Source organism: Micromonospora sp. DT15 (assembly GCF_049841475.1).
Lineage (GTDB): Bacteria > Actinomycetota > Actinomycetes > Mycobacteriales > Micromonosporaceae > Micromonospora.
In genome coordinates, this window is the sequence record NZ_JBNCKJ010000005.1 from 54,792 (window position 1) to 112,462 (window position 57,671).

The window sequence follows — 57,671 nt, forward strand, 5'->3', positions numbered from 1 at the left end:
ACGGGGACCGGCTACCGGTGGTCATGCTCGACGGCAAGGAGCACGGCTACTGGCGGGTCGAGGAGGACCGGCTGCTGCGGGACCTGACCACGCCGCAGCTCTGAGGAGTACCTATGGTGCTCTGATGACCTCCGCGCACCCGCACCTCGTCTGGGACTGGAACGGCACCCTGCTCAACGACCTCAGCCTGGTGGTGTCCGCCACCAACGTCGTGTTCGCGAGCCTGGGCGGGCCGACTGTCACATTGGACGAGCACCGGGTGCGGTTCCGCAGGCCGATCGCCGAGTACTACGCCGACGTGCTCGGGCAGGCAGTGGACGACGACGAGTTCGGTCGGCTGGACAAGATCTTCCACGACGCGTACCGCACCGGGTTGACCACCTGTGAGCTGGCCGCCGACGCACGCGGCGCGATGGCCTCCTGGCCGGGCACCCAGAGCCTGCTCTCCATGTGGTTTCACGAGGAACTGGTCCCGACCGTGCACACGTACGGTCTGACCAGCCACTTCACCCGCGTTGACGGGCTGCGGGCCACGGTCGGCGGCGGCTACAAGGCCGAGTCGCTCCAGCTGCACCTGGCCGAACTGGGCGTGGACGGCGCCTCGGTGGTGCTGATCGGCGACTCCATCGACGACGCCGACGCGGCGCTCGCGGTCGGCGGCCGTGCCGTGCTCTACACCGGCGGGTTCACCGACCCGGGCCGGCTGCGCGCCTCCGGTCACCCGGTCGCCGACACCCTCACCGACGCGGTGGCCCTGGCCCGGGAGGTCAGTTCCGCAGGTAGGTGAGGACGGCCAGCACCCGCCGGTGCTGTTCGGTGTCCGGTGGCAGGGTGAGCTTGGTGAAGATGTTGCGCACATGCTTCTCCACCGCGCCGTCGCTGACCACCAGGGCGCGCGCGATCGCGGTGTTCGAACGCCCCTCGGCCATCAGGGCGAGCACCTCGCGTTCGCGGGGGGTCAGCTCCCGCAGCGGGTCGTCACGGCGGCGTCGGGCGAAGAGCTGACCGACCACCTCCGGGTCGAGCACCGTGCCGCCGCCCGCCACCCGGCGCAGCGCGTCCAGGAACTCGTCGATCGCGGCCACCCGGTCCTTGAGCAGGTAGCCGATCCCGCCGCCGGCGCCGCCGGTGGTCGCGAGCAGATCATCGGCGTACGAGACCTCGACGTACTGGGAGAGCACCAGGATCGGCGTACGCGGCACCAGCCGGCGGGCCTCCACCGCAGCCCGCAGCCCTTCGTCGGTGTGCGACGGGGGCATCCGGACGTCGACGATCGACACGTCGGGCCGGTGCTCGACCACCGCCTCGACCAGGGCGTCACCGTCCCCGACGGCGGCCACCACCTGGTGCCCACTCTCGGTCAGCAGCCGGACCAGCCCTTCCCGGAGCAGGACGGCGTCGTCGGCGATCACGATGCGCATGGCTGTGGTGTCTACCACGTCGCTCACCATCGCGGCGGCTTCCAGCCGCTTACAGGGGTAGCTCGGCGCGGATCTCGGTGGGGCCGCCGGTCGGGCTGGCCACCATCAGTTCGCCACCCGCGGCCCGGACCCGGTCGGCGATGCCGGCCAACCCGTGCCCCTTCGCCAGGTGCGCGCCGCCCTGTCCGTCGTCGCCCACCCGCACCTGCAGGTGGGAGCCTCGCCGGGTCACCGTCACAGTGGCCTCGGTGGCCCGGCTGTGCTTGGCGACGTTCGTCAGCGCCTCGGACACCACGAAGTACGCGGTGTTCTCCACCGCCGGGTCGAGCCGCCCAGCCGGGGTGCCGAGCTGCGGGTCCACCTGGAGCTCGATCGGGATCAGCCCGCGGCCGGCGATCGCGGCCAGGGCGCTGGGCAGGCCCCTGTCGACCAGGATCGGCGGGGCGATGCCCCGGGACAACGCCCGCAGCTCGGCAAGCGTGTCCCGGGTCTGGCTGACCGCCTCGTCGATCGTCTGGCCGGCCGCGTCCGGGTCCGAGGCGAGCTGCATCCGGGCCCGGCTGAGGTCCATCGCCAGCCGGACCAGACGCTGCTGGGGACCGTCGTGGATGTCACGCTCCAACCGGCGCAGCGCGGAGGCCTCGGCGGACACGGCGGCCCGCTTCTGCTCCTCCAGCACTGTGATCCGGTCGCGCATCTCGGCCACCCCGGTCAGCATGGCCTTGGCGAAACTCGCCTGGAGCAGTGCGCAGCCCCGCACCACGATCGGCAGGGTGATCAGGAAGAACACCCCGAGCGCGGTGTTCAGCCCGATTCGGGCGGTGGTCGAGTCGCCCAGGCCGAGGATCTGCGCCAGATCCTGGTCACCCTCACCGGACGGGTGGGGGATGGCCCAGTCGTAGGCCCAGTAGAGCGAGCCGGCGATCGCCGCGGCCCACCAGGACAACGTAACCACGAAGGTGCCCACCGCTGCGATCAAGCGCAGGATGCCGTGCGCCAGGTCGAGCCAGGACTGGGCGTCCCGGATCGGCACGAAGATCCGGCGCCAGGCGTTCGCGCCCGCCTCGGGCAGCCGGTAGTTCGGCCGGATCCGGGGCTGCCGGAGCACCGCGGCCATCCGCAGCCGCTCGATGTCGGCCAGGCCACGGGCGGCGTACAGGGTTCCGCTGAGGATCGGCAGGCCGATCACCGTGACGACCAGGCCGACGCCCACCGACAGGCCGACGACGAGGACGATGAAGCTGGTCAGCCCCAGGGGCAGGCCGAGCAGCACGTACCCGGAGTCGACGAAGAGCTGGCGGGGAATGCTCGGTGCCAGCGGCGGTCGGGCGCTGGCGGCGGCAACGGCGGTCATGCCCAAAGGCTAGGCATGTGGCCTCGCCGGACCCATCCCGAAACCCCGCCTCTCCGCCGTAGTGCTACCCCCACCCCACCCGCCCCTACGGCGTCGATCTTGCAGTTTGTGTTGGTGAATTGCCCTTGAATGGGCGAGAAGCGAGAGCAGTACGTGCAAGATCGCGGGGCGTGGCGGTGGGGCCGGCGCGGGATTGGTCAGAGAAGTCGGGATTGAGCAATAATCGCCCGGGCGGTGAGCGGACCAGGCCGTTCAATCGATCTTGTGGAATGGAGGGGCTGGTGAGGTCGCGCCACGCAGCGACAAGATCGCGATTTGTGCACGTCTTCACAAGCGCCTACGCTGTGACTCCGACGCGCCCTGCTAGCACAGCCGGCAATCTCGGTCGCCAGCGGGAGTCCACAAACGGCCGACCAGCGGAGTTGGCCGAGGATCGCACCGCACGGAGTCTCATGAGTCAGCACCGTCACCCAGGCGCGCCCGGCCGCGCCGGTGCCGTACCGGCGCTCCCGGATCTGCCCGAGGCGACCGTCGCTCGGCTCCCGGAGTACCTGCGCGCGCTGCACAACCTCGCCGACACCGGGCACGAGACGGTCTCCAGCGAGGGTCTCTCCGCCGCCGCCGGGGTCAACTCCGCCAAGCTCCGCAAAGACCTTTCCCACCTCGGCTCGTACGGCACCCGGGGCGTCGGCTACGACGTCGCGCTGCTGATCGAGCAGATCGAGTATGTGCTCGGGCTCACCCAACGTCGGGCGGTCGCCCTGGTCGGCGTGGGTAATCTCGGTCACGCTCTGGCCGGCTACGACGGCTTCGCCAGCCGGGGCTTCCGGATCGCCGCACTGCTCGACGCCGATCGCTCACGGGTCGGTGAGGAGATCAACGGCCTGGTCGTCAGGCATATTGACGACCTGCCGACGGTCGCCGCGGAGGAATCCCTCGCGATCGGCGTGATCGCCACCCCGGCCGCCGCCGCCCAGCAGGTCGCCGACCAACTGGTCGCCGTCGGCGTGACGAGCATCCTCAACTTCGCGCCGTGCGTACTCTCGGTTCCGGAGGGGGTCGACGTGCGCAAGGTCGACCTCGCCATCGAGCTGCAGATTCTGTCCTTCCACGAGCACCGCAAGGCGTCGCTGACCGCGCTGCCCGCCACCGGCGGGTCCGCTCTCACGGCCCTGCCGGGCGGGTTCGCGGCCACCGATACCCAGGAGGCGATAGGCACGTGAAACTGCTCGTCGTCGGCGCGTCCTACCGGACCGCCCCGGTCGCCACGCTGGAGCAGCTGGCCGTGCCCCCCGCCGACCTGACCCGCACACTGGACCGCCTGGTCGCCCAGCCGTACGTGGCCGAGGCGGTGATCGTCTCCACCTGCAACCGGGTGGAGGTCTACGCCGCCGTGTCCGGTTTCCACGGCGGGCTCGGCGACGTCTGCGCCGTGCTGGCCGAGCAGGCCGGCAGCTCGCCGACCGCGCTCGCCAGCCACCTGTACGTGCACTACGACACAGCGGCCGTGGACCACGTCTTCCGGGTCGCCACCGGTCTGGACTCGATGGTGGTGGGCGAGGCGCAGATACTCGGCCAGCTGCGTGACGCGTACCACTGGGCCACCGGCGCCGACTCGGCCGGCCGGCTGCTGCACGAGCTGATGCAGCAGGCGCTGCGGGTCGGCAAGCGGGCCCACGCCGAGACCGGCATCGACCGGGCCGGCCAGAGCGTCGTCACCGCCGCCCTGGAGCTGGCCGCCGGGCACCTCGACGGCGACCTCGTCGGCCACCCGGCCCTGGTGGTCGGCGCCGGTGCGATGGGTTCGCTCGGGGTGGCCACGCTGTCCCGGCTGGGCGCCGGGCCGCTCACCGTCAGCAACCGGGGCGCTGACCGGGCCGTCCGGCTCGCCGAGTCGTACGGGGCGAGTGCCGCGCCGATGACCGAGCTGGCCGACACCCTCTCCACAGTGGACATCGTAGTGGCCGCCACCGCGTCCACCGAACCGGTCCTCACCCGGTCCGTGGTCACCGCGGCGCTGGCCGAACGCGACAGGTCCCGAGGCCCGCTGGTCCTGCTCGACCTTGCCGTTCCGCGCGACGTCGAGGAGGGCGTCGCCGAGCTGCCCGGCGTCGAGGTGATCGACATCGACCGGATGGCGGCGCTGCTCGCCGACGGCCCGGCGGCTGCCGACGCCGCAGCCGTCGAACGCATCGTCCTCGGCGAGGTGGAGGGCTTCCTCACCTGGCTACGCGGCGCCGACGTGGCACCCACGGTGGCCGCGCTGCGCGGCCGGGCCGACGACGTGGTCACCGCCGAGCTGCGCCGACTGGCCCAGCGTCGCCCCGACCTCGGCGACGACCTGCGGGCCGAGGTGGCCCGCACTGTGCACCGGGTCGTGCAGCGGCTGCTGCACCAGCCCACCGTGAAGGTTCGCCAGTTGGCCGCGGAGCCCGGCGGCGACCAGTACGCGGCACTGCTGCGCGAGCTGTTCGACCTTGAGGTGCCGCAGACCTCGCCGGTGGACACCGTCCCGGACGTGCTGACCCCCGACCTCGGCATGGCGCTCCCCGGCACCGACCCGTTGTCCGGAGCCGACGCCGCCGAGCCCACCCCACCCAGCGGAGGTGCGCGATGACCGCCCCACTGCGCCTCGGCACCCGGGGCAGCGCCCTGGCGATGGCCCAGTCCGGCCAGGTCGCCGAGGCGTTGACCGTCGCCACCGGTCGCCCCGTCGAACTGGTCGAGGTGGTCACCGCAGGCGACCGCTCCAACGCGCCGGTGCACCGGCTGGGCGTCGGGGTGTTCGTCTCCGCACTGCGCGACGCGCTGACCGCCGGGACGATCGACTTCGCTGTGCACTCGTACAAGGACCTGCCCACGGCCGCCGCCGGTGGGCTGCACATCGCGGCGGTGCCGGCCCGGCAGGACCCGCGCGACGCGTTGGTGGCCCGCGAAGGCCGAACGCTCGCCGAACTGCCGCCCGGGGCCACTGTGGGCACCGGCGCGCTGCGTCGGATCGCCCAGTTGCACGCCCTCGGCCTGCAACTGGAGGTCACCCCGATCCGCGGCAACGTCGACACCCGCCTGGGGCGGGTGCTCGGCCCCGAAGCCGATCTCGACGCCGTCGTCCTGGCACGGGCCGGTCTGGCCCGACTTGGCCGACTCGACGTGATCACCGAGTCGCTGGACCCGATGCTCATGCTGCCCGCTCCCGCTCAGGGCGCGTTGGCAGTGGAGTGCCGGGTCGACGACCGGGACCTGGTCGAGCTGCTCGCCGTGCTCGACCACGCACCGTCGCGTTCCGCGGTCACCGCGGAACGTGCGTTTCTGGCAACCCTGGAGGCCGGGTGCAGCGCACCCGTCGCCGCCTATGCCGAACTCGCCGAAGGCGAGACCGGCGATGAGATCTACCTGCGCGGGGCGGTGATCAGCCCGGACGGCACTCGTGACCTCCGGCTGTCCCGCACCGGAACGCCCGCCGACGCGGCGGAGATCGGTAAGGCACTCGCCGCCGAACTCCTCGACCTCGGCGCCGACTCGATCCTCGGCCACGAAGGACACACCGGCCCGGGGACCCAGCAATTTGGGAGCACAGAATGACCCGCACCCGTAAGCCCGTCGGCCGTATCGCGTTCGTCGGGGCTGGCCCCGGTGACCCGGGCCTGCTGACCCGTCGGGCCCACGACGCCCTGGTCGACGCCGACCAGGTGATCTACGACCGGGGAGTCCCGGAGTCGTTGCTCGCCGTCGTGCGCGCCGAGGCCTCCGCTGATGCCGAATTCACCCCGGCCGAGGGCGCGCCGGGGGACGTGGCGAAGGTGCTCATCTCCGCGGCCCGCTCCGGGCTGAACGCGGTGCACCTGGTCGCCGGCGACCCGTTCGGGCACGACTCGGTGGTCAAGGAGGTGCAGGCGGTGGCCCGCACCGCCGCCCACTTCGAGGTGGTGCCCGGCGTGGGCCAGGCCGAGGGTGTGGCCACCTACGCCGGGGTCCCGCTGCCGGGTGTGCGTACGGCCGCCGACGTCGAGGACGTCAGCGTGCTGGACTTCGAGGCGCTGGCCACGGCCGTCGGCCGGGGTTCGCTCGCGCTCGCCGTGGACGCCGGTGACCTCGCCGCCGTCCGGGACGGGCTGCTCGCCGCCGGGGTCGACGGCACCACCGGCGTCGGGGTGACCGGCGACGGCACCGGCGAGACCCAGTACACGACCACGTCGACAGTGGACAGCTTCGTGGCCGCCGCGCTCGGCTTCACCGGCCGGGTGGTGCTCACCGTCGGTGTGGGCGTGGGGCAGCGCGACAAGCTGAGCTGGTGGGAGAACCGCCCGCTGTACGGCTGGAAGGTGCTCGTACCCCGGACCAAGGAGCAGGCCGGCGCGATGAGCGCCCGGCTGCGCGCGTACGGGGCCATCCCGTGTGAGGTGCCGACCATCGCGGTCGAGCCGCCGCGTACCCCGGCGCAGATGGAACGGGCGGTCAAGGGCCTGGTCGACGGCCGGTACGCCTGGGTGATCTTCACGTCGGTGAACGCGGTCCGCGCGGTCTGGGAGAAGTTCGCCGAGCACGGCCTCGACGCCCGGCACTTCGGCGGCGTCAAGATCGCCTGCATCGGTGAGGCCACCGCGGATTCGGTCCGCGCGTTCGGCATCCAGCCGGAGCTGATCCCCGCCGGGGAGCAGTCCTCGGAGGGCCTGCTGGCCGAGTTCTCGCCGCACGACGAGATCCTCGACCCGGTGGGCCGGGTGCTGCTGCCGCGCGCCGACATCGCCACCGAGACGCTCGCCGCCGGGCTCACCGAGCGCGGCTGGGAGGTCGACGACGTGACCGCGTACCGGACGGTGCGGGCAGCTCCGCCGCCCGCCGAGATCCGCGACGCGATCAAGTCGGGCGGGTTCGACGCGGTGCTGTTCACCTCGTCCTCCACCGTGCGCAACCTGGTCGGCATCGCCGGGAAGCCGCACGCCCGGACCGTTGTTGCCGTCATTGGGCCCAAGACGGCGGAGACCGCGACGGAGTTCGGCCTGCGCGTCGACGTCCAGCCGCCGCACGCCTCGGTGCCCGACCTGGTGGAGGCGCTTGCCGCCTACGCCGTCGAACTGCGGGAGAAGCTGGCCGCCATGCCGGCCAAGCAGCGCCGTGGCTCGAAGGTGCAGGGTCCGACCGCTCTGCGCTTCCGGTAGTCGTTCGAGGAGGGTCTGCCATGTCGTACCCCGAGATCCGGCCCCGCCGGCTGCGCCGCAACCCGGCGGTCCGCCGGCTGGTGTCAGAGACCCGGGTCGACCCGGCCGAGCTGGTCGTGCCGATGTTCGTGAAGGAGGGGCTGACCGAGCCCCGCGCCATCGGGTCGCTCCCGGGGGTGCTCCAGCACTCCCGGGACTCGCTCCGCAAGGCGGCGGCCGAGGCGGTCCAGGCCGGTGTCGGCGGGATCATGCTCTTCGGCGTGCCGGAGCAGCGGGACCCGACCGGCTCCGGCGGCATCGACCCGAACGGCATCCTCAACGTCGCCATCCGCGACGTGGTGGCCGAGGTGGGCGACGCCACAGTGGTGATGAGTGACCTGTGCCTCGACGAGTTCACCTCGCACGGGCACTGTGGGCTGCTCACCCCCGACGGTGAGGTCGACAACGACTCGACCCTGGCCGCGTACGCCGACATGGCGGTGGCCCAGGCCGCCGCCGGGGTCGGCATGGTCGGACCGTCCGGGATGATGGACGGCCAGGTCGGCGTGGTACGCCGGGCCCTCGACGCCGCCGGGCACCAGGACGTCTCCGTGCTGGCGTACGCGGTGAAGTACGCCTCCGCCTTCTACGGCCCGTTCCGGGAGGCGGTGGAGTCGGCGCTGGAGGGCGACCGGCGCACCTACCAGCAGGACCCGGCCAATCTGCGTGAGTCGCTGCGCGAGGTCGCGTTGGACGTGGCCGAGGGCGCCGACCTGGTGATGGTCAAGCCGGCGCTGCCCTACCTCGACGTGGTGTCGGCGGTGCGGGCCGCGGTGGACGTCCCGGTCGCCGCCTACCAGGTCTCCGGTGAGTACGCGATGGTCGAGGCGGCCGCCGCGAACGGCTGGATCGACCGCGAGCGGGTGATGCTGGAGACGCTCACCTCGATCAAGCGGGCCGGTGCGCAGGTCATCCTCACCTACTGGGCCGTCGAGGCCGCTGGCCTGCTCCGCCAGCGCTACTGAGCGGCCCGTCCGCGGCCATCCTCTCCCGCCGTGCGCCGATCGTGACGCGCACGGTGGGCCTTGACGCGGCCGTGACCGCTGGGGCCTGGCTCGCGCGGGGTCCAGTTCTTGTCGGCCGGATCCCGGCTCCTCACTGTGCCGGGTTCGGGCTCCTGACCGCGGCGGATACCGGCTCCTGACTGCGGCCATCCCGGCTCCTGACTGCGGCCATCCCGGCTCCTGACTGCGGCGCATCCCTGGCTCCGATGTCTCCACGACTGCCTTTGCTCTGCACCCGCGGATGCGCCGGCCAGGGTCTTAGGCCGGCGCTGACCAGGATGGCGCGTATCAGCAGGGATAGAGCGTGTCGGGGTGGCGCATAAGAGGGCCCGTCTTGCTGGCGCGCTTCAGAAGGGCCGGCGGGGTGGCGCATATCAGGGTGCAGAGCAAAGGGGATAGGTCAGGGATTGCCTCCCCGCTCCGTCGCGCGGACGACGTGCTGCTCAAAGCCCACGACTTCGTCGCCCGAGCGGAAGCCACCCTCGCCACGATGACGGTTGTCCCGTTGTCCACAGGTTCTTCCGTTGTCCACAGGCCAGCCGAACGGGACTGCGAGAAACGGGGCGAGCCGGGACGGTGGAGGCATGGACGACCTACCGAGCGAGCCCTCCGACACCCTATGGCCGGTCGTTGGCATCGTCCGGGCGGCCCGTCGCCACGCCGACCTCAGCCAACGTGAGCTGGCCCGACGGGCAGGGGTGCACCACGCCACCATCGGCCGCATCGAGGGCGGTCGGACTGTTCCGAGCATCGAGCTGCTCTGCCGGATCATCGACGTCGCCGGGTGTCGGCTGGCCGTCGTCGACGACCTCGGCCGGGTGCTCATGCCCATGCGGGACTGGGACGACACGCGTGACGGTGCGGGGCGCCGCTACCCGACGCACCTGGACACCATTCTCGACCCGAAGCCGGGGGAGTGGTGGGCGGACATCTATGGGCTGGCCCGCCCGCCCGAGACGTTCTACCGCAACCGGGAGGTCCGTGACGCGATGCGTCGGCGTAGCCAATGGGAGGTGCGGGTAGCCAAGCACCGCGGCGATCCACCACCGCCACAGCGCTGGCGGTACGACTGACCGCGGGACGGACGACGGCCCGCCGCCCCCGGGCGGGGTTCGGCGGGCCGTCGACGACCACTCCAGAATCAGTCGTCGTTGGTGATCGTTCCGGTCGCGAGTGGATCAGCCAGCCGCAGGCCGGGCACGCCGGCCACCAGCAACGTCAACTTCTCGTCCGCCTCCCGCTTGCGGTCACCGCGCACCGACACCGGGAACGCCACCGACGTCTGCCCGGCGGCCAACACCTTGCAGCCGGCGTACGGGTCGAAGTCCGAGCCCACCTGCGCCGTGAGGCCGACGGTCGCGGCGCAGAGCAGCACCGACTGGGACAGCGGCCGAGACACGGTCGCGGTGAAGGTGAGCTGCCGGGTGCCCTGGTTGCCCTCGGTCACCGCCGAGTCGGCCACTGTCAACGACGCCCGGGACCGGAACCGCGCCACCTGCGGGTCGTGGTCACTGGAACCTCGCGACCCGTCACCGGCGAACTCCGCCGGCCAGTCGGCGTTGATGTGCGCCGCCCGCACCTGCACCAGGTCGCTGTGGAACGCGTCGTTGACGAACAGGTGGTCGAGAGTCTGCGCGTGCCCCTCGAAACTGTACGAGTAGGCCGAGGCCGGCACGTCCGCGACGAGGTCGTCCCACAGGTTGCGCAGGCCCGCCTCGTAGAGCGGGGCGAGCTGGTCCGACGGCGTGGGCTGCTCACCGGTCGCGATGGGATCGTCCGGGCGGGGGAAAACGTTCAGGTCCCCGCCGTAGACCACCCGGGCGGCCGGGTCGGCCTCCTCGATCGCGGTGACGATCGCCGCACCGTAACGCGCCTGCTCACGCCGCTGCCCGACCCGGCTGTCCGGGCCGGACGAGTAGTGGTTGCTGAGCGCGTACAGGGTGAACCGCTCGGCCGAGCCGGGCGCCGCGGCCACGCTGAACTTGCCCAGCTGCGGAGCACGGGTGAAGACGTTGCTGCCGTCCCGACCGGTCAAGGTGTCCACGTCCGCCGGCAGCACCGCGTTGAGGGCCTTCGGGTTCTGCACGTCGGCGTTGGTCGGCAGCCCCGCAGCCCGGTACTGAACGGTCGGTGTCGACCCCAGCAGGGGGTCCGCCGCCGTCGCGGCCGCCAGCGACACCCGGTCCGTGCGGTACAGGAAGGCCGCGGTGATACCGCGAGCGTCTGCGCCGGTCCGGTCATAGGCGGCGGCGTACGCGGGCCCACCGGCCGCCGCCACCGCGAGCGCCAACTCCTGGATGCTGTCCGGAGCGCCATCGGCGTTGTTGGTGTCGCCGCAGCTCAGCGCCGTCCCGGAGATCGTGCAGATGTCCTGATCCTCGGCCTCCTGCACCAGGATCAGGTCCGGTGCGTGCAGGTCCTTGACGATCTGATCGGCGAGGGCGGCCAGTTGCTCGCGGTATTCCGCCTCGCTGGCCGGGACGTAGTCGAACGGCGGGGAGACACCCACGCAGCCGGCGTTGCCGGCGAAGTCGCAACCGTCGAACGGGTCGTCGCGGTAGTCGTACAGGTTCTCCACGTTGTAGGTGGCCACGGCCACCTCCTGCGACCGGTCGGCCGGCTTGGGCGGGTTGTTCTTCGACGGGTCGGCCCCGGCGGCGAACTCCGCCCGCTCGACCTGGACGCCGTACTTCTCGAACGAGTAGTAGACCCCGCCCACCGCGTCCGCCCGCAGCGTGTCGAAGGTGTGCGTCGGCGGAAGCAGTGCGGCGCTGTCCCCGGCGGTGGCCTTCACGCCCATGCTGCCCAGCAGCGTCCGCTGGCCGTTGCCGTCGTCGAAGCGGCGGGTCGGGTCGTTGTCCAGCGGGTGCGAATCACGGAAGACCCGCCGGGAGTACGGGTCGGCGCGGTCCAGCAGCGGGTCGTCGCGGTCGACCACCCACAGCTCCGCGTCGGCGGTAGAGGAGAAGACGTCCCGGCCGCTCACCGCGCCGCTGCCCGCGCGTACCCGCATCCGGGAGCCCTCGTGCCGCTCCCAGAAGCGCTGCGCGTCGGTCAGCACGGCCGGCGGCACCGCGTCGGCCACCGCGACCGCGGTGTCCACGACCAGCCCACCGCCGATCAGGCGGACCAGCGACGCGCCGGAGAGCTGGGTGAAGTTGTAGTACTCCGACACCCGCGCCCGCAGCACGACCTCGTCGCCGACCGTCGGCACGTAACCGCCGATCAGCGAGGAAAACGTACCCATGAACACGAAGATGCCGTCGGAGCTGGTCGGATCACCGTCGGTGTCACCAACGCGGCTCTGCAGGAAGAAACCGTGCTGCTCCGCTCCGGCCGAGGTGCGGGCCAGGGTCAACTGGGTGATCACGCCGCGTACGTCGTACAGGGCGCTGCTCGTGCCGTTGCCGCTCGCCGGTGCGAGCGGTGACCGGTCGCTCGGACCGGACTCGGTGTCGGTGGTCGGACCCTGCACCTCGCCGACGGTCAGCTCCCGGGTCACCTGCACCGCCAGTGCGCAGCTCGCGGTGCCACCGCCCGCGTCGGTCGTGGTCACTGTGACGGTGTACGCCCCGGCGGCGAGGTCGGCGCTCACGCCGACCGTGGCGCGGGCGGTGCCGCCCACCCCGTCGGCGGGGGTGAACGCGGTACGGGTGATCGAGCCGGAGGTCGGGCTCGGGCTGATCGCGGTCACCGCCAGGTCGACGATCGTGTCGTCGGGGTCGGCGGCGGTCACCTCGCGGCTCGCGGCCGTGCCGGCGGCGGTGACCAGCGGCCCGCCGCAGGTCAGCGTGGCGGGCACGTCGACCGGGCCACCGCCGTCCACGGTGTGCGCGCCCAGCCCGTCGAAGGTGTCGACGGGGAAGCCGGCCCACTGTGCGGCGGGGTCGAACGCGTCCGACGGGTCGGTGTCACCGGCGGCCACGCTCGCCAGCCGGCGCAGGGTGTTGTCGGCGGTGCTGGTGACGCCGGCGCCCCACTCGGTGCCCGGGTCGACGCCCACCTGGCCGATCGAGTCGAGCACTGTGGTGCCCCGGCGCAGCACTATCGCGTCGTCACCGTTGAAGAGGCTCGCCCCGGTGGTCTGGTCAGCCTGGGCGAGGATGGCGGCCCCGGCCGAGGCGCTGGCGAACACGAACGCGTCACCGGCCGCCACGCTGCCGGTCAGGGCGATCGTGGTGGCCGTGGTGGAGCCGTTGAAGTACAGCTGCAACTGGTAGCCACCGGCCGCCAGGTCGACTGCGGCGCCCGTGCCGTTGAACAGCTCGATCGCCTTGTTGTTCGACGAACCCTCGACGTACTCCGAGATGAACAGGTCGGTGGGCGCGGCGCTGGCCGCGGTGGGTGCGACGCCGAGCGCCGTGACTGTCACGGCGGCGGTGGCGGTCGCGAGCGCGGCGAATGAGCGGCGCGGGCGCATAGGGCCTCCACGATGGGTGGATGGGGGTCAACGCACGTTAAGGTGCGCGACTGTCCACCGTCCATCCCCTAATGGACATTTTCGTGAATTTCTCAGCGCGGTGGATCGAGGCGGTGCACCAGCTCAGCGACGTCGACGCTGTATTCGCACCAGTCCCGGTCGGGGCGGTAGCCCAGCTCAGCGTTGACCTTCAACATCGCCTCGTTGGCCTGCGCGTTCCAGGTCTGCACCTCGATCAGCTCCGGCTCGGCGGAGCGCAACTCCAGCAGCATCCGCGCCTTGATCGCCCGATCGATGCCGTAGCCCCGGTGATCCTGCGCGACGATCGTGTCGTACTGGTCGGCGCGGGTCGGGTGCTGTGCCGGCACCACCACCTCGGTCAGGCCGGCCACCTCGCCGCTCTGCTCGTGCCGGGCGAGCACGATGTACGGCTTCATGCCCCGCCGGTGCAGCGTGTCGAGGCTGTCCCGCAGTCGCTCCGGGTCGTAGGAGCTGGGGCGCAGCTCACCGTCGTCGACGTCGCGCACCTCGGCCTTGGCCCGCGCGTACGCCTCGATCAGGTCGTCCGGCGGCCCGCCCGGGAAGAACTCCAGCTGGTAGCCCGCCCCGATGCCGGTGGCCATCTCGGTCAGCTCGGCCCAGTCCACCGCCGTCAGGTCGAGCACGCTGCGCGTCTCCACGTACTCCCGGGTGAAGCCGAGCGACTCGTAGAACCCGACCGCCGGCGTGTCGCCGACAACCTCGACCCCGATCGACTGGAAACCCTCCTGGTAGACCCGGCGCGCGGCACGCAGCACCAGGTCACGGCCGAGGCCGGTGCGCCGCGCGGACGGGTGCACCAGCACCTCGAGCACGCCGATGTCACCCAGAAGGAGTACGTGCACCTGGCCGATCACAGCGCCCGTGTCGCCCGGATCCGTCGGCTCGGCCTGGGCGATCCAGGAGATCCGCCGCTCGCCGGGCATCACCTCGGCGAGGTACTCCCGCAGCGAAGCCTCCCGCCAGGGCGGATCCTGCGGCAGGTCGGCCGCCAGGACCGCGTTCAGCGTGGCCAACAGCGACGCGATCTCGGCGGACGACGCGGTCCTGGGGTCCCACTCGCGCACCATCACCCGTCTAGCTTGCCGCTAACAGAGGCCCGGGGGAAGTGTCCAGTTCTCCAACGTATCGAGACGATCACTTCACTAGCGACTGGCCCGTCCGTACCGGTTCGCGGTGTCGTAGACGTCCTGGGCGTACCGCCGTACATCGTTGTAGGAGAGGATCGCGTTCCACCAGTCGCCCGCGATGCTCAGGTTCCGACCGCCCTTGCAGAGGTAGTTCCCCGCTGCCAGGGCCGCGTCGTCCAGGTCGTGCGGGTCCTTGACGCCGTCGTTGTCCGCGTCCGCGCCGATCTCCTGCCAGGTGGTCGGGATGAACTGCATCGGCCCGATGGCGCGGTCGAGGGTCGAGTTCCCGTCGAGCGCCCCACGGTCGGTGTCGATGATCCGCATCCGGCCGTCCTTGCCGTCCAGCGGCAGCCCGAAGATGTTGGGTACCGCCTTGCCGTCCTGCCCCAACTGCGCCCCGTTGGTCGACCCGTGATCCGATTCGACCTTTCCGATCGCGGCCAGCGTGGTCCAGCTCAGCGCACAGCTGCGGTTGGTCTGGGCGAGCACCAGCTCGGCGTACCCATACGCCTGCATGGCTACCGCCGGGACACCGACCTTGGCACCGACCTGCTGCGCCCAGCCGGCCAGGGCGTCCGACGGTCGGCCGCCGACCACCGACCCGGTCGGCAGCCCGTTGCCGGGCAACCCGCCGGTGGGCAGCGGAAGGGTCGGCAGTGGTCCGGTCGGCAGCGGCCCGGTGGGCAGCGGGCTGGTCGGCAGGCCGGAGGGCATCCCAGGCGCTGCCACCCCGCTCGGCGTGGCCGAGGCGTCGACGGCGACCGGGCGCGGTGCACGGATCGTGGCCGGTACGAGCAGCGCTCCCACCGCACCGGTCGCCGCCACCAGTGCCAGCAGGAAGACACCGGGCAGGGTCAGCCGACCACTCGGCCGGCGCGCCCAGGCGCGGGTCGCCTGGGTCGCTGCGGCTGCTGCCCGACGGGGCGGCAGCCGTACCGCGTGCGCGAACTGTACCCGCCGTCGGCGCGCCGGGTCGGACGCCGGCACGGCCGGGATCTCATCCACAGTGGTCTTGGCCGGACCTGCGGCGTCGGCCTTCGCGGTGTCGGCCTTCGCGGTGTCGGCCTTCGCGGTGTCGGCCTTCGCGGTGTCGGCGTTGGCTGCTGCGGCCAGGGGGTCGGCCGCGGGGCTTGCGGTCGGGACTGATCCGGCCGGAACCTCCGTGCCGGTGGCGCGGGAGTCCGCTTCGGACCCGGCGGAGTCGGCTGCGGCGGACTTCGCCGCTGGCGGAACCGCCGTGGCGGCTGGTGGCGTGGTGGTCGCTGGCGTGCTCGACGCGCCGGCGGAACGCCCGCTCAGCCAGGGGCGGCGGGGGCGGAGCACCTTGCGCGCCTGGTCGGGCGCGGCCCCGGAGCCTTCGAGCGGCCCGTCCAGCGGCGCGGCCGGTCGTAACGGTTGCACACGCGTGTCGTCCTCGCCGTCCACCACCTGTCGAGTATCACCCATGCTCCGCGAACCGTCAGATCCACGTACCCTGGGTGGCATGCCCCGGTACGAGTTCCGCTGCCGCGCCTGCGGCGACACCTTCGAGGTCAACCGTTCGATGGCGGCGGCCGGCGAGCCGGCCAGCTGCCCTCAGGGACACGCCGACACGGTCAAGCTTCTTTCCGCGGTCGCGGTCACCGGTCGCAGCGGTGGTGCTCCGGCACCCGCCGCTGGTGGTGGCTGCTGCGGCGGCGCCTGCGGCTGCTGATCGGGTCAATTCGCCGCCGCCTGGTGGGCCAGCCTTGCCGGGAGCGGGTCCGAGTGGCACGTTGAGGCGGCACTTGCCCGGCCGTTCTCACGATGTGTGATCGTTCGGACTCAGGCAGCATGAACCCGACGTCACGGGCGGAGGTTCCTCGCATGTCGCCACGGATCCAGCTCCCGAGCGGTTGGGTGACCTTCGTATTCACTGATATCGAGGGCTCCACACGGCTGGCTCAGCTGCTCGGCCCGGACTACCGCCCGGTGCTCGCCGAGCATCGACGGCTGCTGCGCCGCACGCTGGCCAGCACCGGTGGCGCGGAGCTGCTGACCGAGGGCGACTCGTTCTTCCTGGCCTTCGAGGAAGCTTCCGCGGCGATGACCGCGTGCCTGACCGCTCAGCGGGCACTGTCCAGCCACGACTGGCCCACCCCCGAGGCCGCGCCCCGGGTGCGGATGGGCCTGCACACCGGCTATGCCGAGCCACGCGACGGCGAGTACGCCAGCGCCGAGGTGCACCGGGCCGCCCGGGTGGCGGCCGCCGCGCACGGCGGGCAGGTGCTCTGCACGGCGTCCACCGCCCGTCGGGCCGAGCCGATGCCGCCGGGTGCGACCCTGCTCGACCTGGGGCTGCACCGGCTACGCGGCTTTGACGACCGTGAACGGCTGTTCCAACTGGTCGCACCGGGTCTGGAGCGACAGTTCCCCCGGCCCCGCACGGCCGACGCGGTGCCGCACAACCTCCCCACCCAGGTCACCTCGTTCGTCGGCCGGCAGGCCGAGCGCATCGAGCTGAGCCTGCTGGTGCGTCAGAACCGCCTGGTCACCGTGCTGGGTGCCGGCGGCGCGGGCAAGACCCGGCTCGCGGTGGAGTTGGCCAGCGGAGTTGTCGAGGCGTACCCGGACGGGGTCTGGTTCGTCGACATCGCCTCGGTGACCGACCCGGGGTTGGTGGCGTTCGCCATCGCCGCTGTGCTCGGCCTGCGTCCCGAGCCCGGTCGGCCGATGCTGGACACCCTCGTCGAGTACGCGGCCGGCCGTCGGATGCTGGTCGTGCTGGACACCTGTGACACCCAACCGGCCGCCTGCGCCGAGGTGATCGCGCGGCTGCTGTCCGGTGGAAGCGGCGTACGGGTGCTGGCCACCAGTCGCGAGTCGTTCAGCCTGCCCGGCGAGGTGGTGTGGCGGATTCCGCCGCTCTCGGTCGACCCGCGCGCGGACGGCGCGGAGAGCGACGCGGTGGCGCTGCTGCTGGACCGTACGGCGGCGGCCCGTGGTGGTCGGCAGCCGGACCCGGCCGAGTCCGCCGACCTGCGTCGGGTCGTGCAGCGGTTGGACGGCCTGCCGCTCGCCATCGAGCTGGCCGCCGCCCGGCTACGGGTGCTCTCGGTCGGTCAGCTCGCCGAGCGCCTGGACGACGTCCTCGGCACCCTGGACGCCGGCCGGGAGGACCCGGATCCGCCGCCGGTGGAGCGGGGCTGGTCCGGCAACCAGCAGGACACCGTGGACCTGGTCGCCGCGGCCGCCGGGGCGTCGCCACCCTCACCGGCCAGCCGAGCGGTGCATCGCTCGGCCACCGAACGGCATCTGACCATGCAGGCCACCGTCACCTGGTCCTACCGGACGTTGGGGCCCCGGGCCGCCCGCCTGCTGCGGTGGCTGGCGGTCTTCGCCGGCCCGGTGGATCTGGCGACGGTGGAGTGGCTGCTGGGTGACGATCCGCTGGACCCGCTGTCGGTCCTTGTGGACAAGTCGATGGTGTTGGCCGAGCCGCGTGCCTCCGGCAGCACCTACCGGATGCTCGACCCCATCCGGGCGTACGCGGCGCGACGGCTGGCCGAGGCGGGCGAGGAGCAGGCCGCCCGGGACCGGCACGTGGCCTGGTCGGCGCACGCGTTGGACCGGGCCCACCTGGGCCAGGACGGCCGGCCGGTGACGCTGTCGCTGTATGCCCTCGATCCACTGGCCGGGGAGCTGCGCGCCGCGCTGCGGTGGTGCGCCACCGGCGGCAGCGCCCGTGCCGGTCTCGGCCTGGCGGGTGGGCTTGACCAGTGGTGGCTGGAGCGGGGCCTGGCCCGCGAGGGGCGGCTGTGGCTGTTCCGGCTGTACGGACGGATCGCGGAGACGGGGGAGCGGATCCCGGAGGCGGAGCTGGCTGCGGCGTACCACATGCATTCGCTGCATGCCAGCGCCGACGGTGAGTTCGCCGAGGAACTGCGCTACTCCCAGCGGGCGGAGGCAGCGGCCCGGCAGGCCGGCGACGCCGGGTTGCTGGCTCGGGTGCTCGCCGGCCGGGCGGCACCGCTCGTCGACATGGGGCAGTTCGCCGAGGCCGAACGGGTGTGCCGGGAGGTCATCGACTGGGCGCACGGGCAGGACGTGGTCGGTGAGGCTCTGTTCGCGGTCTTCAGCCTGGCCGAGCTGCTCTGGCGGCGGGGTGCCCTGGAGGAGGCCGCGGAGCTGCTGGGCGCGGTGCGTCCGGTGGAGGCCGCCCGACCCGTGGAGCGGGGCCGGCGTTCGGTGGACATGCTGCTCGGCATGGTCGCGCTGGCCCGCGGCGACGTGATCGCCGCACACGAGCATCTGCTGGTGGCGCTGCGCTCCCGAATGGGTCACGGCTACCACGGGCGGGCGTGCGACACCTTGAACGCGATAGCGGTGCGCTGCGCGATCGGCGGGGAGCGGTTGACCGCCGCCCGCCTGTTCGGGGCGGCGCAGGCCACCCGGGCGAGCATGCGGGCCACCCCCGGCATCTTCGGCGGTTACTGGGCCGAGCAGCAGGGGGAGTTGCGCGCGGTGCTGGGCGACACGGCCTTCGACGACGCGTACGGCGAGGGTGCGGAGCTGGGGCTGGACGAGGCCGCGGCGCTGGCACTCGACGTGGAACACCCGGACCTGGCGGCGGACTCGACCCGCTTCAGCACCGGCCTGTCCCAACCAACCCCCCGCCGTCCCGCCGACCCCGACCGCCACCCAGCCACCCGAACTGAACGCGCCTAACCCCACCCCGCCCCCTCGCGCGGTCGATCATGGGGTTAGCGGGTGCGACACGCCGAGCGGACGACCGCTAACTCCATGATCACCGGGGTTCAGCAACGGGGGTGGGGTGGGGTTAGTGGGTTGCGGCGTTGGCTTCGGCTTGGGCCTTCATCCGGGCGGCGCGGTCGATGTCGGCCTGCTGGACGGCCGCTACCGAACCGAAGATGCTGACCGCCTGGTAGTAGGTCCAGGCCAGGCTGTAGCAGGCCGGTCGGACGACCGAGTTGTACGTGGTGCAGACGCGCTTCAGGTCCTCGTAGAAGGCGTTGTCGAGGCGGGACTTGTTTGCGGAGAACTGGCCGACCGCCTTGTAGTTGCGGTAGCCGAAGTCGTGCCGGTAGCAGCCCAGGTTGAAGGTGAAGCCGAGCGGGTTGTCCGGGCTGGACGAGCAGTAGTCGGTGGACCAGTTGAAGTTGTAGTCGGCCCAGGGTGCCCGGTTGACCCGAGCGCTGTTCCACGAGCTGTAGCTGGACGCGCTGGTCTGGGTCCAGCTGGACAGCACGGAGAGCTTCTGGGCGGGGGTGACGGCGGCGGCGGGTGAGGCGATGGCGAGGGTGGCGAGTAGCGCTGACGCGCCCGAGGCGAGCAGGGTGGCGAGACGTCGGGGCACGGGTTACCTCCGCGGGGGTGAGCGGGTGGGACGGAAGTTACCGGCGGGTTACCGGATGTCGATGAGTGTCGATCAGCTGATCAACTAGGTGGTATGCGCATCGCCAACTATTGGTGACATGCGTCGAAACAGACGAATGCCCCGGACGCACGGGGTGTCCGGGGCATTCAGAGAGAACGGTCAGCGCAGGACGAATGCCGGCGGGCTGGCGGGGCTCTCGTTGGCCGACCGGTCCACCGCGGTCAACTGGTAGGTGTAGCGCCGACCGGACTCGGCCGAGGTGTCCACCCAGGACTGGGCGCTGCCGGGCGTGGCCCGGACGGTGTCGACCAGGTGCGCGGCGTCGGCAGTGGCGCACCGGCCGGGCACTGTGGTGCCGTCGAACCGGTAGATCGCGTACGAGGTGGCGGTGCCGAGCGGGCCGACGCCGTCGGCGGGCTGGCGCCAGGTGAGCCGGACCCCGTCGGCCTGCCGGGTCGCCTTGGTGACCACCGGGAAGAGCAGCGGCCGCGACGGCAGGTGGGGCATGGCCGGCACCAGCGCCGGCCGGGAGTAGTGCTCACCCGCGTAGATGTCGGTGGCGCCGAGCCGGTTGGCCCGCACCTGCACCGCGGAGAAGTGCACGTTGCCCTGCACTTCCGGGTACGACCGGTTGAGCGTCAGGTGGTCGGACAGCTCACGCGGGTTCTGCCAGTACGGCCCGTACGCCGGGTCTCCGCTCTTGTAGTCGGCCTGGCCGATGTAGAGCTGCACGCGGGTGCCGCGCACCGTCTCGGCCCACCACGGCACGAGGCGCGCGTAGTCGGCGGCTGGGTACTGGCCGATGTACCAGTAGAGCTGCGGCACCACGTAGTCGATCCACTCCTGCTTGATCCACTTACGGGTGTCGGCGGAGATGATGTCGTACGACTGGCTGCCGGTGGTGTCCGAACCGAGCGGGTCGGCGGTCTTGTTACGCCAGATGCCGAACGGGCTGACGCCGAACTTCACCCACGGCTTCGCCGCCTTGATCTTGCCGTTCATCTCCTGGATCAGCAGGTTGATGTTGTCCCGCCGCCAGTCGGCCCGGTCGGTGAAGCCCCGGTTGTGGGCCGCGAAGGTCGCGTCGTCCGGCACCTGGTACGTGCCGCTGGGGTAGGGGTAGAAGTAGTCGTCGAAGTGGACGCCGTCGATGTCGTACCGCTTGACGGCGTCCATCATGGCGGTCTGGACGAACTCGCGTACCTCGGGGATTCCGGGGTTGTAGTAGAGCCGGCTGCCGGCCACGCCGGCCGGTGGGTAGGCGAAGGTCCAGTCGGGGTGCTGCTGGGCCGGGTGGCCGGGGGCGAGCTGGGCGAGGTCCGCGCCGGCGCCACCGGGGGCCGGCATGGAGACGCGGTAGGGGTTGAACCAGGCGTGGAACTCCAGGTTCCGCTTGTGCGACTCGTCGACCAGGAAGGCCAGTGGGTCCCAGCCCGGGTCCTGGCCGCGTACTCCGGTCAGGTACTCCGACCAGGGCTCGTACGGTGAGGGCCAGAGCGCGTCGGCGGTGGGCCGGACCTGCACCACGACGGCGTTGTGGTGCAGTCGCCCGGCCAGGTCGAGTAGCTCGCGGTACTCGGCCTGCTGCGCGGCGATCCGGTCGGGGCTGCTCTGGGACGCCTTGCTGGGCCAGTCGATGTTGACCACCGACGAGATCCACATGGCCCGGAACTGCCGTTTCGGGGTGGCCGGGTCGGTGGCGCAGGTGGTGGTGGTGTCGGCCGCGCTGGGCGCGGCGCTCGCGGGGGTGGCGGTGACGAACGTACCGAGCAGGGCTGTGACCAGCCCGGCGACTCCGAGTCGGGTGGCTTTCATGCGGTGTGTCCCTTCGTTGGGGCTCCCGGATGTTTCGCGCGGTGCATGGCAAGATTCGCCGTCGATGTCCGCGTCGCTGGTAGGAAATTTTCACAATCTCGCCGACGCCGCAAGAGTTCGTGGTTGACCAATCGCTCCGCTGGGTAGCAACGCCGGTCACCGGCCGCCACGGGGTGGTCGCACGGTGGGAGGGGTGACCGGGTGTCCGTGCTGCGCACAAAACCAATCAAGGACGTGATAGCCCAGGGCGAGGCGGACGGCAGCGACGGCCAGTTGGGGCTGAAGCGACGGCTCGGCGCGACCGACCTCACCGGCTTCGGCATCGGCATCGTGATCGGCACCGGCATCTTCACGCTCACCGGAATCGAGGCCCGGGACAGCGCCGGGCCGGGCGTGGTGATCTCCTTCGCCATCGCCGGCGTGGTGGCCCTGCTCGCCGCCCTCTGCTACGCCGAGCTGGCCTCCAGCGTGCCGACCGCCGGCAGCGCCTACACCTACGCGTACGCCACGATGGGCGAGATCGTCGCCTGGATCATCGGCTGGGACCTGCTGCTGGAGTTCGCGCTCGGCGCCGCGGTGGTGGCCCGAGGCTGGTCCGGCTACCTCGCCGAACTGCTCGACCTGCCGACCCGATGGTTCGGCGAGGAGGGCAGCACCGTCAACGTGGGCGCCATCGCCATCGTGCTGATCCTCGGCGTCGTGGCGATCGTCGGCATCCGGGAATCCGCCCGGATCACCAACCTGCTGGTGCTGGTCAAGGTGGCCATCTGCGTCTTCGTGGTGGTAGCCGGGCTGTTCTTCGTCAAGGCCGCCAACCTCACCCCGTTCATCCCGCCGGCCGAGCCCGCCGGGAGTGGCGACGACGGCATCAAGCAGCCGGTCACCCAGGCGCTCTTCGGGCTTGAGCCGTCGGTCTTCGGCTTCGTCGGGGTGCTCAGCGCCGCCGCCGTGGTCTTCTTCGCGTACACCGGCTTCGAGGCCGTTGCCAACCTGGGCGAGGAGACGCGCAAGCCCAAGCGGGACCTCACCCTGGGTCTGCTCGGCACGCTGCTGATCTCCACTGTGCTCTACATCGGCGTCTCGCTGGTGGTGGTCGGGATGGTGCCGTACACCGAGATCGACCGGGGCGCCCCGATCGCGTCGGCCTTCGAGTCGGTCGGCGCGGGCTGGGCCGCAGTGCTGGTCTCCATCGCCGCGGTCGCGGGCCTGACCAGCGTCATCCTGGTCGACCTGGTGGCGATGGGCCGGATCGGCTTCGCCATCGCCCGGGACGGCTTGATCCCGCCCTCGATCGCGAAGGTGCACCCGCGCTGGGGCACCCCGTACCGGATCTCGGCGATCATGACGGTGGCGGTCGCGCTGCTGGCCGGCTTCCTGCCGCTGTCCGCGCTGGCCGACCTGGTCAGCATCGGCGCGCTCTGCGCGTTCGTCCTCGTCTCGCTGGCCGTGCCGATCCTGCGCCGCAAGCGGCCGGACCTGGAGCGGCCGTTCCGGGTGCCGTTCTCACCGGTGCTGCCGATCGTCTCGGCGCTGGCCTGCTTCTACCTGATGCTCAACCTGTCCGTGGAGACCTGGCTGCGGTTCCTGGCCTGGATGCTGCTCGGCGCGCTGATCTACTTCGGCTACGGCTACCGCCGCAACCGGCTGGCCCAGCACGAGCCCGCCGTCGCTCCGACCCCCCGTGAGCCGACTGCCTGACCCGAAGGTGCGGAAGGGCCCGATCGGCGGGGCCCTTCCGCGCGACCCGCGCAGCCATGACCAGTCCCTGGTGGCGTCCGCGCCGGCCTGGCACCGCGCGGACGGCGCGGCCGCGATGCGGGGCCGTCGCCCGCCTGGCCGTCCAACTCCTCGCCAATCGCCTGGACGGTGACCGCACCGGCCCCGCCCAGGAACTCCGCGAGTCCACCCGGATCCGCTAGTCGAAGAAGCGGGCCAGGTGGGACTGGGGTGCCGGGTCGGCGTCCGGGGGGAGCGGCGTCAGGTCGGCGAAGATCGAGGCGCCGTCGCAGCCCGCGTGCAGTGGGTACCAGCGCGGTGTCCCCGGTGGCCGCAACTGGCAGATCCCCTTGAAGGTCTGCACGTCCATCAGCCGGACGTGAGTCGGGTCGGCCACCGCGTTCACATGCCCCCACCAGGGGCTCATCACGTGCAGCACCCCACCGGGGCGGAGCACCCGGTGACACTCGTCGACCAGCGGCAGGAAGTCGATCAGGTGCTCCAGGATGTGCACCGCGAAGAGGACGTCCACCGAGTTGTCGGCGAGCGGCAGCGAGCCGGACAGGTCCGCCACCGCATCCACGCCGGGCGCCGGGTAGATGTCCAGCCCCAGGTTGCTCGACCACTGCTTGGTCGGCCCACAACCCAGGTCCACCACCACCGGTGCCCGCCCGCCGATGCCGACCCGGCACCAGACGCCGTAGACACCGGCCAGCCGTCCGACCAGGTCCCGCACCAGCCGTAGCTGGGCGGGCTCGGCGACATCACCGCTCAGATGCGCCACCCCCCGGTCGAACCTCACCTCGACCGCCAGGCCCCGCAACCGATCATCATGCTGGACCTGATCCGCCCATGCCTGGGCGAGGAAATCATCTATCGCCCGCAGCCGGTCGGCCGAGGGCGGAGTCTGTGCCAAAGCGACCATTCGGGCCACCTCCCGCCGCGCGATACCCGCAATCCCGCGCGTTATGCCCCACTCGTCCACCTCGCCGACCGCTGAGGCGCGGTCCGCCCACGCGCGTGTCGCGCCTTGCGGGCAGATGCGCAGTCATCGTGATGTCACACAGTCATCACGATGACTCCACGACATCAGGGTCAACCCAGGCAGGCGCTTCAGGCCGGCATGCGCTTCAGGCCGGCACGCCTTTCACGCTGGGCACGGGCTTCGCGCCGGCATCGGCTGAGCGGCCGGCACCGGCTGAGCGGCCGGCACCGGCTTCGCGCCCGGCACCGGCTGAGCCGCGAAGCGGTCCACGCGGCTGACCCCGACGCACGGAGGGCAGGTCGCCTCGCCGCCGGCCGGGGAGGGGGTCGCCCCGGAGCGGTCGGGTCAGCCGGAGATGGTGCGTCGGCCGCCGCGCATTCGCTGGCGGGGTGGCGGGTCGGCGGGCTTCGGCCGCTTCAGGTGGTAGCGGTGCAGTTCGTGGTTGCCGGGCAGGGACGGGTCCTCGCTCATCGCGACCAACTCCCAGCCCTGATCGCCGGCCCGGTTCAGGTGGGCCAGCGAGGTGTCGCCGTACGGCGTCACGTCGACCATCGAGCCGTCCGGGCCGTACCAGACGAAGACGACCTCCCAGCCGAGGTCGGTGGTCGCGGCCTGGCGGCGGCGGACCAGCAGGGCGTACTCCCACTTGAGCATGGCGTCATTCTCACCCCGCGCCGGCCCGCGGGCACGGATCAATCCTCGGCGATCCGCCCGGCGTCGACCCGCAGTCGCCGGTTGGTCTCGATGGCGGCCAGCATCCGCCGGTCGTGGGTGACCAGCAGCAGCGTTCCGGGGTAGCTGGCCAGCGCCGATTCCAGCTGCTCGATGGCGGGCAGGTCCAGGTGGTTGGTGGGCTCGTCCAGCACCAGCAGGTTGACCCCACGGCCCTGGAGCAGGGCCAGCGCGGCCCGGGTCCGCTCACCGGGGGAGAGGGTGGCCGCCGGCCGGGGCACGTGCGCCCCCCGCAGGCCGAACTTGGCCAACAGGGTCCGCGCGTCCGCCGGCGACAGGTGAGGTACGGCCGCCTCGAACGCGTCGATCAGCGGCATGTCGCCGAGGAACAGCCCGCGGGCCTGGTCCACCTCGCCGATCACCACGCCGGGCCCCAGCGAGGCGGTGCCCTCGTCCAGCGGCAGCCGGCCCAGCAGCGCGGCCAGCAGGGTGGACTTGCCCGAGCCGTTCGCCCCGGTCACCGCGACCCGGTCCGCCCAGTCGATCTGGAGGTCGACCGGGCCGAGGGTGAAGCCACCGCGGCGTACCACGGCTCCGCGCAGCGTGGCCACGACGGCGCCGGCGCGGGGCGCGGCGGCGATCTCCATCCGCAGCTCCCACTCCTTGCGGGGCTCCTCGACCACGTCGAGCCGTTCGATCAGCCGATCGGTCTGCTTGGCCTTGGCGGCCTGCTTCTCGCTCGACTCGGCTCGGAACTTGCGGCCGATCTTGTCGTTGTCGGTGGCCTTGCGGCGGGCGTTCTTGACGCCCTTCTCCATCCAGCCACGCTGGGTCCGGGCCCGGGCCTCCAGCCCAGCCTTGGTCTCCGCGTACTCCTCGAAGTCCGCGCGGGCGTGCCGGCGGGCCACGTCGCGCTCCTCCAGGTACGCCGCGTAGCCGCCGCCGTAGTGGTTGACCTGCTGCTGCGGCAGGTCCAGCTCCAACACACGGGTCACAGTGCGGGTGAGGAACTCCCGGTCGTGGCTGACCAGCACCGTGCCGGCGCGCAGCCCGGTGACGAACTCCTCCAGCCGCTCCAGCCCGGCCAGGTCCAGGTCGTTGGTCGGCTCGTCGAGCAGGAACACGTCGTACCGGCTGAGCAGCAGCGACGCCAGCCCGGCCCGGGCCGCCTGACCGCCGGAGAGCCCGGTCGTCGGATGGTCCAGGTCGACCGCGAGCCCCAGGTCGGCGCTCACCTGCTCGGCGCGCTCGTCCAGGTCCGCGCCGCCGAGGGCGAGCCAGCGCTCCAGGGCATCGCCGTACGCGTCGTCGGCGCCCGCCGCCCCGGCTGTCAGCGCCTCGGTCGCCGCGTCCAACGCCGCCTGCGCGGCGGTCACCCCGGTCCTGCGGGCCAGGAAGTCCCGTACCGTCTCGCCCGGTCGCCGTTCCGGCTCCTGCGGCAGGTGCCCCACGCTCGCGGTGGGTGGGCTGAGTCGCACGCTGCCAGCCTCGACCGGCAACAACCCGGCGAGGGTACGCAGCAGCGTCGACTTGCCGGCCCCGTTCGGCCCGACCAGCCCGACCACGTCGCCGGGGGCGACCACCAGGTCCAATCCGGCGAAGAGCGGGCGGTCGCCGTGCCCGGCGGCCAGGTCCTTGACGATCATCGTGGCGCTCATCAGGACGGCAGCCTATCCGGCCGCCTGCATATCACCGCTCCCCAGCGGGCAGACTCAACGACGTGGTGACCACACTGGCGATCGACTGTGGCGGCGGGGGCATCAAGGCGTCCGTGCTCGACGAGGCGGGAACGATGCGGGCCCGGCCGTTGCGGGTGCCCACCCCGTACCCGTTGCCGCCCGCGCTGTTTGTCCGGACCCTGCTGGATCTCGGCGGGCGCCTGCCAACGGCGGACCGGCTCACTGTCGGCGTACCCGGGATGATCCGGCACGGAGTGGTCGTGAGCACGCCGCACTACGTGACCCGCAGCGGCCCCCGCAGCCGGGTCGACCCGGACCTGCTCGCCGAGTGGTCCGGCTGGGACGCGCGCGGCGCGCTGGCCGACGCGTTCGGGGTGCCGGCGCTGGTGCTCAACGACGCTGAGGTGCACGGTGCCGGAGTGGTCGCCGGCACCGGCTGCGAGTTGGTGCTGACCCTGGGGACAGGGCTGGGCAGCGCGCTCTTCGACGGCGGGGTGCTCGCACCGCACCTGGAGCTGTCGCACGCGCCCGTGCGCTGGGGCACCACCTACGACACGTACGTCGGCGAGCCGGAACGGCGTCGGCTCGGCGACGCCTTCTGGTCCCGTCGGATCCGGCAGGTGGTGGACGGGCTCCGCCCCGTGTTCCGCTGGGACCGGCTCTACCTGGGTGGGGGCAACTCCCGACTGATCCGGCCCGAGCAGCTGGCCCGGATGGGCGACGACGTGGTGGTGGTGCCGAACACCGCCGGAATCGTCGGCGGTGTCCGCGCTTGGGAACTTTCCGCCGGACGACGCAACGCCCGCACCTGACCCTTCGACGCCTCTTCGGCGGCCATCAGCGGCCGGAAGTGACCCGATCTCGACCCCGGGAACAGTCGCCAAACGTTCGGTGTTGTGCCAGCGTCGGAACAGGTGACGGTGCGACCCGAGGAGGTGGCAGATGGATCTTCTGGCGGACTACCGGCGGGCGACCATGTTCTTCGAGACCGGTGACCCCAGCGGTGCAGCCCGACTGCTGGAGCCGATCATCGACGCCGAGCCCGGCAACGCTGCGGTCCGGCAACTGCTGGCCCGGGCGTACTTCCAGTCGGCCCAGCTCAACCGGGCCGAGGAGCACCTGCGTGAGCTGGTCGAACGGGACCCGAGCGACCACTACGCGCACCACGTGCTCGGTCGGACGCTGGAGCGGCTGAACCGGCACACTGACGCGCTGCGGCACCTGCGGATCGCCGCAGCGATGTACGCGGCCAACGACGACTACCGGACCGCGCTGGAGCGGGTGGAGACCCGAGTGGGCGGCCGACGCTGAGCGCGCGGGTCGACGTGGCAGGGGCGGTCCTTCGGGGCCGCCCCTTCGTCGTCGTCGGGCGACCTGGCGGACGTGCCTAGGATGGCGGACATGGGACCTGACCGGCCGGGGGCTGCGGCATGAAGCTCAAGCTGGACCTGCACGAGATCTTCAACAAGGGCCAGGACATCGACCGGGCGTTGCGCGGGATCATGGACGAGGCGGTGGCGAAGAAGGCCACCCTCGTCGAGATCATCCCCGGCAAGGGGTCCGGCCAGCTCAAGAAGCGGGTGCTGCGGTTCCTCGACCAGAAGGACGTCAAGCAGCTCTACCACCGCGTGGAGAAGGACTCGAAGAACTTCGGCCGCCTCTTCGTCCACTTCCGCTGGAAGTAGCGACGGCAGCGCCTCTGACCTGCGTCTCAAGGCTCTGCCAAGGCCGTCGAGCCATGATCATGCCGTGTCCAGGCCGTCATGGCGGCCCGCTTCGCGGACCGCTCGCGCCGCCGAACCTGGGCCGGGCCGCTGGCCCGCCGCTCGCGCCTTAGGCCTGCGGCCACGGCGCGATCGGTGACAGCCCGCCGGCGGCGCGACATACGAAGAAGCCCTGGGCCGCCATGATCGATGGCAGCTCCGGGGCTTCAAGCTGGTCGGGACACGGACAGTGCCTCCGGCGGGGCGCTCGGGCGCTCTGGGATGTGGTGCCATCCCGACAACCTCCGTCCGGGCAGAGCCGAGCAGGTGGGGCCTGCCCGGTCAAGGTCGTTCAGCCGCTGGGTGCTCCACCTTGACCGGGCAGGCCCCACCCACTCCACGGTGTGCGGACGAAGGCCGACGGGATGGCTGCCCGGTGCAGCGGGATGTGTACAGGAAAAGGCTCAGCTGCGACGGCGCGGTCAGATATCAGCCCCCATATCCGTTCTACTCTCGACCGACTCGATGCCATGTTTGCCTTTCAGGCAGTCAATGACTGCCGCAGACATATCGGGGGATAGCTGCTGGAAGATTGTCGCTATGGGGGGATTGGGCTGATCGGCCCCAACGACAGTCGCAAGCAGTTCCACGGCTAGAGAGCGAGCTTCCGGATGGAGATCTGCTAGTCGTCCCCAACCACGAATAAGTTGCGTGTTGAACTCGCTCGCAGCCGGGTCGTTGATGAGCCACAGCCAGGCATCAGCCAGGGGGTCAAGAAGACCTAGCTCGCCTTGAGTACCCGAACGGGTATTGAGATGGCCCGCCTTGTACAGCCACTCGGGATCGAGAAGCCCTGTCAGTGCGATCGTTCTCTCGTGCTGGGGCCATTGTTCAACTACCGAAAGCACCCTAGTCAATTTCGTCCTCTCAACATGAGAACGCAATGCATCTTGTACAGCCAGTCGGACTGCAGCGGTCTGCGCTCGACTAGCAACGCGACGCAACCGCACGACGGCAACGGTGAATGAATTGTCGCCAACCTTGCCGCCGCAGAGCCGGGCTACTTCGACGAGATTTCGGCTGCCGCCGGCCCAATCGTAAAGGCGCTTCTGTAATGCCTGGCCGACGTGCGGATCCTCTAAGAGCCCAGCGAGAGCCGCATAAGCCCGCCGATTCTGATCACGATTACCGCTCAACAAGTTGAAAAGCACATCAATTGCGGATACCCATCGGTGACGGGACGCTAGACGATGAACCACTTCGATAAGCCGACGGCTCTCAGCGCTGTCAGTAGGTTTGCGCGCTGACATGTCGGTAATCCAGGAAAAGAGTGCCTTCCTAATGTTAGGTCTTTGCTCCCAAAGGTAGTCAATAACTTCGTCATGGTCTGCACCTCGGGCCGATAAATAAATCCGGTCGCCGATTCTGCGCGCCCCTACCTTGGCGAGCTGTTGACGTATGTCGGCACCCTCAAGCGTTCTCGTAGGATCAACCGCTATGCCAAGTTTCTCACTCAGGGCGCCGGCCTCTTCCGAAAGCGTTTCGACCGTTGCTCCGCCCAGAATCGCTGCGGCTATTAGCAAAATCCGCTCGCCCGCACTACCCGGCACGTCCTTGGCGAGATGGTCAACAATGTACCGATTCCAGCGCTTCCATGACGCGGCAAAGCGCAGCAATTCCTCTTGCGATTCCGAATGCGCGCTTATGTCAAATGCGAGGGCAACGCCGTAGTCTGGCGGGGCATCGCTGTCCTTCAACGCTTCGACGATCCCCGCTAGAGCCTGGACATCTAGGAGCTCCCCTCCAGGCATGGCAGTGCGTCGCGCCTGATAATCCAACCGAACCCGCAAGACTTCGAGGACCTGAGGTTGGCCAATAGACGCCGTAATGTCGGCAAGCTCGTCGGCGTACTGTTGCCAGATTGCGGTGCTCGCGATGACGACTAGCTTTGCGTTCACCGCCTCCAGTTCGCGGCCATAATCACGCAGATTGGCGGCAAAGTCGTCGGATAATTCCTCTGCGTAAGTAATGTCAAGCAAGTACCGAGCATTTACTTCTCGCGGGAGATCACGAAAATCATACTCTCCCCAGGTCACGTTCAGCCTATGGACGGGCTGAGCAGTGCCGAGACACAACACTGACAACGCACAAGTTTGCCGCCCAGTGCGGGGCTCCCCCATTAGCACAACTACGCCCGCGCCATGCCCGCGCCAAAGAATGTGTTCTGCCCGCTCGTAGCCTTGCGGTGGGCTGAAGGCATGAACGGCGACATTAACGTCTCTAGAACTGACCACTACGCGCGGCACTCGAGCACGCACGTAGGTAACGTTCAAATCACGGCGCGCTTGGAGGATGGTTGCATTAGGGCCAGCTTCGGCGATCATTGCCCCAATATCGGCGCCGGAGCTGTCGTCACCTTCCACTGCTCTGTCCGAAATGCATCGCTCCGTTGATGTCTCGGCCAGCCTGAATGGAAATACCGCCCTCCGCCACCGTGGCAGTCATTGGACCGCTACTCGGCACTCTCGATGACGCCTCGTCATTGCAGAAGTCCCGGCGGATGGCAGGCCCGAACGCGGTTTCGACAACGGTCGGAAACTCTCGTAGCGACCTGGACAGATCCCAGCCGTCTCGAACCTGAATATCTAGACCGGACCTCGCAGCCCGAAGTTCGATCAGATCGGTCTCAATGTCTTTTGCGTCGACGATGCATGCCACAACCACGATGAAACTAGTGACGACGAACGGCTGCCGGACCTCGAATGCCGTGACTGCGCGTCGTAGGGCAGCTCCGTCAAATTGTGCCACACGCTTACATTGGTATGCGAAATACGTCATACCGTCATCGGTGGCAATCACATCCCGACCATCGTCAGCCCGGCCGGACCTACCGTACAGCCGGGCCTCCCGGTGGCCGTCCACCATCGTGGCTACCTCTGCAATGAGCGCCTCGAAGTCATACGGCGACATGGCCTCAAAGGGCAAACGACTCGGTCTGGGGCGCGCAAGCGGCGCGTATCCTCCCGGCGGTACGGCCAACGCTGGCGCAGGGTCGAGGGAATCGAATAGGCGTGCCTGCTCAGTATCGGGCAGATCGAGCTTTCGGCGTTGAGGCGTCACTAGTGAATTATCGGCTGAAAGCCCTACCGCAACAGCAAGTCGCTTGTCATTTGTCGCTATCCCGACACTTGCTGTGCCAGTCCTCGCGGTAGTGCTACATCGCGGCCTGCATTCGCTAGCCCGACCGACGGACGATGCTGGGTCACGCAGTACAGCAGGGAGTACAGCAACCGACGACACCAAGCGGAACCACGGTGACCACCATCAGGCCGTCGACAGGCGGTGCGAGGCGGACGGCACCCCGGTGCCGTTCTCTGGGGTCAAGCAGTCGTCCTGGGACGAAGATCGCTCGGCACAGATCCGGCGCAACCGGGACCGAGAAGCCGTGTCAAACGTCGAGAGGCGTTGGCGATGGTTGTCCAGGTCAGCCCGGCAATCTGTCCGATAGTCAATGATCTATCAAGCTTGAAGGTGTAAGGGGTTCAAATCTCCGGGATCATCGGCCGCCGCGCTGTTCGTGCAAGGCGATGAGCGCTGCTTCGACTCGTAGTCCCACACCCGTCAGCACGAGCGCGCCGGCCAGGACGTACCCGCCGGTTTGAGGGTTCTCCGGACTGACCATGAGCAGGGCGATCAGCAGACCGGCTCCAAGCGCCACGTTGCCGCCGACTCGGGTTGATCCGCTACGGGTGTACCGGAGATCCATGTCGCTCACCATAGCGAGGGGGGCGAGCCCAAGATGGCCCCGAACTCCCAGTCTCACGTCCGTCCCTGTCCGACTAGCAGCACCAAGATCATGCCGCTTCCAGGCCGTCTAACGAGAGTCAGCAGTGACCATCGTTGACCATCCATGCCAGGTCCCGCAGCAGCTCAGATGCCAGGTCGCCCGGTTTGGTCGCCTACGCCCCTGCCCTGGATCGATACCGCTGGAAATAGCGCCCAATGGCCAGTGTTCTGCGGCGACCGGCCCGTGCGGCCACCGATCCTTCGTCTAGGTAGATCGGGTCGAAGTTAGACTCCATCTAGCTTCGAAGGATCGGTTCCGTTTGGCGTCGGATGGATCTTCGTCTTGTGGCGCGGCGGTGCGTCTGCGCCAGCGGTCGGATACTGGGCTGGTGACAGAGGAGCAGGGTACCGAGCCGACGCGGTGGACGATTCACGGTGAGCGGGTGGTGGATGGCAGCCGGCGGGCGCGGTTGAGCATCGCCGAGGTGGAGCTGCCGGACGGGGTCCGTTTCGAGCAGTACGTGATCCGGGCGCCCCGGTCAGCCATGGTTGCGGTGCTTGACGAGCAGGAGCGCCTGCTGCTGATGCGGCGGCACCGGTTCGTGTTCGACAGGTGGGTGTGGGAGTTGCCCGGGGGTTACGTCGACGACGGTGAGCAGCCGGCGAGCTGTGCGGTCCGGGAGGTCGAGGAGGAGACCGGCTGGCGTCCGGGCGCGGTGGAGCCGATGCTGTCGTTCCAGCCGTGGGTGGCGACCGCGGACGCGGAGAATTTGTTGTTCCTTGCGCGCGAGGCGACACATATCGGTTCGCCGGTGGACGTCAACGAGGCCGAGCGGGTGGCCTGGATGCCGTTGACGGAAGCGCGGGACCTCGTGTCTCGGGGTGAGATCGTGGGATCCGGGACGGTGATCGCGGTGTTGGAGCTGGTCGCGCGCAAAGCCCGGGGTGAGCTGTAGTCAGCGGCGTTGACCGAGGGCCACGTCGACACGGTTGATGAAGTGTCGAACGGCTGGCCGGCGGCGGTGCGCTGTGAGTTCGGTTTGCAGGTCGCGTAGGTACCGGACGGCTCGGGCTGATCGCAGTTGAGAGGTCAGCGTGAGCGCTTTGGCCCCGATGACGCTGGCGCGATCGGGCTCGCCGTTATGGGCGTGGATGGATGCGAGGAGAGTGAGATTGAAGGCCTTTCCGCGTACGTAGCGTTCGTCCATCTGCAGGGAGCGGGCGGTGAAGCGTTCGGCCTGCTGGTAACGGCCGAGGGCATGGAAGCAGTGGCCGAACTTGGCTGACAGGTACGCCTCGTCGAAGTAGCCGAGCCATTGCGGGTCGCTGCTGCGGTCGGCCCTGTCGAGGGTCTGCTCTGCCTGGTGCAGTGCGGTGGTGCAGGCGCGTTCGTCGCGTGCGGCGGCGTGGGCATGAGCTTCCATGACCAGCGCCTCGGCAGTCAGCACTGCGAGGCCGGCGCGTTGTGCCGTCTGCCGTGCGGCGCGAGCGAGGTCGACGCCGCTGGCGTTGTGACCGAGGTAGGTGGCTTGGTGGCTCATCGCGGCGAGGATTTCGGCGCCAAGCCCAGAGTCGTCGGCAGCTTGGGCGAGGTTGAGGGCGTGGGTGAGGTAGCGCTGAGCGAGGCCGTGTTCGGCCGTGTCGTATGCCTGCCAACCGGCGAGCTGAGTCAGTTCGGCGACGGCGGCCAAGAGCTTTCGGCCGGTCGCCGGATCGTAGCGGCCCTCGGTCAGCAGGGGCGTGACCTCGCGGTTGAGGTAGCGGGCGAGGGTTTCGCGGGCGTGGCCGCCCCCATGCTGGTTGTCGAGTCGCCGGTAGGTGGAGGTCATCTCGCGGATGGTGTCGATGTCGGGTTGACCGACTGAGCGGTGACCTTTCTGTGTGACGGGTTGAGTCGTGGGGGCGGTGAACCAGCGCAGCGCCGGAAGGGTGTAGCCAGCGGAGCTGAACACTGTCTGACGGAGCATGTCTCGGCGGTTCACGTCGCCTTCCCATAGCTGCGTGGCGGCGCGGACGTCCTCACGCCAGGATCGGTCATTTGGCACGTCACCCCTAGGGCTGCCGGGGATGGGGTGACGTTCTTGGTGGCGCGGTGCGAGGCCGAGCGACATCCGGGTGTCGTCCGGCATACCGCAGCCGTCGGCGATCCGCTCCAGCACGTCGATGGAGGTGACCTTCCGGCCCGCGATCACCCGGCTGACATAGCCCTGTTCCAGGCCGACCACGGCCCCGATACGCGTTTGACTAGCCCCCGTATGCCGGGCAAGCAGCCGGAACAGACTGCCGATGTCGCGGACACGCACTGCGGTCCTGACGTCCTCCCGCGCCCAGAAGCCGTCCGGAGTCTGAAGCTGGTCGACTGGCACAACCGGTCCTACCCGTCATCGACTGACTACGCATCGTGCTCAACCTGGAGCCTAGGTCTGGTGCCCGCGCAGGTCGAGCCGCTCATGTCACCGTGACATGGCTAGCGGACATGGCCCAGAGGCCGCAGCCGGCAGGACCGTCTTGGGCATGTTGTTCGATATCGATAACCCACCAGTCGAGCCGCCCGATGGCTGCCGCCACCGGCTGCTGTGGCGTCTGTGCCGAGCACTGTGGGAAGACCACCGCCCCGACCACTACCTCATCGTCGGCCGCGTCCACGACGACCAACATGTGTCGTGCCGCCTGGCACGCCTCGCCGTGGAAGGCCTGCGAACCGCTAGCGGCGAGCAGTCCGCCGCGTCACAGCTGTGGCTCGATATCGCCCGGAGCCGGATCGCCACGGGTGACCTCAACCTCATCGCCGTCATGGCGGAGGCAGGTTGGCACCGTAGCCGTGCGGGTCTGACGGAGTGAGGATGGCTGCTATTTACGGCCTGGCGGCCCTCATCGACCACGCCCAGAATCAAGTCGCCGCTGCCGACGAGCTTCTGAACCGCCACGACGAGGTCGGGCTCGACCTGTGCCGATGCGGCCGGCCGCATCCCTGCCCGGAGCGACTGGGCTGGCTCCAGAGGCGGGCGCACTTCGTACACCTCATTGGCGACCTACGGTGACCACCCACGGCCCGGTGCTGCCGATCTGGACCTGCGGAGGCTGCAATGCGGCCTGGCCCTGCCGAACCCGACAGCAAGAACTACGCGCTGAGTACGAGGGCGCAGCCGTCTCCCTGGCGCTCTACATGGGTGCTCAACTGGTCTGCGCCTCGCGAGACATGACCTGGGTGCCGGCGGGAGTTCTGCACCGTCGCTTCCTGGGTTGGACCCGATGAGCATCCTTCGTGCGGGTGACGAGAAGTTCCACTACAGCGACGGCTCCCACAAGTGGATCCCGCCGGACCCCGACTACGACCAGGACGTCTGGGACGAGCAGATTCGCCAGCACAAACACGGCCACCTGCGAAACGAGCGTCCGAAGGTCCGCATCCAGCGGCTGATCTGATGGGAGCGGCGGCGCTCAGAGGCTGGCGACGAGGAGCGTGGGCATTGCCAGGCTGAGCAGCCGCGGCGCGGGCCAGGTCAGCTCTGTGGTCGCTGCGCCCAGAAGAGGGTGTGCCCGCTGCTGCCCTCGGGGACGAAGTCCTCGGCGATGATTGCCAGCCCCGCCTGTCGCAGCCATGAGCGGTAACTGGAGGCGTCGGCTTGACTCCATCACATGGTGGCGTTGCCATCGAGCCAGTTGTCGTCGGTGCCTGTCCAGGCGCTGTTGCCGACGGTGGTGAGCAGCCAGCCGCCGGGGCGTAACCAGGTGGCGATGCTCTTGATGAGCTGCGGTTGATCGGCCAGGGGCATGTGGATGACTGCGTACAGGCAGACCACGGCATCGAACGAGGCTGGCGGCAGGTCGAGCCAGGTGGCGTCGGCGCGGACAAAGGTGCCGTTGGGCACCAGGCGGCGCGCCCGCTCGATCTGCACATCGCTGATATCCACGCCGGTCACGCGGTGTCCAGCGTTGGTGAGGAAGCGGGCGACGGGAACCCCGCAGCCGCACCCGAGGTCGAGGACCGCTGCTGAGGCAGGTAGGCGCTTGCCGACTCATTCGATCGATCCATGATCATGTGATGAAAAGTAGGTTCCAGGGGCGAGTTTGACCTACTTCTCATCACATGATCACCACGCCGTCCCGGCGGTGACCGGGGCATCGCGGAGTATCCGCTGTTGCGCGAGGAAGGGTCAGCCCGCGAGGGTGTCGGCGCGGGAGCCGTGGCCGGCCGGGCGTCGGGACCAGCACTGGGGGCGCTGTCGGACGGCGAGCTCCAGGGCCTGATGGTCGGACTCGATCATTTCCCGGGCTATTCGACGCGCCATTTCCAGGCGGTCGACGTGCATGTCAAGATCCGTCGGGCCGGCGCCTGCCATCTCGAACTCCTTGTCAGCGTTCGAACTAGTCGCATCATGCGTCACGCCGAGAATCGTCACCATTCCCCGATCGGTGGAAAGCTTCCGCCGTACGGTTCGGTGCCACTTACCCCGGTTGCGCCGATGGTAGCGGTGGCCGCGCCACGTCGCCCGGGAACTGCGTACACCTTGTCTTGCCTGCGGTTTGTACATTGCACGGTGCGCGGGTCGGGGGGCGCGACAAGTCCGGTGAGGGATCTTCGTTTCGGGAGGACCGCCGTGCAGCATTCGAGCAGGACCGATCCCTTGTTCGTCGCCGTCGAATCAGAATCGATCACCCGGGCGGATGTCGCCGGGCTCATCGCGGGGCGGCTGGCCGCCGTTCGGGTGCCGGGGTTGCTCTCCGTGGCCCGCTGTCAGGCGATCACCGCCGCCCTCGCCAACGCGCCGATGGACCGCTACGACGAGAGCCGGGTCTTTCCCGTCGTCGCCAAATTCGGGCCGGCCATCAACGACCACCGGTCCGCCGGGGAGCTCCGCGAGGACTACTGGGACGCGGCCAGCGCGGCCGAGAAGAGCTGGTCCACGCTGGGCGTGTCGGACTCGCCCCGGGACCTGTGCCTGGCCGCGTTCCGCGGTGCCTGGCCGGATGTGGCACCTGGGCGGCGGCAGGGTCGGGAGATGCACGTCGGCATCGTCCGCGAGATCAACGCGGGGCTCCAGGTGCACTTCGACGACGCGGTACGGGAGTACGCGGGCCGGCTGCTCGACAGCGAGGTGGTGGCCCAGTTGGCGTTCAACATCTACATCCGGGTGCCACCGGCCGGTGGTGAGACAGTGCTGTGGCGGCGGCGCTGGCAGCCGGACGACGAGCCGCTGCGGATCCCCGGCGGGTACGGCTTCCAGGAGGCGGTGGCCGCCGACACGCAGTCGTTGACGTTGCGCCCCACGCTCGGGGAGGGATTTCTGTTTGATCCGCGGCACTATCACACGGTGCGTCAGGCGTCGGATGGCCGACGCATCTCCATAGGATGTTTCGTCGGGCTCACCGACGATGGTCGACTGGCCCTCTGGTCGTAGTGAAGGGCGTTTCCCCATGGTGGACAGAAGCGACGTCGAGGCGGCCGCGGCCCTTGTCGAGGGGCGGGTCCGGGAAACCCCGGTCATCGCCGTCGACGGCGCCGATCTGGGTGTGCCGGGGCAGCTCAGTCTCAAGTTGGAGCTGCATCAGCACACCGGCTCGTTCAAGCCGCGCGGCGCGTTCAACCGGATGCTCCAGGGGTCCCTGCCCTCGTCCGGAGTGATCGCCGCCTCGGGTGGCAACCATGGCCTCGCCGTCGCGTACGCGGCCCGGTCGTTGGGCGTGCCGGCGGAGGTCTTCGTGCCGGTCACCGCCTCGCCGGTGAAGGTGCAGCGGTTGGCCGGGCTGGGCGCACAGGTACGCCAGGTCGGCCAGCACTACGCCGAGGCCCTGGCCGCGAGCACGCAGCGGGCCGCGGAGACCGGCGCGCTGGTGGTGCACGCGTACGACCAGCCGGAGGTGGTGGCCGGTCAGGGCACCGTCGGCCGCGAGTTGGAGCGGCAGGTGGACGGGATCGACACCGTGCTGGTGGCGGTCGGCGGCGGCGGGCTGGTGTCCGGCATCGCCAGTTGGTTCGGTGGCTCGGTACGCGTCGTGGCGGTCGAGCCGGAGCAGATCCCCACCCTGCACTCGGCCCTGAAGGCGGGTCGTCCGGTCGACATCGAGGTGGGTGGCATCGCCACCGATTCGTTGGGTGCCCGGCGGATCGGCGAGATCGCCTTCGACACCGCCCGCCGGACCGAGGTGGTGTCCGTGCTGGTCCGCGACGAGGATCTGGTGCGGGCGCGCCGGCTGCTCTGGTCGGAGCTGCGGGTCGCCGCCGAGTTGGGTGGCGCCGCCGCGCTGGCCGCGCTGGTCGGCGGCGCGTACGTGCCGCAGCCGGGGGAGCGGGTGGCAGTGATCATCTGTGGTGGCAACACCGACCCGAGCGACCTGGGCCCGGCCGCGCCGCACTGACCGGCCGTACCGCCGGCCGCGCCGCACTGACCGGCCGTACCGCCGGCCGCGCCGCATTGCCCGCCGTGCCGCACTGACCGGCCGCGCTGCACTGAACGGTCAGTCGCCGTCGCGCAGCCGGCGCAGGGCGTGCTCCACCTGGAGGGTGTCCAGGTGGGTGTCGCCGAGGAGTCGCCGACGGTCGGCCAGCAACTGCTCGTACACCTCAATCGCCGCGTCGACCTGCTCCTCGAGTAGCAGCACCAGGGCCAGGGTGGATCGGATGGCGAGCACCTCGCTGCGGTCGGCGTGCCGGGGTTCCACAGTGGCCAGGGTGGCGCGCAGCTCGGCTTCCGCCTCGGCGAACCGGTCCTGCGCCTGCATGCAGCGGGCCAGCGTGTGCCGGGCCTGCCAGGTCTCCGGTTGGTTGAGCGGCCACAACCGGTAGCGGACCTCCAGGATGGCGTGCAGCATCTCCTCGGCCTCAGGCGCCCGTTGCTGGGCCAGCACCGCCAGCGCCAGGCTGTGCCGCACGATCATGGTGTCCCAGTGTTCCGGGCCGCGTACCTGATCCTCGGCGGCGACGATCTGCCGCAGCTCCACCTCGGCCTCCGGCCACTGCCGCTGCGCCATGATCGCCTTGGTGAGCTTGTGCCGGCTGGCGAGGGTGTCGGCGTCGTCGCTGCCCAGCACCCTGGTGCGGTCAGCGATCACCTCGCGGAGCACCCGGTCGGCCATCTCCGGCTGGTTGCGCTCCAGCCAGGTGCGGCCCAGTTCGTGGCGCAGCGCCAGCACCTGCGGCCGGTCCAGGTCGTGGTCGTACGCGGCGCAACCGCGCACGATCGGGTCGAGGATGTCGAAGGCCGAGCCGGGTAGGCCGACCGCGATGAGGTAGCGGGCGGTGAGTCGGGCCAGCTCCAGCGCGCGGCGTACCGTCTCGGGGTCGTGCTTGTGTTTCTGCGGCACGAGGTATTCCCGCACGGCCTCGACCAGGTGCGGCACCAGCACGTCCCAGTTGGTCCAGGCCGCCGAGTCGTCCGGGTTCTGCCCTGCGGTGGCGGCGAGCAGCAGCTTCATGACCAGCCCGTGGTATTCGGCGATCTGCTCACGCACCTCGTCGCGGTCGCGGAACATCGCGTGCACCAGTGGGTGCAGCGAGAGCACGTGCGCGAACGCGGGGTCGGTGACCTCCTCCTGCACGTCGAAGTCGACCAGGGCCAGGTTGCCGATGCCCTCCAGCACCTTTACCCGCTGGCGGCCGGTGAGCCCCTTGAAGAGCGGCGACTCGGCCAGGATGGCCGGCTTGAGCACCACCTCGTAGGGCACCGGGGAGATGCTCAGGCAGGCCAGCACGTTGAGCAGTGGTCGGCTCTGTTGGAGTTGGCGGCGGGCCAGCAGGTCCAGTGAGATGTCGTCGACCTCGCGGACGATCTCCAGGCCGAGGGACTCGTCGAGGTCGACGTCGGCGGCGTCGCGGGGTGAGCGGAACCGACGCTGCACGGCGGTGCGGTAGTCGGCGAAGGTGGTGATCGTGGATGAGCCCCGCCAGACCGGACTGGCGTTTACCGACCGCAGGTAGTTGCCGGCGGCGCGCAGGGCGAGAGGCAGCCCGCCCAGCTCACGGGCGAGTTCCCGGGCGTCGGCCGCGCCGCCGGCCTGGGCGCCGGCCCGGTCGATGAGCACCTTCGCGCCGGCGTCGGCGTCGAGTGGGCGCACCTGGTGCAGCACCGACCAGGTGCCCCAGGTGGCCCGGTTGCCGTCCCGGCTGGTCACGATGACCATGCCGTCTTCGGCCTCCGGGCTGCGCAGCCAGCCGGTGCCGTCGGCGAGGACTCCGTCGGTGGGGCCCAGGCTGGCGGGCTCGTCCGCACTGTCGAAGATCAACAGCCAGGGCTGCGCGGCCTGGTTGAGGTAGCGCCACACCAGGTCGGTGGCGCTGATCATGCCGGCCCAGGCCTGGTCGACCTGGGTCTCCGACGCGCCGAGTTGGCTGACCACCTCCCGCATCCCGGAGTTGAGCCGCCCCGCCTGCACCCACCAGACCGTCCGGCCGTCGGCGCGGGCCCGACGGGCGATCTCCAGCGCGACGTGGCTCTTGCCGGACCCGCCCATGCCGCACAGGATGTGCACAGCGGGTCGGCCCCCGGCATCTGCCCCCGGCCGCATGATCTCGCCGATCAGGTCGTCACGCCCGTGCAGCGGGCTGTCCAGTCGCCCGAGCGGTGGATCGACGGAGACCCGACTCGGCCGGTCATAGGCAGGCCGAGGCACGCCGGCATCCTCGGGTGGAACGTCCGCAGTCAATGCGGTCCCCCTTCGGTGGCGAATTCACAATGGGGCGGAGGCGAAAGATCCTGTCCATCTGATGGACAGTCGGAGGGATTGCCATCCGCACCATGTCGACAGCAAGCGTATCCATCCCCGTACTGGGTTGCACACTCTCCGTTCAGGCCACCCGGCTGACCAAAATCAGCGCCGGAATTCCCAATTCGCCGCTGATTCCGGCCGATCCGCCGTGCGCGGCACTCGACACGGGCATCCACGATGGACTTATGAACTGGTCGCCAATCCAGGACGTCGTCGACTGGGGTTCCGTGCCGGACTGGTTCGGCGCGGTCGGCTCCATTGCCAGCGTGCTCTTCGTCTACCTCGGATTGCGGCGGGAAATCCGTGCCCGTCGCGACGACGATCTGCGGGTCCGGGCCACTCAGGCTCGGCTGGTCTCGGCGGTGGCCGAGATTCGCGGCACCTCGGTGCTGCGGGTCGCGGTGGCCAACGAGAGCGACGCCCCGGTGCTGGACGTGGTGGTGCTGGCCCGGCTCGTCCCGCCCGACGATCCGGACGCCCCACCGGTCGAGCTGGCGGCGGCGAAACAGGTCCGGCGGATTCCCGGCCGCGACGTCCACGACCTCTTCGTCACCGTCGCGGCGGAGCATCGGCTCCGCCCGGCCGACACCGTTCTGGTGGGCCTCACCTTCACCGACCACGACGGTAATCGCTGGCACCGGATCGGTGCCGGCCAACCGGAGCCGGTGGGCTGACCGGAGGAGAAGGTGGTCCGGCGACGAATCACTCGCCGGACCACCTCCAACCGTCAGAGGGGATAGGTGCGGGCGACCGCCAGCATCTCCGAGCTGTGCGACCCGACGACGCCGACGGCCGGCGGCCGCGGGCGGAAGCCGGGCAGCGCGTCCAGCCCGTCACTGGCGTCCATCGCCCGCAGCGCGACCTGTCCGGCGATCGGGCGCAGGGTCAACACGACCTCGATGCCCTCCGCCGGCGGGGCGTGGAACACCAGCCCGAAGCCCCACTTCCCGGCGCGGGGCTCCACCGGCACCGACCGCCCCGCCACGTCGGCGCGCAGCACGGTGGCGGTCGACGTGTCGACGTGCAGGGTGGCGAGCCGGGCCACCCGCTGCGGGGTGAGCCGCAGCCGCAGCGTGCGCTCGCCGCCCGCGGTGGCGTCGGCCACCACCTCCAGCTTCGGCGCCGGCAGGTTCGCCGACTGCGCCGGACCGGCCCGCAACTCACCGTCGCCGAGCCCGGGGAAGTCGTCGCCGACATCGGTGACCCCGTCGACGTAGCCGTCCGTCCACGGCTGCGGGTCGCTCTCGTGGCTGAGCCAACGGGCCTGGCCGGTGCCGGCGTCCAGGGCGTACATCAGGTGGGTCGGAGCGGGGTGGGCGGCGTCGAACCGGTCGACGCCCAGGCCGACCCCGGCGAGCACCACCGCCGCCACGGCGGCGGCGCCGGCCGGCAGCACCGCGAGCCGCCGGGCCCGCAGCGCGAGCAGACCACGCTGGCCGCCGGCCTGCGGGTGCAGCAGGTCGACCACCGGCAGGGCGACCAGGCCGAGCAGCACCGCGACCAGCGCGGCCACCCCGCCCATGGCCATCCCCAGCGCGGGGAAGAGCAGCACCACGGTGGGCAGCAGGATGACCACACCCACTGCCGCGGCGGCCGTCACCGCCACCACCGGCCACGGTCCGGTCTGCCGGGTACGCAGCGCGACGAGCCCGCCGAGGGCGCCGGCCAGCGCCGGCACTGTGGTGAGGTACGCCCCACCCGGCACCGCCACGGCGAGCAGCACCCCGAGCACTGCCAGCCAGGCCAGCCCGCCGACGGCCAGCGCGGCCGGGCCGATCCGGCGGCGGGTCAGCGCGTACCAGGTGAACAGGATGGCCGCGGCGAGCGCCAGGACGGCCAGCCGGTACCAGATCGGCCGGTACGGGTCGAGCAGTTCCGCGTACCCCGGTCGGATCGTGGTGATCGCCAGCCAGAGCAGTTGGGCGGCGACCGGCGCGGCGATGATCGGCACCAGGGCCAGCGCGAAGCCGGCGGCCAGCCGGCCGGTGCTGGCCCGGCCGCTGCGGCGGGTCAGCCAGCCCAGGGCGGCCACCAGTGCCACAGCGAGCAGGGCCAGCGGCACTGTGAGCCAGCCGGGGTAGCGGACCAGCCCGCCGGGGACGGGGAAGTAGGTGGCGTCGTGCCCGGAGCGCAGGTCGGTCAGGTCGGTGCCACCGAACTCCCGGGCGAGGCCCAACGCGTTGTCCCCGTGCTGCTGGAGGCTGCCCCGGTCCATGGCGGCCGGGGTGTCCAACGGCGTGTGGTAGATCGCGCCCCCGTCGATGTACGCCGAGTTCAGCCCGACGAACTTCTGATCGAGGAAGGCGGTGAAGTCGGTGTCGTTGGGCAGCGCGCGGTAGATCTCCACGGCGAACGAGGTGCCGACCGGGTGTGGGGCGGCCCGGCCGAAGATGTCCACCAACTTCGCGTTGTTCCGGGACGTCTCGAACATGATCACGGGCCCGGTGGAGCCCCGCGCCTCCAGGTTGAGCACCACACCGCCGTCGGCGGCCAGCGGGTGGCTGGCGGCGAACGCGGCCGCGCCGCAGAGGCACGCCTCCTCGGCGTCGGTCAGGACGAAGACGATGTCGTTGCGCGGCCGGGGGCCGGTGGTCAGCGCGCGGGCCACCTCCAGGATCGTCGACGTGCCGGCCGCGTCGTCGTTGCCGCCCGGCCCGGTCTGCACCGAGTCGTAGTGGGCGACCAGGAAGACCCGGCCCGTCGAGTCGGTGCCCGGCATCCGGGCCACCACGTTGCGGACCCGGGCCAGCGTCGCCCCTCCCGCCGCCCCGCTGAGCTGACCGGCCTCCGGTGCCACGGTGTCCTGCACCTCGGTCTCCAGGCCCAGCCCCCGCAACTGCTGCTCAAGGTGAGCGCGGACCTGCTCGTTGGCCGGGCTGCCGGCGACGTGCGACCGGGCGGCGATCACCTTGACGTCCTCGTACGCCCGGCCGGCGCTGAACGCGTCCGCCGGGGCGTCGGCCGACTTCGGGGCGGGGGTACGCAGGTCGAGCAGACTGCCGGCGCCGACGGCGGCCAGCGCGACCAGCGCCGCCGCGGCGGCCACGAGCCGCCGGCGCGGCCGGGTCAACGCGCGGTCGGCAGGGGGTACGCCCGGGACCGGACGGGGTGGCGTGCCCGTCGTGGCCGGGGTGGTGGGTGCTCCCACGGGAACTCCTCGGGGGGTGGTGGGGCCTGGGGTGGGATCATCCTGCCCGTCGGCGGCTGTGGAGGGGATGGCCGGTACGTCAGGCGTCCATCAGCCGCCCGGTTTGTCCGCGGCCGCGCAGTGATGCGCTCCATCCCCGCCCGCGCCGGAGGCATCGTGTTGTGTGCGACCGTTGTCTAATACAGGATCAGCGGGGCACTCGGAAGGAGCCCGACATCACCAGCGAACTCCCGCGTCTCGCGGCGGTGACCCGGCCGCACCGGGGGGCCGGCTCGGCCGGTTCCCCAGTTGTGCCGTACCCGCACGGTGGTCTGGCGCGGCACGCCAACCTCCCGCCGGGTGAGCGGCTGCGCGTGCTGCTGGTGGAGGACGACGAGGGCGACGCCTTCCTGGTCGGTGAGCTGCTCGCCGAGACGAACTCGATGATCGACCTGCTGGTCGCCACCAGCCTGCGGGAGGCTCGGCAGCGGATCACCAACGTCGATTGCGTCCTGCTCGACCTGGGTCTGCCCGACGCGCAGGGGCTGGACGGGCTGCGCCAGGTGTTGGAGATGTCCAGCGGGGCCGCGGTCTGCGTGCTGACCGGCCGCACCGACGAGCACCTGGGCGTCGTGGCGGTCGCCGAGGGCGCCCAGGACTACCTGGTCAAGGGCCAGGTCGACGGGGTGCTGCTGACCCGGGCGCTGCGCTACGCCGTGGAGCGTAAGCGCGCCGACGAGAACGCCCGCCGGTTGCGCGAGGTCGAGCTGCGCCAGGCCGAGTCGGCCCGACTCGAACGCGGTCTGCTGCCCCAACCGCTGATGACCACCGACCAGGTCGCGGTGCACACCTTCTACCGGCCGGGCCGGCACGCCGCCCTGATCGGCGGGGACTTCTTCGACGTGGTGCAGACCCACCCGGACCGCCTCGACCTGATCGTCGGCGACGTCTGTGGGCACGGGGTGGACGAGGCCGCGCTCGGGGTCGAGCTGCGGGTGGCCTGGCGCGCCCTGGTGCTCGCCGGGGTGCCGGACGACGAGGTGCTGCCCGCCCTGGAGCAGGTGCTGATGAGTGAGCGCCGCCTCCAGGAGATCTTCGCGACGGTGGCCAGCGTCAGACTGGACCTGGACGCCAATCGGGCCACCGTCCGACTGGCCGGGCACCCGCCACCGCTGCTGCTCTCCGGCGGCCGGGTCGTCCCGGTGCCCGCGCCCGGCGGCCTGCTGCTGGGCGTACGACCCCGTCGGCCGATTGCCTACGACCTGGAGTTCGACACCGATGACTGGTCCCTGTTGATGTACACCGACGGCCTGATCGAGGGGCGGGTGGGTGCCGGCAACGAACGGCTCGACGTGCCGGGCCTCAGTGGCTTGCTGGACGAGCCGGCCAACCGTTCGGTGTCGCTGCCCGAGCTGCCGGCGTGGCTGGTCGGGCGGGCCGAGCGGCTCAACGGTGGTCCGCTCGCCGACGACGTGGCCATGCTGCTGGTCAGCCGGGGCGGTGGCCGGTGAGGCCGGTCATCGGCGGCTGGAGTCTCCGCCGCCGGGTGATCACCCTGCTCACCGTCGTGGGCTTTCTGTTGATCGGGCTGGCCGGCGCGGAAGCGGCGATGGCCGCCCGCAACCGCACCCAGATCGACGCGGTGCTGAACGAGACCGGCCCGTTGCGGGTGCAGTCCCAGGAACTGCTCAACGCGTTGCTCGACCAGGAGACGGCGATCCGCGGGTACGCGGTCAGCGGCGACCAGGACGACCTGAACCCCTACCGGGAAGGGCTCGCCCAGGAGCAGAGCGTCATCGCCTCGATGCGGAAGCTGCTCGACGACTATCCGGGGATCAGCCAGGAGCTGCGGACCGTCGAGGAGCGTGTCACGCAGTGGCGGCGGTCGGTCGCGGAGCCGGTGATCGTCACCACCGAGCAGAGCGGCACCAGCGCCGGGCAGGCGTTGGTCACCGAATCGGCCCGGCAACAGTTCGACGAGGTGCGCTCGGCGGTGAACGACCTCCAGGAGGAGGTCCTGACCGCCCGGGAGCAGACCGCCGCCAACGTGCGTACCAGCAGCAACGTGCTGGTCGTCCTGCTGATCGTGGCCGCCATGGTGGTGGTCATCGCCGGTACGGTGCTGCTGCTCTCGCTGGACCGGATGGTGGTCCGGCCGCTGACCGGCCTCGCCAACCAGGTCCGCGAGGTCGCCGAAGGCGACTACCAGCACCGCATCGCCACCGTCGGCCCGCCGGAGTTCATCCAACTCGGCGAGGACGTGGACGCGATGCGGCAGAAGATCGCCGCCGACCTGGCCGAGGTCCGGGCCGCCCGCGAGCGCATCGAGTGGGTGAACAGTCAGCTCCAGAAGCAGGCCGAGGAGTTGACCCGTTCCAACCGGGACCTGGAGCAGTTCGCGTACGTGGCCTCGCACGACCTGCAGGAGCCGCTGCGTAAGGTCGCCAGCTTCTGCCAGCTGCTCCAGCGCCGTTACGCCGGTCAGCTCGACGAGCGGGCCGACCAGTACATCGCCTTCGCCGTGGACGGCGCGCAACGGATGCAGCGCCTGATCAACGATCTGCTCGCGTTCTCCCGGATCGGGCGGCTCACCACCGGCTTCGTCGAGGTCGACCTCAACAAGGTGATGGGCGACGTGGCCGGCCAGACCGAGGCCGCCCGGCAGTACGCGGACGCCGAGTTGACCTGGGCCGAGCTGCCGACGATCTCGGGTGAGGAACCGCTGCTCACCAATCTGCTGGCCAACCTGGTGAGCAACTCGATCAAGTTCCGCCGCCCGGACGTGCCGTCGAAGGTGCACGTCTCGGCCCGCCTGGTTGGTGCCGAGTGGGAGATCACCTGCCAGGACAACGGCATCGGGATCGAGCCGGAGTTCGCCGACAAGATCTTCGTGATCTTCCAGCGGCTGCACTCGAAGGACGCGTACCCGGGCACCGGCATCGGGTTGGCGATCGTCAAGAAGATCGTCGAGTACCACGGCGGCCGCGTCTGGGTGGACACCGACGTGCCCGAGGGCACCGCGATCCGGTTCACCCTGCCGGCCCTTCCCGAGGACGTCGCGGCGGCTGCCGCCGCCGATTCCGCGGTGGAGCCGACCGATGGTGACGCGACGCCCTCGACCGAGGCTCCGGCAGAGCTGATCGAGCAGGCCGACGGGCCGGACCAGCCGGACCGGGCCGACCGGACGCTGGAAAGCGGTAGAACGGGTGACATGAAGGAGACGGTGGGATGACCGCGCCGGCGGACGGCAAGAGCCCGATCGAGGTCCTGCTCGTCGAGGACGACCCGGGTGACGTGCTGATGACCCAGGAGGCGTTCGAGGAACACAAGCTGCGTAACCGGCTGACCGTCGTCTCCGACGGGGCCGAGGCGCTCGCCTACCTGCGCCGGGAAGGTCAGTACGCCGACGTGACGGCGCCCGACCTGATCCTGCTCGACCTCAACCTGCCCCGGCGCGACGGCCGGGAGGTGCTGGAAGAGATCAAGAAAGACCCGGACCTGCGCCGGATCCCGGTGGTGGTGCTCACCACCTCGCAGGCCGACGAGGACATCCTGCGCAGCTACCAGCTGCACGCCAACGCCTACGTGACCAAGCCGGTGGACTTCGAGCGCTTCATCTCGGTGGTCCGTCAGATCGACGAGTTCTTCGTCAGCGTGGTCAAGTTGCCGCCGCGTGGCTGACACCCTGCTGGACGACGTCGGCGGCCTGCTCTGGGAGGCCGCCGACCAGGTCGTGCTGCCACTGTTCCGCAAGCTCGACGACGATGACGTGTCGGAGAAGGCGCCCGGTGAGGTGGTCACCGTCGCGGACCGCCGGGCCGAGGAGCTGCTCTCGGCGGGGCTGCGCCGGCTGCGGCCGGGCTCGAAGGTGGTCGGCGAGGAGGGTGTCGCCGACGATCCGGGGCTGCTGCGGCACCTCCGCGACGGCGGGGACGTCTGGCTGGTCGACCCGGTCGACGGGACCGCCAACTTCGCCGCCGGTCGCCGGCCGTTCGCCCTGATGGTGTCGCTGCTGACCGACGGGCGACCGGCCGCCGGCTGGATCCTCGACCCGCTGGCCGGCACTCTCGCCGCCGGCTCGGCGGACGAGGGCACCCTGCTCAACGGCCGACCGGTGGACGGCACCGGCTCGGTGCCGCCGCTCGGCGAGCTGCGCGGCGCGGCGATGACCCGTTTCCTGCCGCCGGAGACCCGCGACCGGGTCCGCGCCGGCGGGCGGCGGCTCGGTGAGTTGCTGCCCGGCCAGCACTGCGCCGGTCGGGAGTACCTGGACATCCTCACCGGCGAGCAGCAGTTCGTCCTCTTCTGGCGCACCCTGCCCTGGGACCACGGCCCGGGCACCGTGCTGGTCCGTGCCGCCGGAGGCGTCGCCCGCCGATTCGACGGCGTCGACTACCACCCCGCCGACGACGGCCGTGGTCTGCTCGTCGCCGCCAACGATCAGGTCTGGGCCGACGTGCGCGAGGCGCTCCTCAGCCCCTGATCCGCGCGCTGCGCGACCGCGCTGGAACGCTGCGTCGACATCGAGGGAGCCTGAGGTTCAGCAGGCTGGTCACCGGCCCACGATCCGGTATCGTGACCGGCGGTCTCCGCCAGCGGGCCGCCGACCGGCGTCGCCATGCAGCGTTCAATCGGGGGCCGGCGGTCGACGGAAGGACGCTTTCGTGCCCAGGAACAGGTTCAGCCCGCGGCTCGGTCGCCGCGCTCTGTTCGCCGTGCTCGCCGCCGTCGCGCTGGTGCTCGGCGGTGCCGCGGTGCCCGCGTACGCGGAGCCGGACGAGGGTGGCAGCAAGAAGCTGCGGGACGCGCTGGAGCTGACCGCCAGGGGCCACATCGAGGCCAAGGCCAAACTGGACAACTCCAAGCGTCGCCAGACCGCGCTGGCCGGCGAGCTGACGACGATCGAGGGCCGGCTGGTCGGGCTCACCAGCCAGGTGGGTGAGGTGGCCGCCCAGTCGTACCGGGTGGGTCGGCTGAGCGCTGTCTCGATGCTGCTCAACACGGCCACGCCGGAGGCGTTCCTGGAACGCGCGGGCGACCTCGACCTGATGGCTCAGCGGGACAGCAAGCGGCTGCGTGACCTCACCGAGGCCCGGCTGCAGGCGCAGCAGGCCAAGGTGGCCATGGACGCCGAGGTTCGGGAGCAGCAGAAGCAACTCGCCGTGATGGCGAAGAAGAAAAAGGAAGCCGAGGAGGCGCTCGCCGAGGTCAGCTCCGGCGGCAGCAACGGTTTCAGTGGTGGCAGCTCCACCTCGGCGAAGCCGGCACCGCGTAACTCCGACGGGTCCTGGCCGTCGGAATCCTGCTCGGTGAAGGACCCGACGACCTCCGGGTGCATCACTCCGCGCACCCTCAACGCACTCAAGCAGACCCAGGCGGCCGGCTACAAGCGGCACGTCTCCTGCAAGCGCAGTGGTGGCGGCGGTGAGCATCCGAAGGGCCGTGCCTGCGACTTCTCGGCCGCCACGAACGGCTTCGAGGACAAGAACGCGACCGGCGGCGACAAGGCGTACGGGGACAGCCTGGCCGCCTGGCACGTGCGCAACGCCGACCGGCTGGGCGTGCTCTACGTGATCTGGTACCGGCAGATCTGGCATCCCGGCACCGGTTGGCGCTCGTACAGTGGAAGCGGCTCTCCGGCGGCGAGCCACACGAACCATGTTCATCTGTCGATGTACTGACCCGGAGCACCAGCTTCGCTGCGTACCATCGCGACGATGAGCTCCCCACCGTCCGACGTAGCGGCCCTGCCGGCACCCCCGGCCCAGCCCGTGCCGATCACCGGCCGGGCGCTGCCCAACGGCCTGGCCGCGTTCCTGGTCTTCTTCTCCAGCGGTGCCGTGCTGGTGCTGGAGACCGTCGCGCTGCGCCTGGTCGGCCCGTACGTCGGGGTGACCCTTCAGGTGACCAGCTCCGTGATCGGCATCGCGTTGGCCGCGATCGCCTACGGCGCGTGGTCCGGTGGCTGGCTGGCCGATCGGCGCAACCCGCGGGGCCTGCTCGCGCCGGCGTTGGTGCTGGCCGGCATCGCCACCGCTGTCACCCTGCCCGTCGTCCGGTACGCCGGTGAGGTGCTGCGCGGTGGTGCGGCCAGCGCGATCCTGCTGCTGGTCGCGTTGGCGGTGTTCGTGCCGGCCGCGCTGCTGGCCGCGGTCACCCCGTTGGTCGTGAAGCTCCAGTTGGCCGACCTGCGCCGCACCGGCCAGGTGGTCGGTCGACTCTCCGGGATCGGCACCCTGGGCGGCATCACCGCGACTCTGCTGACCGGGTTCGTGCTGGTCGCCGCGCTGCGCAGCACCGTCATCCTGCTGGCCCTGGCGCTCGCGCTCGGGCTGGTCGGCATCGGCCTCGGCTGGTACCTGCGCCGACAGGAGCCCACCGAGCTGCCCGGTCCGGCCCGGGTCCGGGCCGCGCTGGCCGTGCTCGGCCTGGCCGGGGCGGGGCTGAGCACAGTGGCGCCCAACCCGTGCGACATCGAGACGGCGTACCACTGCGCCCGGGTCACCTCGGACCCCTCCCGACCCAGCGGACGGACGCTGCTGCTCAACTCCGCCCAGCACTCGTACGTGGACCTCGCCGACCCGAAATACCTGGAGTACGCGTACACGAAGTGGATCGGCGCGGTCGGCGACGTCGCCGCGCCGGCCGGTCAGCGCCTGGACGCGCTGCACCTGGGCGGCGGTGGGTTCACGGTGCCGCGCTACCTGACCGCGACCCGACCGGGCACCGACAACCTGGTGTTCGAGATCGACGGCGGGCTGGTCGAGTTGGGTGAGCAGGAGCTGGGCGTACGGCCGGGGCCGGACCTGCGGGCGGTGGTGGGTGACGCCCGGATGCTGGTTGCCGGCGAGCCGACCGATAGCCGTGACCTGGTGGTCGGCGACGCGTTCGGGCACCTGGTGGTGCCCTGGCACCTGGCCACCCGGGAGATGGCCGCCGACGTCCGGCGGGTGACCCGCCCTGGCGGCGTGTACGTGCAGAACGTCATCGACTACCCGCCGCTGCGGTTCATCCGCGCCGAGTTGGCCACGGTGGCCGCCGAGTTCGGGCATGTCGCGTTGATCGCGCCCCCGGAAGCGCTCGCCGAGGAGCAGGGCTCCAACTTCCTCATCGTCGGCTCCGACGCGCCGTTGCCGCTGGAAGCCGTCCGGGCCCGGCTGGCCGAGGTGGACCCGAAGGTCAGCCTGCTGTCCGGTGCGGCGCTGACGGACTTCGTCGGTCAGGCGATGGTGTTGACAGACGACTACGCCCCGGTTGACCAACTGCTGGCCACCGCCTGATCGGGTGACAATCCTGACCGATTCCGATACTCCAGGTGTAGGCGGGCCGTTACTGGGCAACATCGCTCACCATGGGCGGTGGGGACCGGAACGGCGCGCAGTTGCTCGATGAGCGGTACCGGCTGATCGAGCAGCTCGGCGCGGGTGGCATGTCGGTGGTCTGGCGTGGCTATGACGAGGTGCTGGGTCGCCAGGTCGCGGTGAAGGTGTTGGCCTCCCGGCTGGCCAGCGACCGGGCCTTCCGCCACCGCATCCGGATCGAGGCGCAGGCCGCCGCGCGGCTCTGCCACCCCAACATCACCAATGTGTACGACTACGGCGAGTCCGAGCAGGTCGGTCTCACCGTGCCGTACGTGGTGATGGAGCTGGTCGACGGCGCTTCGCTGGCCAGCCGGCTGGGTCGGGAGAGCCAACTGCCGTGGCGGGAGGCGGTGACCATCGGCGCCGAGGTCAGCTCCGCGCTGGCCACCGCGCACGCTCGCGGAGTGGTGCACCGCGACGTCACCCCGGGCAACGTCATGCTCACCTCGACCGGCGTCAAGGTGGTCGACTTCGGCATCTCCGCGCTCGTCGGGGAGAGCGAGAAGGGGCCGGACGGCGCGCTGTTGGGCACTCCCGCGTACCTCGCCCCGGAGCGGCTGGACAACGGCCAGGTCTCCCCGGCCACCGACGTGTACGCCGTTGGGCTGCTGCTCTACCGGATGCTCACCGGTCGACTGCCGTGGCTGGCCAGCACTACCACCCAGATGCTGCGCGCCCACATGTACAACGACCCGGAGCCGATGCCCACCGTCCCGGGGCTGCCCGACGGGGTGGCCGACCTGGTCGGACGCTGCCTGGCCAAGCGACCTGCGGACCGGCCGGCCACCGCCGAGCTGACCCGGACGCTCGCCGAGGCGGCCGGCATGCTCGCGGCGGTGCCGGTCTCCCCGGCCGCCGGGCCGCTGGACGCGGCGATGCTCGGCAGTGCGCGTACGACCATCCTGCCCTGGTCGGCGGCGACCGACGCGTTGCCGCTGTCGCGGACCCGTAACCGTCGGACGCAGCAGCGGGTGACCCGGCGTCGGCGGGTGGAGGCCGGCGTGGCCGCCGTCGGGCTGATCGCTGTCACCGGGGCGATGTGGGGGTTCACCTCGCGCAGCCCGGCCAGCGGAGAGGACCGGCCGACGACCGAGGCTCGGATGGGGATGCCGACGGCGGCGCCCTGCGAGGTGGCGTACGCGTTGCGCACCGACTCCGGCACCGACTTCTCCGCCGAGCTGACGTTGACCAACACCGGTGGCCGTGAGCTGCGCGACTGGGCCATGAGCTTCACCTTTCCCGGGCAGCAGAAGGTGACAAAGGCGGAGCCCGCGCCGGTGCACCAGCAGGGGAGCACGGTGCTGATCCGACCGGCGGCCCAACGCACCACGCTGGCCCCCGGTGCGGCCGAGAAGGTGACCCTCACCGGCAAGTACAGCGGGGCGAACCCGTTGCCTGTCGAGTTCCGACTCGGCGAGGCGACCTGCGGGGTTCGGGTTTCCGGCGTCGCCGGCAGCGCGCCGTCCACGGCCCCGCCGCCCAAGGCCGCCACGGTGAAGGCCCCGCCGAAGAAGACGACTGCACGCGGCGGCTCCGGCGCGGGCGGCGGCGCGTCGAAGGCCAAGCCACCGAAGCCTCCGAAGGCCCCGGCGAAGCCCGCGAAGCCCGCGAAGGCCGCAGGTGGTGGCCCGGGAAAAGTGTGAAGATGACCAAGGGGCCGCGTGGTCATCGGAAGTGAGCAGGCCACAGTGTCGCCATGCTCAAGGGGCCGTCGGACCAGTTGGTCCGACGGGCGAGATCGGTGGGGGCCGGAGCAGTTCAGCGCAACCCCGCGAATCGCTGCACCTGGTCGATCCCACCCTCGACGATGAGCACCCCGCCCTGGGGAAGCGTGGTGTCATCGGAGGTGTACCGGAAGCGTTCGCCCGGCAGCTTGGCGCCGATCACGCGTACCCCGAAGCGCTCCTCCGGTCTCAGGTCGATCAGGGTGCGCCCGACCAGGGACTCCGGCACCCGGACGGTGGCGATGGCGAAGTCGTCGTCGAACTCGATGAAGTTGAGCAACCGGCTGACGAGCAGGTGCGCGACCCGGTCCCCGGTCTCCGCCTCCGGGAAGATCACATGGTGCGCGCCCACCGACGCCAGGATCTTGGCGTGCTTCTGCGAGGTGGCCCGCGCCCAGATCTCGGGTACACCCAGCTCGACCAGCGCCAACACGGTGAGCACACTCGCCTCCACCGACGCCCCGATGGCCACCACGGCCCGGCCGAAAGTGGTGATACCCAGCTGCCGCAGCGCCCCCTCCTCGGTCGCGTCGGCCTGAACCACTCGGTCGAGCTGCGCCGACCAGCGCTGCACCTTCGCCGGGCTGCGGTCGATCGCCAACACCTCGCGGTCCATCCGGGTCAGCGACCCGGCCAGGTGGCAACCGAATCGACCCAGCCCGATCACCACGATGCCGCCGCTGTCCGCCCGTCTAGCCGACACCTCGGCCCTCCCTGCTTCCAATGGCGTGTCGCCGGTGTGCGGGCCGGCCGACACCCCCGGAACACGCCCTAGCCGACAATGGGTTGCTCCTGGGGATAGCGGTAGAGCCGGCGTCGGGTGTTCAGGGCGATCGCCGACCCCAGGGTCAGCGTCCCGACACGGCCGATGAACATCAGCACGGTCAGCGCCAGTTGGCCGCCGGGCGGCAGTTCGGCGGCCAGACCGATGGTCAGACCGGTGGTGCTGAACGCCGAGGTGATCTCGAACAGGGCCGCGACGAAGCGGACGCCCTCGGTGAGCAGCAGCAACAACATGGTTCCGGCCATCACCAACGCGACGCTGAGCAGCGCCACTGTGATCGCCTGCCGCTGGCTCGCGGTGGCCACCCGCCGGTGCCCGATCGTCACGTCGGGCTCACCGCGCAGCTCCGCCCAGATGGTGAACGCCAGCAGGAAGAACGTGGACACCTTGATGCCACCGGCCGTGCTGGCGCTGCCGCCGCCGATGAACATCAGCACGATCAGCAGGGGATAGCTCTCCTCCTGGAGAGCGGTGATGTCCAGGACGCTGAAGCCGCCGGTGCGGCTCAGCGCGATCTGGGTGAACGACGCGAGGACCTTCCCGGGTACGTCGTACTGGCCGATCGTGCTCGCGTTGGTCCATTCGGCGGCGAGCAGGCCACCGAAGCCGAGCAGTAGCAGCACCACGCTGCCCCAGATGGTCAACTTCGTCGCCACCGCCCAGCGGGTCGGCTGCCGCCATTCACGGACCGCCTCGAAGAGGGCGGGAAACCCGAGACCGCCGATGATCGCGCCGATCGCCAGGGGCAGCGACACCCACGGATCACGGCTGAAGGCCAGCAGGCCATCGGTGTAGAGCGCGAAGCCACCGTTGTTGAACGCCTGCACGGCGTGGAAGACGCCCGACCAGAGAGCCTCGGAGAACGGGTAGTCGTAGGTCAGCCAGAGTCGACCGGCGACCAGCACTGTCATCACCGCCTCGCAGGCGAAGACGGTCAGCGCGATCCGGCGGAGCAGCCGGCCCACGTCACCGAGGCCGAACTCCGCCGTCTCGGCCTGCACCAGCAACCGGTTGCGCAGTCCGAGCTGACTGGAGACCACCAGGATGACCAATGCGGCGACGGTGAGGATGCCGAGACCGCCGAGCTGAGTGAGAAGGGTGATCACCAGCAGGCCCCAGCCGGACCAGTAGTTCGGCGTGTCGGTGATGGCCATGCCGGTGACCGACACGGCCGAGGTAGCGGTGAAGAGCGCCGTGACCACTGGTGGGCGTACGTGTTCGGCGGTCGCCCAGCGCGCCATGAGCAATCCGGTACCGAGCAGGATCGGCACCAGGAACGCGAACGGCACCAGCCGCACGGGATTGCGGAAGAACCGGCGCACCAGACAATCTTCCTGTCCGCCCGCGCCCCCGGAGTGGGAACGGGCATTCCGGAGATTCATCTGCCGGCGAGCCATCGACCAACTCCTGGCAAATCACGGGCACCTGATCGTTCCCCGGAACGCTGCCGGCGCCCTGCTCGCCCCCACCAACGTCGTACGCGACGCGCACCGGGAGCGCCTGCTCGTGCACTCCTGGACGTTCCGGACCGAGAGCCAGTTCCTCCCGGCGGACTTCCGGATCGGCGCCGACCCGAACGCGCGCGGCGACATCACCGCCGAGTACGAGCTCTTCCTCGGCCTGGGTCTCGACGGGGTCTTCAGCGACCACCCGGACGACGGGCCAGCCCTGTGCCCGCCCGCCTGCAGGCGCCCGCAGGGGTGCGGGCATCACCTCGCGGACGCTATGGAGCTGATGCCGTAAACGAATCGCACGCCCCCGTCAGCGCTGTGGCCGGTGGGTCAACCCGTGCTCCTGGTCGATCACGGTAGGTGGAGCGAGACGATCGCGCCGATCTTGCGGTTTCGGTTGTCGACATGGGTGGAATGCGTCTTGTGTCGGGACAGAAAGTGCAAGATCGCGGAGCGAGGGCAGCGCAGCGCGGCGCGGCGCGGCGATCATGGAGTTGTGGTGCCCGGCTTGGCAGTTTGCGGGCGTTTTGTTGCCCACCACAAGTGCATGATCGGCGAGGTGGCGCCGGTTGACGAGCAGCCGCTCCGCCTAACGCAATGGCGTTGGCGTCCACGATCGAGCACGATCTCGACAGCTCGAGCCGGTATCCGGGCGGCAACTTCGGCGATGTTGCTGTCTCGCGGCGGGCTGAGGGGGCAACATCAGCGAACTTGCGGCGATCTTCGCACGCTCGGCGTGCGGGGGCGCGCTCGGGCGGCGTTACCGGCCGGGCTGCTCGGCAACGTACGTGCCGCGGCCGGGCTGACCGTGATCAGCTTGCGGTCGTCGGCGCTGCCGGCGCGCGGCGGCCCACGGCGGGCCCTGCGGCTGACCGAACCGGGGCGAATGGCGCGGGGCGACACACGGTTCGGGTAGTCCGTGGGGGTCCGGGCCATCGAGGGCATGAGCTCCCGGCTGGTAATGCGGCCCGTTGTAACCTCCGGCCACCTCAATCCTGTTACTTGTGTGTTTCCGCCACATAGCTCGTGGGTGACGTCACTTCTAGCGTGAGCCGTCACGAAGAAGTTCTCTCCCTCTGAGTCCTCATGTGGAGTCGCAATGACGGTCCGGACGACGCGGCGGGCGTTCCTCTCCGCCGCCACGATGATGGCCGCGGCGCTGGCCGCCACGGCCTGTGGCAGCCCGCAGGACACCGCCACCGGCGGCGGCGACAGTGCCGCGCCGGTCAAGGTCGGCCTGGTGTACTCCCAGTCGGGAGCCCTGGCCAGTTACGGAAAGCAGTACATCGAGGGGTTCAAGGCGGGGCTGGACTTCGCCACCCAGGGCACCGGCAAGGTCGGTGACCGGAAGATCGAGCTGACCGAGGTCGACGACGCGGGCGATCCGGCCAAGGCGGTCTCCGCGGCGAAGGACCTGATCGGCAAGGGCACGAAGATCATCGCCGGTTCCACCGCCTCCGGTGTGGCGCTTCAGGTGGCGCCGATCGCGGCGCAGAACAAGGTGCTGTTCATCTCCGGCCCGGCCGCCACGGACGCGGTGACCGGCGCGAACAAGTACACCTTCCGCTCCGGTCGGCAGTCGTACCAGGACGTGGTGACCGCCAAGTCGTTCATCGGCGACCCCGCCGGCAAGAAGGTGGTGGTCTTCGCCCAGGACGGCGCGTTCGGTGACGCCAACGAGGCCGCCGTCAAGGCCGTCATCGGCAGCGCGGGCGCGACGGTGAGCAGCGTCCGGGCCCCGGCCAGTGCCACCGAGTTCACCCCGTTCGCCAGTCAGATCAAGGCCGCCAAGCCGGACCTGCTCTTCGTGGCGTGGGCGGGCACGACCGCCCCGGCCATGTGGCAGACCCTCGACCAGCAGGGCGTCCTCTCGTCCACCACCGTCGTCACCGGCCTGGACATCCGCGCCTCGTGGCCGACCTTCGGTGCTGCCGGGGCGAAGATCTCCTTCCTGTCGCACTACTTCGACGGTGCCAGCGACACCGAGGCCAGCAAGGCGTTGAAGGCCACCGTCAACACCATCGACCTGTTCCACCCGGACGGCTTCGCCGCCGCGCAGATGGTGGTCCGGGCCGTGCAGGAGGGCGGGGACGACGTCGACAAGATGGTCACCGCTCTGGAGGGCTGGAGCTTCGACGGGGTCAAGGGCAAGATGACCATCCGGGCCGCCGACCACGCGCTGCTCCAGCCGATGTTCCAGGCCAAGCTGACCGGCAGCGGCACCGCGTTCACGGCGACCG

At 70.5% G+C, this 57,671-nt stretch carries 48 protein-coding genes and 1 pseudogene (2 of these 49 cut by a window edge); 29 read left to right on the forward strand and 20 right to left on the reverse strand.

What is annotated here, in order from left to right:
• Window positions 1-104 carry the 3' end of a glutaredoxin family protein gene (locus ACLQ3F_RS12720; protein ID WP_030490173.1) on the forward strand. It extends 151 nt beyond the left edge of the window, so 104 of the gene's 255 nt are visible here — the last part of the coding sequence; its start codon lies off the left edge, out of view; it ends in the stop codon at window positions 102-104.
• 20 nt (window positions 105-124) lie between these two features.
• Window positions 125-787: an HAD family hydrolase gene (locus ACLQ3F_RS12725; RefSeq protein WP_357257391.1), complete on the forward strand. Its 663-nt coding sequence runs from the start codon at window positions 125-127 to the stop codon at window positions 785-787.
• Here the strand turns inward: ACLQ3F_RS12725 and ACLQ3F_RS12730 are convergent.
• Complete coding sequence (locus tag ACLQ3F_RS12730; protein ID WP_030329744.1) at window positions 768-1,421, reverse strand: response regulator transcription factor; 654 nt, start codon at window positions 1,419-1,421, stop codon at window positions 768-770. The two genes, ACLQ3F_RS12725 and ACLQ3F_RS12730, sit on opposite strands and share 20 nt — an antisense overlap.
• A 49-nt stretch (window positions 1,422-1,470) precedes the next feature.
• Window positions 1,471-2,775 (reverse strand): sensor histidine kinase, encoded by a 1,305-nt coding sequence (locus ACLQ3F_RS12735; protein WP_425848806.1) that lies wholly within the window; start codon window positions 2,773-2,775, stop codon window positions 1,471-1,473.
• 452 nt (window positions 2,776-3,227) lie between these two features.
• Here ACLQ3F_RS12735 and ACLQ3F_RS12740 point away from each other — a divergent pair, with 452 nt between their 5' ends.
• The 6 genes from ACLQ3F_RS12740 to ACLQ3F_RS12765 all read left to right on the forward strand — a co-directional run bounded on the left by ACLQ3F_RS12740 (window position 3,228) and on the right by ACLQ3F_RS12765 (window position 10,050).
• On the forward strand, window positions 3,228-3,998 hold the full coding sequence (locus ACLQ3F_RS12740) for a redox-sensing transcriptional repressor Rex (protein WP_357197600.1): 771 nt from the start codon (window positions 3,228-3,230) through the stop codon (window positions 3,996-3,998).
• Window positions 3,995-5,392: a glutamyl-tRNA reductase gene (locus ACLQ3F_RS12745; protein WP_355005752.1), complete on the forward strand. Its 1,398-nt coding sequence runs from the start codon at window positions 3,995-3,997 to the stop codon at window positions 5,390-5,392. The genes ACLQ3F_RS12740 and ACLQ3F_RS12745 overlap by 4 nt, the downstream gene beginning before the upstream one ends.
• Entirely contained in the window at window positions 5,389-6,357 is a 969-nt protein-coding gene (gene hemC / locus ACLQ3F_RS12750) for a hydroxymethylbilane synthase (protein ID WP_355005751.1), read from the forward strand. Before ACLQ3F_RS12745 ends, hemC begins: the two co-directional genes overlap by 4 nt.
• Entirely contained in the window at window positions 6,354-7,934 is a 1,581-nt protein-coding gene (locus ACLQ3F_RS12755) for a uroporphyrinogen-III synthase (protein ID WP_355005750.1), read from the forward strand. The genes hemC and ACLQ3F_RS12755 overlap by 4 nt, the downstream gene beginning before the upstream one ends.
• 20 nt (window positions 7,935-7,954) lie before the next feature.
• Entirely contained in the window at window positions 7,955-8,938 is a 984-nt protein-coding gene (gene hemB / locus ACLQ3F_RS12760) for a porphobilinogen synthase (RefSeq protein ID WP_355005749.1), read from the forward strand.
• 623 nt (window positions 8,939-9,561) lie between these two features.
• On the forward strand, window positions 9,562-10,050 hold the full coding sequence (locus ACLQ3F_RS12765; protein WP_357196460.1) for a helix-turn-helix transcriptional regulator: 489 nt from the start codon (window positions 9,562-9,564) through the stop codon (window positions 10,048-10,050).
• A gap of 68 nt (window positions 10,051-10,118) precedes the next feature.
• Here ACLQ3F_RS12765 and ACLQ3F_RS12770 read toward each other — a convergent pair whose 3' ends face one another.
• From ACLQ3F_RS12770 to ACLQ3F_RS12780, 3 genes are all read right to left on the reverse strand, one after another.
• Complete coding sequence (locus tag ACLQ3F_RS12770) at window positions 10,119-13,397, reverse strand: lamin tail domain-containing protein (RefSeq protein WP_425848810.1); 3,279 nt, start codon at window positions 13,395-13,397, stop codon at window positions 10,119-10,121.
• Window positions 13,398-13,489: 92 nt separating this feature from the next.
• The gene (locus tag ACLQ3F_RS12775) at window positions 13,490-14,506 is read right to left on the reverse strand and encodes a GNAT family N-acetyltransferase (protein WP_425849291.1); all 1,017 of its coding nucleotides are present in this window, start codon (window positions 14,504-14,506) and stop codon (window positions 13,490-13,492) included.
• 75 nt (window positions 14,507-14,581) lie between these two features.
• Complete coding sequence (locus ACLQ3F_RS12780; protein ID WP_425849293.1) at window positions 14,582-15,994, reverse strand: lytic murein transglycosylase; 1,413 nt, start codon at window positions 15,992-15,994, stop codon at window positions 14,582-14,584.
• A 55-nt stretch (window positions 15,995-16,049) separates the two neighbouring features.
• On the opposite strand from ACLQ3F_RS12780, the gene ACLQ3F_RS12785 reads away from it, so the two are divergent.
• Together ACLQ3F_RS12785 and ACLQ3F_RS12790 are read left to right on the forward strand one after the other, a co-directional pair.
• Complete coding sequence (locus ACLQ3F_RS12785) at window positions 16,050-16,259, forward strand: FmdB family zinc ribbon protein (RefSeq protein ID WP_357233008.1); 210 nt, start codon at window positions 16,050-16,052, stop codon at window positions 16,257-16,259.
• 152 nt (window positions 16,260-16,411) lie between these two features.
• Window positions 16,412-19,252: an ATP-binding protein gene (locus ACLQ3F_RS12790; protein ID WP_357196451.1), complete on the forward strand. Its 2,841-nt coding sequence runs from the start codon at window positions 16,412-16,414 to the stop codon at window positions 19,250-19,252.
• A gap of 112 nt (window positions 19,253-19,364) precedes the next feature.
• Here ACLQ3F_RS12790 and ACLQ3F_RS12795 read toward each other — a convergent pair whose 3' ends face one another.
• Window positions 19,365-19,901 (reverse strand): phospholipase, encoded by a 537-nt coding sequence (locus ACLQ3F_RS12795; protein WP_425848813.1) that lies wholly within the window; start codon window positions 19,899-19,901, stop codon window positions 19,365-19,367.
• 180 nt (window positions 19,902-20,081) lie between these two features.
• Window positions 20,082-21,737, reverse strand: a complete 1,656-nt coding sequence (locus tag ACLQ3F_RS12800) for a glycoside hydrolase family 10 protein (RefSeq protein ID WP_425848815.1) — start codon at window positions 21,735-21,737, stop codon at window positions 20,082-20,084.
• A gap of 201 nt (window positions 21,738-21,938) precedes the next feature.
• Here ACLQ3F_RS12800 and ACLQ3F_RS12805 point away from each other — a divergent pair, with 201 nt between their 5' ends.
• Window positions 21,939-23,435, forward strand: coding sequence for an amino acid permease (locus ACLQ3F_RS12805; protein ID WP_425848817.1), 1,497 nt, complete (start codon window positions 21,939-21,941; stop codon window positions 23,433-23,435).
• A gap of 217 nt (window positions 23,436-23,652) precedes the next feature.
• Here the strand turns inward: ACLQ3F_RS12805 and ACLQ3F_RS12810 are convergent, their stop codons facing one another.
• From ACLQ3F_RS12810 to ACLQ3F_RS12820, 3 genes are all read right to left on the reverse strand, one after another.
• Window positions 23,653-24,378: a methyltransferase domain-containing protein gene (locus ACLQ3F_RS12810; protein WP_357196439.1), complete on the reverse strand. Its 726-nt coding sequence runs from the start codon at window positions 24,376-24,378 to the stop codon at window positions 23,653-23,655.
• Between the two features lie 405 nt (window positions 24,379-24,783).
• The gene (locus tag ACLQ3F_RS12815; RefSeq protein WP_357196436.1) at window positions 24,784-25,092 is read right to left on the reverse strand and encodes a hypothetical protein; all 309 of its coding nucleotides are present in this window, start codon (window positions 25,090-25,092) and stop codon (window positions 24,784-24,786) included.
• A gap of 38 nt (window positions 25,093-25,130) precedes the next feature.
• Window positions 25,131-26,768: an ABC-F family ATP-binding cassette domain-containing protein gene (locus tag ACLQ3F_RS12820; protein WP_425848820.1), complete on the reverse strand. Its 1,638-nt coding sequence runs from the start codon at window positions 26,766-26,768 to the stop codon at window positions 25,131-25,133.
• Window positions 26,769-26,830: 62 nt separating this feature from the next.
• On the opposite strand from ACLQ3F_RS12820, the gene ACLQ3F_RS12825 reads away from it, so the two are divergent.
• From ACLQ3F_RS12825 to ACLQ3F_RS12835, 3 genes are all read left to right on the forward strand, one after another.
• Window positions 26,831-27,601: an ROK family protein gene (locus ACLQ3F_RS12825; protein ID WP_124860484.1), complete on the forward strand. Its 771-nt coding sequence runs from the start codon at window positions 26,831-26,833 to the stop codon at window positions 27,599-27,601.
• A gap of 130 nt (window positions 27,602-27,731) precedes the next feature.
• Window positions 27,732-28,100 carry a tetratricopeptide repeat protein gene (locus ACLQ3F_RS12830; protein ID WP_355005736.1) on the forward strand — a complete coding sequence of 123 codons (369 nt, stop codon included), beginning with the start codon at window positions 27,732-27,734 and terminating at the stop codon, window positions 28,098-28,100.
• A 119-nt stretch (window positions 28,101-28,219) separates the two neighbouring features.
• Window positions 28,220-28,474: a Smr/MutS family protein gene (locus tag ACLQ3F_RS12835; protein ID WP_007465523.1), complete on the forward strand. Its 255-nt coding sequence runs from the start codon at window positions 28,220-28,222 to the stop codon at window positions 28,472-28,474.
• 500 nt (window positions 28,475-28,974) lie between these two features.
• On the opposite strand, the gene ACLQ3F_RS12840 is transcribed toward ACLQ3F_RS12835, so the two are convergent.
• The 3 genes from ACLQ3F_RS12840 to ACLQ3F_RS12850 form a co-directional block, all read right to left on the reverse strand.
• A complete protein-coding gene (locus ACLQ3F_RS12840) occupies window positions 28,975-30,915 on the reverse strand; it encodes a hypothetical protein (RefSeq protein ID WP_425848822.1) in 1,941 nt (646 codons plus the stop codon).
• Entirely contained in the window at window positions 30,905-31,612 is a 708-nt protein-coding gene (locus ACLQ3F_RS12845) for a restriction endonuclease (protein WP_425848823.1), read from the reverse strand. The genes ACLQ3F_RS12840 and ACLQ3F_RS12845 overlap by 11 nt, the downstream gene beginning before the upstream one ends.
• Before the next feature lie 436 nt (window positions 31,613-32,048).
• A complete protein-coding gene (locus ACLQ3F_RS12850; protein WP_425848826.1) occupies window positions 32,049-32,258 on the reverse strand; it encodes a hypothetical protein in 210 nt (69 codons plus the stop codon).
• 409 nt (window positions 32,259-32,667) lie between these two features.
• On the opposite strand from ACLQ3F_RS12850, the gene ACLQ3F_RS12855 reads away from it, so the two are divergent.
• Window positions 32,668-33,234, forward strand: coding sequence for an NUDIX hydrolase (locus ACLQ3F_RS12855; RefSeq protein ID WP_425848829.1), 567 nt, complete (start codon window positions 32,668-32,670; stop codon window positions 33,232-33,234).
• On the opposite strand, the gene ACLQ3F_RS12860 is transcribed toward ACLQ3F_RS12855, so the two are convergent.
• Window positions 33,235-34,644 carry a helix-turn-helix domain-containing protein gene (locus tag ACLQ3F_RS12860; protein WP_425848831.1) on the reverse strand — a complete coding sequence of 470 codons (1,410 nt, stop codon included), beginning with the start codon at window positions 34,642-34,644 and terminating at the stop codon, window positions 33,235-33,237.
• Window positions 34,645-34,792: 148 nt separating this feature from the next.
• Here ACLQ3F_RS12860 and ACLQ3F_RS12865 point away from each other — a divergent pair, with 148 nt between their 5' ends.
• Both ACLQ3F_RS12865 and ACLQ3F_RS12870 read left to right on the forward strand, forming a co-directional pair.
• Window positions 34,793-35,119 carry a hypothetical protein gene (locus ACLQ3F_RS12865; RefSeq protein WP_425848832.1) on the forward strand — a complete coding sequence of 109 codons (327 nt, stop codon included), beginning with the start codon at window positions 34,793-34,795 and terminating at the stop codon, window positions 35,117-35,119.
• Window positions 35,120-35,530: 411 nt separating this feature from the next.
• Window positions 35,531-35,704, forward strand: a complete 174-nt coding sequence (locus ACLQ3F_RS12870; RefSeq protein ID WP_357196421.1) for a hypothetical protein — start codon at window positions 35,531-35,533, stop codon at window positions 35,702-35,704.
• 209 nt (window positions 35,705-35,913) lie between these two features.
• Here the strand turns inward: ACLQ3F_RS12870 and ACLQ3F_RS12875 are convergent.
• Both ACLQ3F_RS12875 and ACLQ3F_RS12880 read right to left on the reverse strand, forming a co-directional pair.
• A pseudogene (locus tag ACLQ3F_RS12875) lies at window positions 35,914-36,279 on the reverse strand (class I SAM-dependent methyltransferase); the annotation flags it as partial.
• Window positions 36,280-36,435: 156 nt separating this feature from the next.
• Entirely contained in the window at window positions 36,436-36,684 is a 249-nt protein-coding gene (locus tag ACLQ3F_RS12880) for a hypothetical protein (RefSeq protein WP_425848834.1), read from the reverse strand.
• 195 nt (window positions 36,685-36,879) lie between these two features.
• Between ACLQ3F_RS12880 and ACLQ3F_RS12885 the strand changes: the two genes are divergently transcribed.
• A complete protein-coding gene (locus tag ACLQ3F_RS12885; RefSeq protein ID WP_357257430.1) occupies window positions 36,880-37,680 on the forward strand; it encodes a proline hydroxylase in 801 nt (266 codons plus the stop codon).
• A 16-nt stretch (window positions 37,681-37,696) separates the two neighbouring features.
• A complete protein-coding gene (locus ACLQ3F_RS12890; RefSeq protein WP_425848838.1) occupies window positions 37,697-38,638 on the forward strand; it encodes a threonine/serine dehydratase in 942 nt (313 codons plus the stop codon).
• Between the two features lie 99 nt (window positions 38,639-38,737).
• On the opposite strand, the gene ACLQ3F_RS12895 is transcribed toward ACLQ3F_RS12890, so the two are convergent.
• Entirely contained in the window at window positions 38,738-40,888 is a 2,151-nt protein-coding gene (locus tag ACLQ3F_RS12895; RefSeq protein WP_425848841.1) for a tetratricopeptide repeat protein, read from the reverse strand.
• Between the two features lie 281 nt (window positions 40,889-41,169).
• On the opposite strand from ACLQ3F_RS12895, the gene ACLQ3F_RS12900 reads away from it, so the two are divergent.
• Window positions 41,170-41,658 carry a hypothetical protein gene (locus tag ACLQ3F_RS12900; protein WP_425848844.1) on the forward strand — a complete coding sequence of 163 codons (489 nt, stop codon included), beginning with the start codon at window positions 41,170-41,172 and terminating at the stop codon, window positions 41,656-41,658.
• A 53-nt stretch (window positions 41,659-41,711) separates the two neighbouring features.
• Here the strand turns inward: ACLQ3F_RS12900 and ACLQ3F_RS12905 are convergent, their stop codons facing one another.
• The gene (locus ACLQ3F_RS12905; RefSeq protein WP_425848847.1) at window positions 41,712-44,132 is read right to left on the reverse strand and encodes a M28 family peptidase; all 2,421 of its coding nucleotides are present in this window, start codon (window positions 44,130-44,132) and stop codon (window positions 41,712-41,714) included.
• 290 nt (window positions 44,133-44,422) lie between these two features.
• Between ACLQ3F_RS12905 and ACLQ3F_RS12910 the strand changes: the two genes are divergently transcribed.
• The 7 genes from ACLQ3F_RS12910 (at window position 44,423) to ACLQ3F_RS12940 (ending at window position 53,115) form a co-directional block, all read left to right on the forward strand.
• Window positions 44,423-45,622 carry a PP2C family protein-serine/threonine phosphatase gene (locus ACLQ3F_RS12910; RefSeq protein WP_425848849.1) on the forward strand — a complete coding sequence of 400 codons (1,200 nt, stop codon included), beginning with the start codon at window positions 44,423-44,425 and terminating at the stop codon, window positions 45,620-45,622.
• Complete coding sequence (locus ACLQ3F_RS12915; RefSeq protein WP_425848852.1) at window positions 45,619-47,343, forward strand: sensor histidine kinase; 1,725 nt, start codon at window positions 45,619-45,621, stop codon at window positions 47,341-47,343. Before ACLQ3F_RS12910 ends, ACLQ3F_RS12915 begins: the two co-directional genes overlap by 4 nt.
• Window positions 47,340-47,792: a response regulator gene (locus tag ACLQ3F_RS12920; protein ID WP_357196387.1), complete on the forward strand. Its 453-nt coding sequence runs from the start codon at window positions 47,340-47,342 to the stop codon at window positions 47,790-47,792. The genes ACLQ3F_RS12915 and ACLQ3F_RS12920 overlap by 4 nt, the downstream gene beginning before the upstream one ends.
• Window positions 47,785-48,594, forward strand: a complete 810-nt coding sequence (locus ACLQ3F_RS12925; protein ID WP_425848855.1) for an inositol monophosphatase family protein — start codon at window positions 47,785-47,787, stop codon at window positions 48,592-48,594. Before ACLQ3F_RS12920 ends, ACLQ3F_RS12925 begins: the two co-directional genes overlap by 8 nt.
• A 181-nt stretch (window positions 48,595-48,775) precedes the next feature.
• Window positions 48,776-49,792, forward strand: coding sequence for a coiled-coil domain-containing protein (locus ACLQ3F_RS12930; RefSeq protein WP_357229030.1), 1,017 nt, complete (start codon window positions 48,776-48,778; stop codon window positions 49,790-49,792).
• A 36-nt stretch (window positions 49,793-49,828) separates the two neighbouring features.
• The gene (locus ACLQ3F_RS12935; protein WP_425848857.1) at window positions 49,829-51,391 is read left to right on the forward strand and encodes a fused MFS/spermidine synthase; all 1,563 of its coding nucleotides are present in this window, start codon (window positions 49,829-49,831) and stop codon (window positions 51,389-51,391) included.
• 71 nt (window positions 51,392-51,462) lie between these two features.
• On the forward strand, window positions 51,463-53,115 hold the full coding sequence (locus tag ACLQ3F_RS12940; protein WP_425848860.1) for a protein kinase domain-containing protein: 1,653 nt from the start codon (window positions 51,463-51,465) through the stop codon (window positions 53,113-53,115).
• Between the two features lie 115 nt (window positions 53,116-53,230).
• Here the strand turns inward: ACLQ3F_RS12940 and ACLQ3F_RS12945 are convergent, their stop codons facing one another.
• Both ACLQ3F_RS12945 and ACLQ3F_RS12950 read right to left on the reverse strand, forming a co-directional pair.
• Window positions 53,231-53,899, reverse strand: coding sequence for a potassium channel family protein (locus ACLQ3F_RS12945; protein ID WP_425848862.1), 669 nt, complete (start codon window positions 53,897-53,899; stop codon window positions 53,231-53,233).
• Between the two features lie 68 nt (window positions 53,900-53,967).
• Window positions 53,968-55,302 (reverse strand): TrkH family potassium uptake protein, encoded by a 1,335-nt coding sequence (locus ACLQ3F_RS12950; RefSeq protein ID WP_425848863.1) that lies wholly within the window; start codon window positions 55,300-55,302, stop codon window positions 53,968-53,970.
• On the opposite strand from ACLQ3F_RS12950, the gene ACLQ3F_RS12955 reads away from it, so the two are divergent.
• Window positions 55,283-55,723, forward strand: coding sequence for a glycerophosphodiester phosphodiesterase family protein (locus ACLQ3F_RS12955; protein WP_425848865.1), 441 nt, complete (start codon window positions 55,283-55,285; stop codon window positions 55,721-55,723). The genes ACLQ3F_RS12950 and ACLQ3F_RS12955 overlap by 20 nt on opposite strands.
• 807 nt (window positions 55,724-56,530) lie before the next feature.
• A protein-coding gene (locus ACLQ3F_RS12960) for a substrate-binding domain-containing protein (protein WP_425848868.1) crosses the window boundary here: on the forward strand, window positions 56,531-57,671 show its 5' portion. The gene runs 59 nt beyond the window's last position; only the first 1,141 of its 1,200 coding nucleotides appear in the window; it begins with the start codon at window positions 56,531-56,533; its stop codon lies off the right edge, out of view.

Coding starts and splice junctions, on each gene's coding strand:
- ACLQ3F_RS12735 (WP_425848806.1), bottom strand. CDS start 2,775: ATGACCGCCGTTGCCGCCGCCAGCGCCCGACCGCCGCTGGCACCGAGC.
- ACLQ3F_RS12785 (WP_357233008.1), top strand. CDS start 16,050: ATGCCCCGGTACGAGTTCCGCTGCCGCGCCTGCGGCGACACCTTCGAG.
- hemB (WP_355005749.1), top strand. CDS start 7,955: ATGTCGTACCCCGAGATCCGGCCCCGCCGGCTGCGCCGCAACCCGGCG.
- ACLQ3F_RS12850 (WP_425848826.1), bottom strand. CDS start 32,258: ATGGATCTCCGGTACACCCGTAGCGGATCAACCCGAGTCGGCGGCAAC.
- ACLQ3F_RS12790 (WP_357196451.1), top strand. CDS start 16,412: ATGTCGCCACGGATCCAGCTCCCGAGCGGTTGGGTGACCTTCGTATTC.
- ACLQ3F_RS12900 (WP_425848844.1), top strand. CDS start 41,170: ATGAACTGGTCGCCAATCCAGGACGTCGTCGACTGGGGTTCCGTGCCG.
- ACLQ3F_RS12830 (WP_355005736.1), top strand. CDS start 27,732: ATGGATCTTCTGGCGGACTACCGGCGGGCGACCATGTTCTTCGAGACC.
- ACLQ3F_RS12940 (WP_425848860.1), top strand. CDS start 51,463: ATGGGCGGTGGGGACCGGAACGGCGCGCAGTTGCTCGATGAGCGGTAC.
- ACLQ3F_RS12935 (WP_425848857.1), top strand. CDS start 49,829: ATGAGCTCCCCACCGTCCGACGTAGCGGCCCTGCCGGCACCCCCGGCC.
- ACLQ3F_RS12775 (WP_425849291.1), bottom strand. CDS start 14,506: ATGGTGCGCGAGTGGGACCCCAGGACCGCGTCGTCCGCCGAGATCGCG.
- ACLQ3F_RS12765 (WP_357196460.1), top strand. CDS start 9,562: ATGGACGACCTACCGAGCGAGCCCTCCGACACCCTATGGCCGGTCGTT.
- ACLQ3F_RS12870 (WP_357196421.1), top strand. CDS start 35,531: ATGAGCATCCTTCGTGCGGGTGACGAGAAGTTCCACTACAGCGACGGC.
- ACLQ3F_RS12880 (WP_425848834.1), bottom strand. CDS start 36,684: ATGGTGACGATTCTCGGCGTGACGCATGATGCGACTAGTTCGAACGCT.
- ACLQ3F_RS12740 (WP_357197600.1), top strand. CDS start 3,228: ATGAGTCAGCACCGTCACCCAGGCGCGCCCGGCCGCGCCGGTGCCGTA.
- hemC (WP_355005751.1), top strand. CDS start 5,389: ATGACCGCCCCACTGCGCCTCGGCACCCGGGGCAGCGCCCTGGCGATG.
- ACLQ3F_RS12815 (WP_357196436.1), bottom strand. CDS start 25,092: ATGCTCAAGTGGGAGTACGCCCTGCTGGTCCGCCGCCGCCAGGCCGCG.
- ACLQ3F_RS12755 (WP_355005750.1), top strand. CDS start 6,354: ATGACCCGCACCCGTAAGCCCGTCGGCCGTATCGCGTTCGTCGGGGCT.
- ACLQ3F_RS12725 (WP_357257391.1), top strand. CDS start 125: ATGACCTCCGCGCACCCGCACCTCGTCTGGGACTGGAACGGCACCCTG.
- ACLQ3F_RS12770 (WP_425848810.1), bottom strand. CDS start 13,397: ATGCGCCCGCGCCGCTCATTCGCCGCGCTCGCGACCGCCACCGCCGCC.
- ACLQ3F_RS12920 (WP_357196387.1), top strand. CDS start 47,340: ATGACCGCGCCGGCGGACGGCAAGAGCCCGATCGAGGTCCTGCTCGTC.
- ACLQ3F_RS12800 (WP_425848815.1), bottom strand. CDS start 21,737: ATGAAAGCCACCCGACTCGGAGTCGCCGGGCTGGTCACAGCCCTGCTC.
- ACLQ3F_RS12730 (WP_030329744.1), bottom strand. CDS start 1,421: ATGCGCATCGTGATCGCCGACGACGCCGTCCTGCTCCGGGAAGGGCTG.
- ACLQ3F_RS12820 (WP_425848820.1), bottom strand. CDS start 26,768: ATGAGCGCCACGATGATCGTCAAGGACCTGGCCGCCGGGCACGGCGAC.
- ACLQ3F_RS12890 (WP_425848838.1), top strand. CDS start 37,697: ATGGTGGACAGAAGCGACGTCGAGGCGGCCGCGGCCCTTGTCGAGGGG.
- ACLQ3F_RS12810 (WP_357196439.1), bottom strand. CDS start 24,378: ATGGTCGCTTTGGCACAGACTCCGCCCTCGGCCGACCGGCTGCGGGCG.
- ACLQ3F_RS12835 (WP_007465523.1), top strand. CDS start 28,220: ATGAAGCTCAAGCTGGACCTGCACGAGATCTTCAACAAGGGCCAGGAC.
- ACLQ3F_RS12865 (WP_425848832.1), top strand. CDS start 34,793: ATGTTGTTCGATATCGATAACCCACCAGTCGAGCCGCCCGATGGCTGC.